The sequence below is a fragment of the Pseudomonas sp. S36 genome, assembly GCF_016647875.1.
Lineage (GTDB): Bacteria > Pseudomonadota > Gammaproteobacteria > Pseudomonadales > Pseudomonadaceae > Aquipseudomonas > Aquipseudomonas parafulva.
In genome coordinates this window covers 1-56,449 of record NZ_JACVVG010000023.1, presented here as the reverse complement: position 1 = coordinate 56,449, position 56,449 = coordinate 1, and the positions used below count along the sequence as shown (strand labels likewise).

Below are 56,449 nucleotides of genomic sequence, written 5' to 3'. Positions count from 1 at the left end.
TCGCGCAGGTCGCGCTTCATTCGGGCGACGTGGCGTGCTCAAAACGGTTGCGCTGTGTGCCGGTCTTGGCGCGCTGGGCTGGGCGGGGTATCGCGAAGTGCCCGTGTTGCTCGCCGATCTGCGCACTGACACTGGCGAGCGCCTGACCCGCACATTGGCCGATGGCAGTACGCTTGTCCTGAACACGGCCAGTGCCGTAGACATCGTGTTCAACGCAGAGGCGCGACTGATTCTGCTGCGCCATGGCGAAATCTTCATCGAAACCGCCAAGGATCCCCGGCCCCTCATCGTGCGCAGCGCACAGGGTGAGATGGAGGCACTGGGCACTCGTTTCAGCGTGCGGCAGCAGGACGGTGTCACGCAGTTGACCGTGTTTCAGCATGCGGTGGCGGTTCGCCCTGAAGGCGCGCCGGGAGAGCAGACGATCATCGACAGCGGCCAGACCGTGAGCCTCAACGCTCGCACGCTGTTCGACCGTCACCCGCTGGACCCTCTGGCTGACACGTGGGTTAGCGGGCGACTCGTGGTCGATGGCTGGCGCCTGGACCGTCTCATCAGTGAATTGCAGCGCTATCGCAGTGGATACCTCGGTTGCGCGCCGGAGATTGCGCACCTTCGGGTCTCGGGTTCCTATCCGCTGGATGACATCGATCTGGCGCTGTCAGCGATTGCCCGCTCGTTGCCGGTCAAGGTGGTGCGCTATACCGATTTCTGGACGCGTCTGGTTGAGCATCAAGCGTCCGTCTGACCTTTTTCATTCTTTTTGGGGTGACATTGTCGATTTGCGCACGCTCGCGCGACTCCTTGTAAGAGACCCTTACAACGCCCGAAAAGGGCATCAGGAGCCAACATGCGCACCCCGTCAAAAACCGCCACCCGACATCCCTTTGCGTTCAAGCCCCGCACCACCTTGAAACTCGCCGTACTGGGAGCATCGCTCGCGTGGCTGGAGCCAATCTTGCTGGGCGGGGCGTACGCGCAGGCAGCCAGCGTGCAGAAAAACTACGCCATCGCAGCGGGGCCGCTGGGCGCGGTATTGGGCCGTTTCGCCAATGAAGCAGGCGTGGTGCTGTCGTTTCAGACGGGTTTGACCGATGGCCAGCAAAGCGCCGGACTCAACGGCACGTACAGCGTGGACCAAGGCTTCGCGACGTTGCTCGCGGGCTCGGACCTGATTGCCGCCCCCGGCGTACAAGGGGTTTACGTGCTGTACCGCGCCAAGAAAACCTCGGCCCTGCAACTCAGCGCCACCAGCGTCGTCGGTACGGGAATCGATGAGACCACCGAGAATACCGGCACTTACACCCCGCGCCAGACCAGCACCGCCACCAAGATGGGGCTGTCGCTGAAAGAGACCCCGCAGTCCGTCACTGTGATCCCGCGCCAGGTCATGACCGATCACCACTTGGCGTCGCTGGACGACGTGGTCAAGTTCACGCCGGGCCTGTCCAGCAACCACCGAGACAGTGATCGCTACACCTTTTACTCGCGCGGCTTCCAGATTCAAAACTTCGAATACGACGGCATTCCTTCCCAGACGGCCAACGAATCCCAGCAGTACACCAGCACCCTGGCCGACATGGCGATTTACGACCGCGTGGAAGTCGTGCGCGGCGCCACCGGCCTGTTGAGCGGAGCGGGCACTCCGTCGGCGACGCTGAACCTGATTCGCAAACGCCCGACCTCGGAGTTTCAGGGGTACGTGTACGGTGAGGCCGGTGCGTGGGACCGCTATCGGGCGGAGGCCGATGTGGCGGGGCCGTTGACCGACAGCGGCAATGTGCGGGGGCGGCTGGTCAGCGTGTACCAAACCGCCGGTTCCTTCATCGACTCGTACAAAACCGAGAAACGCGTGATGTACGGCGCGGTGGACGTGGACCTGAGCGAAGACACGCTGCTGCGCTTCAGCCTCGATTACCAGAACAACGACTCCGACGGCGTCAGCTTCGGCCACATCCCGCTGTTCAACAGCAACGGCACCGCGACCCATTTTTCCCGTTCATTCAACCCCGGCGCGAAATGGAGCTACCTGAACAACACGCTGTACAACTTCAGCACCGTGCTGGAACAGAAACTCGCCAACAACTGGGCCCTCAAAGCCGCCTACACCCATCAGTACGGCTACCGCCACGGCGTGGTCGGCTCGGCCAGTGCCGGTGCGCCGGATTTCGAAACCGGTGGCGGCGTGCGCATGTACGTCAACCGGCTGGACAGCTATCAGACCCAGGACAACGGCGACCTGTACGTCACCGGGCCGTTTGAACTGGGTGGCCGCGATCATGAGCTGGTGTTCGGCGCCAACGTGGCGTACACCCACCTCAACTACCCGGACTATGAGCGTGCAACGCCCTCGGTCGACAACATTTACACCTACGATGGCAACCCCGGTGGCAAACCGCACCTGGGCAAAACCGGTGAGAACCTGACGCGCCTCGGTCAGAACGGCGTCTACGGGGCCGTGCGCTTGAAACCTGCGGATGCGCTGTCGGTGATCCTTGGCACGCGGGTCAGTTCTTGGACGGAAAAGGACGACAGCAGCGACGATTTCACCGGCGAATCCACCAGCAGTGATCGCACCAAGAAGACTGGCGTGGTCACGCCGTACGCAGGCGTCATCTACGAGCTGAACGATACTTACTCGGTCTACGCCAGCTGGACCAGCATTTTCCTGCCACAGACCTTCTACAAAACGGCAGGCAACACCTCGCTCAAACCGCTGGAAGGCGACAACTACGAGGTGGGCCTCAAGGGCTCGTTCTACGACGGCGCGCTGAACGCGAGCGTTGCGCTGTTTGAGGTGAAGCAGAAGAACACACCGCAATTTGTCGACACTGGCGAAGACGGCCGCGAGGTGTATCAGGCCATCAGCGGTACTACCACGCGGGGCGTCGAGACAGAAATCTCCGGCGAAGTGCTGCCCGGGTGGAACGTCATCGGCGGCTACACCTACCGCGAATCCCACGACAAGGATGACCATCGCGTCGAAACCAACCAGCCGATGAACCTGTTCAAACTCGGCACCACCTATCGCCTGCACGGCGAACTGAACAAGCTGACGGTGGGCGGCAACATGACCTGGCAGAGCGACATTTACGCGGTCAACGAAGCCTTTGGGACCAAGGCTCACCAGCGGCCGTTCGGCGTGGTCGGGTTGCTGGCCAACTATGAAGTCGACTCGAACCTGAGCGTGGGTCTGAACGTGAACAACCTGTTCGACAAGACGTATTACGACGGGCTGGGCACGTTCAACTCGGGGTCCTACGGCGACCCGCGCAACGCGGTGATCAACGCTCGCTGGAAGTTCTGAACGGCCGTCGTATAACGGCCTGCCTGGCGGCAGGCCACTACCGGCCCGAACAAAAATGACAGTCCGCCAAAAAACTGAATCAGCGTCCCCCTAGCAAAAGGACTATGCCCCTATCAAAACCCACAAAGCGCATTCAACCGTCAAACCCACCTCTACAACACCGGCTTACGCGCCACCCCACTGCGAGCCTTGGCCATCGCCGCCAACCGCACCGCCACGTTGGCCGCCCCATACCCCGCGTACCCCCCTTTGCGCTGGATAATCTCAAAGAAGAACCGATCCTCGAACGGCTCGGTATACACGTGGAACAGCTCTCCCCCCTGCGCATCACGGTCATAGAGCACGTTGTAATAAGCCAGCTCGCTAAGAAACTCGTCATCGAAGTCAAACCGCGCAGCCAGGTCATCGTAGTAATTGAGCGGGATTTCCAGCAACGGCGCCCCCGCCAGCTTGGCCCGGGCCACTTCGCGGAAGATGTCCGTGCAATCGAATGCGATGTGGTGCACACCCGACCCCCGGTAACTGGACAGCGCATGGGCAATGGCGGTGTTGCGGTTTTCCGAGATGTTCAGCGGCAAGCGCAGCGTACCGCAGGGGCTGCGCAGGGCGCGGCTTTTCACCAGGCCGTAAGGGTCAGGCAGCACCACTTCGTCATCAGCGGCAAAGCCGAACAGGCTCTTGTAGAACAGCACCCAGCTGTCCAGCGACTCGGCCGGCAGCGCCAGCGCCATGTGGTCGATACGCTGCAGCCCGCCGGTGGGCGCGGCGCTCGGGTTCAGGCTGAAGTCGGTGTCATACAGGCTCTGGCCCGCACTGCCCTGCTCCACCAGATACAGCAGGCTGCCATCCGGGGCGCGCACGGCCGGCACCTCGCACTCGTTGGGCCCGACCAGCCCGCGGAACGGTTGGCCCCGGAACGCCGTGGCGCGCTTGAGGGCCGCCTGCTGGTCCCTCACCCGCAAGGCAGTAGCGCACAGCGAAGGCCCGTGGGCTTCAAAGAAGTTGTGACCGAACGAGTAAGGCTCAGCATTGAGCACGATGTTGATATCACCCTGGCGCAGCAGTTGTACGTCCTTGCTCCGGTGCTGGCCCGCTTCGGCAAAGCCCAGTTTCTTGAGCCAACCGTTCAGGCGCGCGCCCACCGCTTCATCCACGGCGAACTCCAGAAACTCAACGCCGTCGTAGGTGCTGGCAGCAGGCGGCGCGAACAGCACGCCCGGTTCGATGCCAGTGCCTTCCTGCTCCAGGCGCAAGCGCGTCTGCTCTTCGAGGTACAGCAGTGAACGCAGGCCGTCGGCGGCGTTCTGCCGCGGCGGCGCAGCGCGGAAACCGTCGTTGAAGATTTCCAGGGACAACGGCCCGCGGTAACCCGTGGCCAGAATCGGCGCCAGGAACCCGGCCATGTCCATCTCACCCTGCCCCGGGAAGCAGCGGAAATGGCGGCTCCACTCCAGCACATCCATGGCCAGGATTGGCGCGTCGGCCATTTGTACGAAGAAGATCTTGTCGGCGGGAATATCGCGGATGGCGGCGGGGTCACCCTTGAGCGACAAGGTGTGGAAGCTGTCCAGGATCACACCCAGGGCGGCGTGATCCGCCTGGCGTACCAGGTTCCATACCTGCTGGTAGGTATTCACATGGCGGCCCCAGGCCAAGGCCTCGTAGCCGATGCGCAAGCCGCGCTTGCCAGCGTGCTCTGCCAGCAGGCGCAGGTCGTCGACCAGCAGTTGCTCGTCGCCCAGCGCGTCGGCCTGCACATTGCTGCACACCAGCACCAGGTCGGTGCCCAGTTCCTGCATCAGGTCGAACTTGCGCTCGGCTCGGTCAAGGTTTTTCTGCAGGCGATCGCGGCGGCAGCCTTCGAAATCGCGAAATGGCTGGAACAGCGTCACGGCGAGCCCCAGGTCGGCGCACATCTGGCGTACCTGGCGCGGGCTGCCGGCGTAGTACAGCAGGTCGTTCTCGAAGATTTCGACGCCGTCGAAGCCGGCGGCGGCGATGGCCTCGAGCTTTTCCGGCAGGGTGCCGCTCAAGGACACGGTGGCGATCGAACGCTGCATGGCGGGAGTTCCTTGTTGTCAGGGGGATCACGGGGCCAGCGGGGATGCAAAACCCCCGTTACAGTTTCTGGCACGATGGATTATTCGCAGGTAAAGTCGGCGCTTCAATCCCTTTGTACGGAATGGTTAGTTTTGCGTTCGATTATCGCACGAAACCCGTTTTAGCGAATTGCCTGACCGCTGGCCCGTGGTCAACATGCATCACAGACGCAGGCCCAATGTTCACCGCCTCCTGCCTTGGCGTTTCCAGCCGGAGCCTGCGCTACAACAATAACAACGGAGACAACGATGGCTCACTCCAGCTCTCAAGCCAAGAAAGCGACCGCCAGTGGATGGATAGGCTCGGCACTCGAGTACTACGACTTCTTCATCTACGCCCAAGCCGCTGCACTGATTTTCCCGCAGATATTCTTCCCCAATACCGACCCTAAAATGGCCATCATTGCCTCGCTGGCCACCTACGGTGTGGGCTACCTGGCGCGCCCGGTCGGTGCCTTCGTGCTCGGCCACTGGGGCGACACGCGCGGTCGCAAGAACGTGCTGCTGTTGTGCATGTTCCTGATGGGCATCTCGACCATGGCCGTCGGCCTGCTGCCCACCTACCACGACATCGGCATGCTGGCACCCGCCCTGCTGGTGCTGTTGCGGCTGGTTCAGGGCTTTGCCGTGGCGGGTGAAATCTCCGGCGCCAGCTCGATGATCATGGAACATGCCCCGTTCGGGCGACGCGGTTACTACGCCAGCTTTACCCTGCAAGGGGTACAGGCCGGCCAGGTGATGGCTGCCGCCGTGTTCCTGCCGCTGGCTTACTTCATGCCTAGCGAGGCGTTCAATGACTGGGGCTGGCGCATTCCGTTCCTGATGAGCGCAGTGGTGCTGATTGCAGGCTTCATCATCCGCAAGGAAGTACATGAAACCCCCGCGTTCGTGAAGGAAGAAAAGCAGGCCAAGGTAGCCAAGTCACCCATCAGCGAAGCCTTCCGCCACAGCTGGAAGCACATGGTGCTGGTGATGTTCATGGCACTGATGAACGTGATCCCAGTGGTCGCCACCATCTTCGGCGCGGCCTACGCGGTACAGCCGGCCTATGGCATCGGGTTCGACAAGAGCGTGTACCTGTGGATTCCGGTGGTGGGCAATATCGTGGCAGTGCTGGTGATCCCGTTCGTGGGCAACCTTTCAGACCGCATTGGCCGTCGCCCGACCATGATTGCCGGGTGCCTGGGCTCGGGGCTGCTGGCCTTCGTGTACCTGTACGCGATCAGCATCCAGAACGTGCCGCTGGCCTTCGCTTCGTCGATCGTCATGTGGGGCATGGTCTACCAGGGCTACAACGCGGTGTTCCCAAGCTTCTACCCAGAGCTGTTCCAGACCCGCTACCGCGTTTCGGCCATGGCCATCGCGCAGAACATCGGCACCATGCTCACCGCCATGCTGCCGGCGCTGTTCGCCCTGGTGGCGCCGCCTGGCTCGGACAACATTCCGCTGGTAGTCGGCGGCCTGGCGTTCTTCATCACTTGCGTGTGTGCACTGGCGGCCTACATCGCGCCGGAAACCCATCGCCTGACCATGGAAGACTTGGGTAATCCGCAGGCCAAGCCGATGGAGAAGGAGGCCTATGAGGCCAGCCGCAAGGGGAGCTTGCAGGCCGTGAGCCACTGATCGGTCATTGATCCCAGCGCCTTGGGTGGCAGATCGCAAGCTGCGCTCCGCCACCCAAGGCGCTGTCTGACAATCAGTTCACCACCCCCTGCAGCCACCGCCACAGCCGCTCCACATCTGCCCGTTCGGTCGGCAACGCGCCAATCGAAACCCGCACCATCCAGCGGCCATCCAGCGTGGCCGGTGTCACGTAAGCTGCCCCGGAAGCGTTCAGCCGTTGCGCCCAACCCCGGGTATGGGTATCCAGCGCCTCGCCTTCCAGCCCCGCAGGCCGATGCCGAATGCACAGGGTTTGCAACTGCACCGGCGCCAGCAACTCCCAATCGGCGGCAGCCGCTACCTGCCCGGCCAACCACTGTGCATTGTCGAGGTCGCGCCGCAGACGTGCCTGCAACGCCTCTACCCCTTCGCTGCGCAACATGAACCACAACTTCAGGGCCCGGAACCTGCGCCCCAGCGGGATACCCCAGTCGCGCAGGTTCTTTACCTCGCCATCCACGGCCGACTGCAAGTAGCTGGGGTTGGTGCTCATGACGCGGATCAGGTGCTGCGGATCACGCACGTAGTAGATCGAGCAGTCGAACGCCACCCCCAACCACTTGTGCGCGTTAACCACCACCGAGTCCGCCAGCTCGATGCCGCCCCACATCCACCGGCACTCGGGCAGGATCATCGCCGAACCCGCCATGGCGGAATCCACGTGCAGCCACAGCTTGTGCGCCTGGGCGATGGCGCCGATAGCGCTTAGCGGGTCGAGGGCCGTGGTGGTGGTGGTGCCGGTGGTAGCGACCACCGCGCACGGCTGGTTGCCGGCCGCCAGGTCCTGTTCGATGGCGGCCTGCAGTGCCTCTGGGCGCAAGGCGTAGCGTTCGTCGGTGGGGATAAGCCGAATATTGGCGCGCCCGAAGCCGGCCAGCAGCGCCGCCTTGTCTACCGAGCTGTGGGCATGGGCGCTGACATACACGATCAGCGGCCTGGCTTCGGCCTGCAGGCCGCCACGCACCAGGGCGTAATCGGTGGCGCGTTCACGGGCGCTGATCAGCGCAACCAGCGTGCTGGTCGACGCGGTGTCCTGGATCACCCCGCTCCACTGGGCCGACAAACCCAGCAACTCACGCAACCAGCCCAAGGTGGTTTCTTCCAGCTCGCTCAAGGCCGGGCTGGACTGCCAGGACAGGCCCAGCACGCCCAGGCCGGTGCTGAGAAAATCGCCCAACACCGACGACAAGGTGCCGTTGGAGGGGAAATAGCCGTAGAAGTCCGGGTGCTGCCAATGGGACAACCCAGGCATGATCGCCTGCTGGACATCCGCGAGGATCGCTTCGAACGCCTCGCCCTGTTGCGGAGCGGCGTCAGGCAATACCGCCTTCAGGTAGCCGGGCTCAACCTGAGCCATCACCGGCCGCTCGCCCACGGTCTGGCGGTAGTCGGCAATCAGGTCGATCAGCTGGTGGCCGTATTGGCGGAATTGTTCGGGGGTCACGGGGGCTCTCCTGAGGAATGTGATTGCCAGATACTGCTCTAGTCTAGGCACAGTGCCCCTGGCGAATAACCCCGCTTCGTGCATAGCTGCTATGGCGAACCCGCAATGCCACCCTGCACGCCGAACTGCGACTGACGCCACAGCTCGAACACCCGGTTGCGCAACCACCGATGCTCAGCCGAGGCCTGCAGGCGCTGATGCCAGACCACCCAATAACGCTGGGTGTGTTCCACGAAGCCCAGTGGCCGCCAGGCCAGCGCATGCAGGCGGCACAGTTGCCGCGCAATATGCTCGGGCACCGTCGCTACCGCCTGGCTGGCCGCGATCACCTGCACCGCAGCGGAGAAAAACGGCACCTCCAGGCCTACCCGACGTTGCAGGCCCTGCGCCCGCAAATGGCGGTCGATGAAGCTGTCCTTGTCGCCACCCCCGGAAATACGCACATGCTTGTGCGCCAGGTAATCGCCCTGGCCGAGCACGGGGTGGGCGGCAAGCGGGTGGTTGCGCCGCATCAGGCACACGGCCCGGTCTTCGCCCAGCAGGCGCCCATGCAGGTTGGGCGGCGACTCGTCGAACAGGGTGGTGGCCAGGTCAATTTCGCCACTGGCAAGCAAGGCGTATTGCCCGGCCTGCCAGGTGCGGTACTCCAGACACACCCCAGGTGCCTCCTGCTCCAGCGCTGCCACCAGCAGCGGCAACATGTGCTCGGCCACGTAATCCGAGGCGGCCAGGCAAAAACGCCGTTCACAGCGGGCAGGGTCAAAGACGGCGGGCTGGCGCAGACTGTGAAGCTCTTCAAGCACCTGGCGCAGGGGTTCGACCAGGGCCTCGGCGTGCTCGCTGAGCACATAGCCACGCCCTTGGCGCACCAGCAGCGGGTCGTCGAACGCTTCTCGCAGGTGGGCCAGTTGCCGGCTCAGGGCCGACTGGCTGACGCCCAGCCGCTCGGCAGCGTGACTCAGGTTCTTCAGTTGCAGCAGATGCTCCAGCGTGCGCAGGTGCGCCAGGCTGAGGGAGGCGAAACTAGGGTTCATGCAGGCTGCCCTCGGGGGTATCGACAGCCCCACAGGCCAGGCGCAACCTGGCGGAGGTCACGCGCGGCCGTGGCCGCCGGCGCTGCCGGCGATCGGGCCGCGAAAGCGGCCCAGGCAGGTCACTCGGTCAGGCCCACGTACACGTTCTGCACGTCATCGTTTTCGTCGATGGCTTCCAGAAACGCTTCAACCTCGGCCAGGGCTTCGGCGCTCAGGCTGGCCGCACTCACCGGGTTTTTCGGGGTGTAACCCAGCTTGGCAGAGGTCACGGTGAAGCCCTGCTCCGGCAACGCCTTCTGCACCGCATCCAGGTCCGTGGTGTCGGTGATGAACAGCGTGGAGCCTTCCTCGTCCCCTGGCTCGAAGTCCTGGGCACCGGCTTCGATGGCAGCCATTTCCGGGTCAGCGTCGCCGGTGGGGGTGGCTTCGATCAGGCCAACGTGGTTGAAGTCCCAGGCGACCGAGCCGCTGGCACCCAGCTGGCCCTTGCGGAACAGCACACGAATCTGCGCGACGGTGCGGTTGACGTTGTCGGTCAGGCACTCGACGATCAACGGCACCTGGTGCGGCGCGAAGCCTTCGTAGCTGACCGCCGCGTACTGCACGGCATCACCGTCCAGGCCCGCACCTTTGCGAATGGCCCGTTCCAAGGTCTCGCGGGTCATCGAGGCTTTCTTGGCCTGGTCGATGGCCAGGCGCAGGCGCGGGTTCATATCCGGGTCGGCGCCAGCCTTGGCGGCAATCTGGATTTCCTTGGACAGCTTGCCCATGACCTTGCCTTTGGCGTTGGCCGCGGCTTCTTTATGTTTGGCTTTCCACTGTGCGCCCATGTCGACTCTCTTGTTTCAGCGGCCGGTTCAGGAAGCGACCGGCACAAAAAGTGGGTGCATTTTATACGCCTCTGCCCCGTGATCGACAACACATGTCGGCATCAGGCCGCGCCTCAACGGGTCGCGACCACGAACAACCGCGGAAACGGCAACAACACCTTGCCATCGCTGGCCGCCGGGTAGGCGTGCTGCATGGCCTGCAGGTACAGCTGCAGGAACTGCGCCTGCTCCTGGGGCTGCAAGCGTGCCAGGTAGGGCCGCAGGGCTGAGCCCTTGAACCACTCCACCACCGCCTGGGCGCCGCCGACCAGCGGGTGATAGTAGGTGGTACGCCACACATCCACCCGCGTGCACAGCGGGCTGAGCACATCGTAGTAGAAGCTGGCGCCGTGCCTGGGTGGCAATCGGAAATCAGCGAACGTTGCCGCCCATGGGCCCTGGCTGGCGATTTCACGCAGGGCGGCATGGGCCGGTTCCTCCAGGTTGTCGGGGGTCTGCACGGCCAGGCTGGCGCCCTCGCTGAGCTGCTGGACCAGGTGCGGATAAAGGCTGGCGTGGTCGGGTACCCACTGCAGCGACGCATTGGCCAGGATCAGGTCCTGGGGTTCGGCCGCGCACCAGCCGGTAATGTCGGCAGTGACCATGCGCACCCGCGGAATGCACAGGCGCTTGCGCTCACGGGCCTTGTCGATCATGTCGGCGTCACTGTCCAGCGCCGTCACCTGGGCATCAGGGCAGCGCTGCAGCAGCACTTCGGTGGAGTTGCCAGGCCCGCACCCAAGGTCCGTGGCGTGGCGCACCGGGCGCGGGGGCACGGCGGCCAGCAGGTCGCGCACGGCGCGGGTGCGTTCGTCTTCGAACAGCGAATACTGGGTGGCGGACCAGGACATGGGAGCAATCTCCTTGAGCGATGGGTCCAGCATATGCCATCTGCCGGGTGTCTGGGGCTGGGGAAGGCCCACAATGCACAGCGGCCGGGTCCCAAGGGAGCCGGCCGCAATGTAACGCCGTTGACGCTTAGTGCTGGCGGCTGCTGCGCAGCTGATGCACCACGCCCATTGCCACCACCACCGCAGCGGCGATACCGGTGGAGATCACCAGAATCTGGTAGTCAGGCATGAAGGCCATGGTCACCAAGGCGGCAACGATGAAAGCGATCACCAGGTAGGTCAGCCAGGGGAACAGCCACATCTTCAGGCGCACTTCCTTGCCCTCGGCAATCAGCTTGCGACGCATGCGCAGCTGCGAGCAGGCAATCACCAGGTACACCAGCAAGGCGATCATGCCGGTGGTGTTCATCAGGGTGTCCAGCACGTCCTTGGGGCGCAGCGTCTCGCTGAAGTTGATCAGCGCGCAGACGATGGCCACGGCGCACGAGCCCATGATTGCGTACACCGGTACGCCGGTGCCGGCCCGGGTGATCTTGAAGAACGACGGTGCATCGCCGCGCTGGGCCAGGGAGAACAGCATGCGCGAGGCGGTGTAGTGACCGGAGATCAGGCAGCTGCTTACCGAAGTCAGTACCACGAAGTTCATCAGCAGCTCGGCGTAAGGCACGCCCAACAGCTCCAGGGTACGGCGGTAGGCACCGTAACCGGAGACGCCCAGGTGCGGGTCGTTCCACGGCACCAGGCAGACGATCAGGAAGATCGAGCCCACATAGAACAGGCACACGCGCCACACCACCGAGTTGGTGGCCTTGACGATCTGCGCGGCAGGGTCCTTGGCTTCGGAGGCGGCGATGGTGACGATCTCGGCGCCCAGGAAGGCGAACATCACGCCCAGCAAGGCCCCGATCACCGTGGTGATCCCGTTGGGCATGAAGCCTTCGGCGGTAAGGTGGGTGATGCCGCGCACTTCACCGAACTGCCAGATGTTCAACACCGCGGCGGTACACACGATCAGGAAACAGACGATCGCGATCACCTTGATCAACGCAAACCAGAACTCGAACTCGCCGTAGTGCTTGACGTTGAAGAAGTTGACCGTGATCAGCACCAGGGTGGTGGCCAGCACGAAGACGTTGACGCTGACATCCGGGAAGAACCCATGCAGGATCTTGCCCGCCACGTAGGCCTCCCAGGCCATGAGGATGACCCAGTACCACCAGTACAGCCAACCGATGGTGAACCCGGCCCAGCGGCCGATGGCGCGGTCGGCATAGGTGGAGAACGAACCGGTGTCGGGCGACGAGGTCGCCATTTCGCCCAGCATGCGCATGATCAGCACCACCAGGATGCCGCCTGCCAGGTAGGCCAGCACCGCAGCCGGCCCGGCGCTGTGAATCACGCTGCCGGAGCCGACGAACAAGGCGCCGCCGATCACCCCGGCGATGGACATCATCGTCAGGTGGCGCGACTTGAGCGAGGCACTGAGCTTGCTCTCGTGCCCGCCTTTCGCGGTGGTTGTTGTGGATGTTGCGTCCATCAGTTGTGTACCCCGTGCTTCTTTTTATCCAAGGAAATGCGTGAAACCCCGATGGCTGGCGGCTTCACCTGTACATCAGTGCTAATGCGGGCAGGATGGTGTGACAAACACACGCAGGCCTTCCATGGCGGCCTGCTGACGCGCCCCAGGGCTGACGCCTGGGGCGAACTGAACATGCTTTATGTGGCGATATCCGACACCTAATGTAAAAATGTCCGACGCAGAGAGCCATGCACAGTGGCATGAAACTCGCACTGCACTGTATAGGCCGCCGAACCAATACACCGGCAAAGCGCCTGGCTACACCCACCTGAAGGCACCCCATGCTGCAACTACATCCAGAGTCCACGACGCCGCTGGTCAACCAGATCATCGACGGGCTTCGCACCCTTATCGACAACCAGACGCTCAAGCCCGGCGCCAAGGTGCCGTCCATCCGCGCCTTCGCCGCCACCTACTCGGTGAGCACCTTCACCGTGGTCGAGGCGTACGACCGCCTGGTCGCTCAAGGCCTGCTGGTGAGCCGGGGCAATGCGGGGTTCTTCGTCAACCGGGCCGCGGGCGAACTGCTGGAGCAGCACACTGCCGAGGCTGACGCCAGCCGACCAACGTTCAACTCCGAATGGTACCTGCAGCAGATCTTCGAGATCCGCCAGTTGCCGTTCAAGCCGGGGTGCGGCTGGTTGCCCAACGACTGGATGTACGAAGACGGCCTGCGCCGGGGTTTGCGCCAGGTGGCCGGCAGCCCGCTGGAGTTGTCCGGTTACGGCGACCCCATGGGGTTGCCGGAGCTGCGTACCCTGACCGCGCAGAACCTGCAACAGGAACTGTCGATCGTCGCCAACCCTGCGCAATTGATGCTTACCCACGGCGCCAGCCAGGCACTGGACCTGGCGGTGCGCACGCTGGTCCGGCCGGGTGACGTGGTGCTAGTGGAGGACCCTGGCTACCCCAACCTGATGAGCATCCTGCGTACCCAGGGTGCCACGTTGGTGGGCGTACCGCGCACGCCTACCGGTTACGACCTCAACCACCTCGAGCACCTGCTGACGCAGCACCGCCCGACGGCGTTCTTCACCCAGCCGCACCTGCACAGCCCGACCTGCTCGCGCACCCCGCTGCCGCAACTGCACCGCCTGCTGCAACTGGCCAGCCAGCATGGCTTCCGCTTGGTCGAGAACAACCTGTACGCCGACATGATCGCCGAACCCCAGCCGTGCCTGGCCAGCCTCGATCATCTGCAGCAGGTGGTGTACGTGGGCAGCTACTCGAAGAGCATCTCACCCAATGTGCGGGTGGGCTACATGCTGGCCAACCCGGGCCTGGCGCAGCAGCTGTTGCAGATGAAGATGCGCTCGGGGCTGACCACGTCCCAGGTGATGGAGCGTGTGGTGTATGCCGCGATCATCGACGGCCGCTGGCGCAAGCACCTCAAACGCCTGCGCCAGCGCCTGGCCGAAGCCCACCAGGAAGTCGGCCGGCACTTGCACCGGCTGGGCTTCGAGCTGTTCACCGAGTCGGACGAAGGCATGTACATCTGGACCCGCCATCCGGCGATTCCTGACAGCGCGCTGCTGCTGGACGATGCGCTGGAAAAAGGCATCATGCTCGGGCCTGGCCAGTTGTTCATGGTCGATGCCGGGCAGACCGGGTGGATGCGCTTCAACGTGGCATTCAGCCTGGACCCGTTGATGTGGGAAATGCTGGAGCAGGTGCTGGCCAAGCATGTGCGGCGTGGGGGCGTGTGAAAGGGCGGTGGCTGCAAGCAGCGCCGCTTTGCGGCGCATCCCTCGCTTTTACGAAAGGGAGGTGGCTTTGGCGAGCACGGCCTTGGCCCGTTGCAGGGCCATGCGTGCCCGTTGTTCGCCACTGATACCCTGCTCCAGCAACTGGCGGGTCGGTATTTCCAGGCTCAGCGGCACGTTCGCTGGCAGAGCACGCAGCAACCCTACGAGGTCAGCATCGCCGTCGCCCGGAAACCGCCGTTCGTTGCGGGCCTGGCGCAGGATTTCGTCCATGTCATCCGGTACCGGGCCCGCCACATCACACAACTGGGCATAGCGCATGCGCTCGGGTGCCAGCGTGGCCAGGTCTGCCAGCGCCGAAGCCGAGCGGTTGAAATGGAAGGCATCCACCAATACACAGGCATTGCCGCGATCAGCATTGGCCACAACGCGCATGGCCTGGCGCAGGTCACGCACCTCTGTCCAAGGCATGAACTCCAGATGCGGGTAAATGCCGTAGTCTGCGGACAAGTCACACAAGTGCGCGAACCGCTCGGTTAGCCGCGACTCGTCAGGGTCGTTGCCCGCCACCAACAGTTCGGTACCGCCCAGCTCCGCGCCCACGTCGAGAATGGCCTTGAAGTCCGCCACGCAGGTATCCGGCTTGAGCCGCAGAATCTCCAGGTCCAGGACTTTGATACCGGTGTCGCGCAAGCGCGCCTGGGTTTGCCGGCGCAGGCTCGCGTCGGCCACCAGCGGGAAGTGCTGTTCCTGCTCTGTCGCCGGCACCAGGCGCAGGCCTACGTGGCTATACCCCGCGCGGGCAGCGGCTTCCACCATGTCCGGCGGCGACAGCTCCAGTACCGTAAGCGCTGCCAGGGAGAAAATTCGATCCGTCATTTTGCTTCACCGTCAATAAAGAACATGCCCGTCAGGCAATCAATTCTGGAGTGCAGGCCCGGCCGCTGGCGGCTGCCTGTCGGATAGCGTCGACCAGTGCCAGGGTACGCCCCCCATCGGCGGCATCAATCAATGGGGCCTGCTCGCCACGGGCCACGCGCACGAAATGCTGCAACTGAAGGGTCAAGGCTTCGCCAACCGGGATACTTTCCTGGCTTTGCAGCAATGGCGTATGCCACCCTGCCCCCGCCTGGGCGTAATGCCAATGCTTGAGCTGCGGAATGCTCAGTGAGCCCTGGGTGCCCGCCAGCAGGTAGCACGGCTGATCCGGCTGACGTGGGTAAACCGGGCTTTCGCCCGAGTCCAGTTCCCAACTCCAGGGCGCCGCCACAGCGTCTGAACCGGTCAGGCTGCCCAGGGCGCCGTTCTCGAACTGCAGCAGCACGGCCGCGCTGTCTTCATTGGCAAAACCGCGCACATCGTTGCGGGTGAAAGCCTGCACCTGCACCACTTCACCGCACAGGTAACGCAGCAGGTCGAGGTCGTGAATGAGATTGGTCAGGAGAAAGCCCGCCCCCGGCTCGCGTCGCCATGCGGTGTCGAAGTAGCTGTCAGGCTTTTGCAGTTGCCACATGGCCGTAACGTTGATCAGCCGGCCGAGCGCGCCGTCGCCAATGACCTGATGGGCCTTGGCGATCAGCGGGTTGTGCCGGCGGTGGTGCCCGACAAGAACGGGCACACCCGTGCGCCGTGAGGCCTCCACCAGGGTGCGCACTTCATCCAGGTGCACACCCACCGGTTTTTCCACCAGCACAGGCACGCCCGCCTGCACACAGTCCAGGGCCGTCAGCACGTGCTGGTTGTTGGGGTTGGCGACAATCACGGCCTGCGGCTGCACCTTGTCGAGCATCACGCGGTGGTCCGCGAACCAAGGGACTGCGCATTCAGCAGCGAACGCCTCGGCCTGTGGGCCTGGGTCTGCTACCGCGCACAGCTGCGCGCCCGGCACTTGCTGCAGGTGCTGGTAGTGCTGGCGGCCCATGATGCCTGCGCCGACCAGCGCGATACGTAGAGGTGAAGTCAAAGGAAGGTCCTCGGCAGATTATTGTTGGCTTTCTGGAACAGGATTCCGGATTCAATAACCAGCACTGTAGAACTTCGTTCCTGTTTTCGACATCCCTGCCATCAGACACTGTTCGGTAATCGACCAGTAAGCGCCTCAGGCGAACAGCTCACTGGCCGGGCTTGCCACCGAAAGCTCCTGCGCCGCCGCCAGCAACAGTGGCGCTAGCTCGGCCAAGCGCCCTGGCGCAAGCCGTGCACTGGGCCCGGCAATGCTCAGCACGCCGATCACCCCCAGGTCGCTGGGGCGTCGAATCACAGCCGCCAGGGCAGACATCCCGACTGCGGACGTTTGCTCCACCCAGGCGTAGCCCCGCTCCCTGGCGTGGTGCAGGTAGCCGAGTAACTGGTCCATGGAGCGCGGCGCGTTCGGCCCAAACTGTTCGGGGTCGGCGATGCCCTGGCGCAGCACCATCTGCACGGCCTGCTCGTCCTCCAGGCTGGCCAGCCAGGCATGCCCGGAGGCGGTATAGAACAGCGGCGCGTCACGGCCCATGTCCGGGTCGTAGCGCAGGCCGGAGCGCGCGCCCTGGGACTTTGCGATCCACACTTGGCGGGCACCGTCGATCACCCCAAGGCGCACCAGTTCACCAGTGTCCTGGGCCAGGCGGTCAAGGATGGGCTGGACGATGTCAGCACCACTGCTGGCCAGGTAGCGGAAGCCCAGCGCCACAAGCTTGGCCGACAACTGGTAGCGGCTGGTGTCACGGTTCTGGCGCACGTAGCCCAGCCGCACCAGCTCGGTAAGCATGCGGTGAGTGGCGCTTTTGGGAATACCCAGGCGATCCGCAAGGGTTTGCAGGGCCAAGCCCTGGGGCTCGCCGGTAAGGCTTTCGACAAGGCTGAATGCGCGCTCGATTTGACTGCCGGCCATAGGGAGTGTCCTGAAAAAGGGAACGAATTGTGAAAGATGATTCCATGTCGATAAAGGCGCGTGCAGTGTTGAACGGGCCGATTCGACCGATTATCGCCCAATAAACGCGGACTTTGACGCTTCGCTACTTGCGGCCAATGCCGGCCCTCATAAGAATATGGAATCAAGTTCCAATAAAAATACAGGAATCTCGCGATGTCTGCCGCGCCCGTTGAAACCGAATGCGATGTACTGGTCATTGGCTCTGGTGCTGCCGGCCTGGCCGCTGCCGTTACGGCTGCCTGGCACGGGCAAAAGGTGGTGCTAGTGGAAAAGGATGACGTGTTCGGCGGGGCCACCGCCTGGTCCGGGGGTTGGGCCTGGGTACCGCGCAACCCCTTAGCGCGGCGTGCCGGCATCGAAGAAGACCTCACCCAGCCACTGACGTATCTACGCTATGAATTGGGCGAGTTCTACGACGCCGAGCGCGTCGAGGCCTTCCTGCACGCCTGCCCGCACATGGTGGCGTTCTTCGAGCAGCACACAGCGCTGCAGTTCGTGGACGGTAATGGCATCCCCGACATGCACGGCGATACCCCAGGCGCGGCACAAGGGGGGCACCAGGTGATTGCTGCACCCTACGACGCCCGCGAAGTCGGCGCGCTGCTACCGCGCCTGCGCAGGACGCTGCGCGAAACCTCGTTCATGGGGATGCCCATCATGGCGGGGCCAGACCTGGCCGCGTTCCTCAACATGACCCGGTCGCCCAAAGCGCTGCTGCACGTGTGCAAACGCTTCGGCCGCCACCTCTATCACCTGGCACGCTACGGCCGGGCCATGCACCTGGTCAACGGGGTGGCGCTGGTTGCACGCCTGGCCAAGTCGGCGCAGGACCTGGGTGTGCGCCTGCAGGCATCGTCGCCGGCCAGGCACCTGCTGATCGAGCAAGGCAGGGTCTGTGGCGCATCGGTCACCACACCTGATGGTGAGCAACGCATCCGCGCCCGCGCCGTGGTGCTGGCCGCGGGCGGGTTCCCCCACGACACCGCACGCCGTCAGCAATTATTCCCCCGCGACAGCAGCGGCCACGACAACCTGGCCCTGCCCCCCAAGGGCTGCTCAGGCGATGGGCTGCGCCTGGGTGAGTCGGCGGGCGGCATCGTTGCCACCGACTTGAAGTCGCCCGTGGCCTGGGCGCCGGTCTCCCAGGTACCGCACAGCGACGGCAGCATCGGCCACTTTCCGCACATCATCGAGCGAGGCAAGCCGGGCATCATCGGCGTGCTCGCCAACGGCAAGCGTTTCGTCAACGAAGCGCACGGTTACTACGACTACGTATCTGCGATGGTGGCGGCGGTACCGGAGGATCAAGAGGTGTGCTCCTGGCTCCTGTGCGACCATCGGTTCATTCGCCGTTACGGCTTGGGCCATGCACGCCCGGCACCGCTGCCGGTGGGCCCACATGTGCGCAGCGGCTACCTGAAGCGGGCTGCCACCCTCGAGTTGCTGGCGCAGGCCTGCGGGATCGACCCTGCGGGGCTGCGCGCGACGGTGGATGCCTTCAACCTGCATGCCCGCACTGGCCAGGACCCGGCCTTCGGCCGCGGCTCGACATCGTTCAACCGCAAGCAGGGTGACCCGCAGCACAATGGCGCGAACCCCTGCGTGGCCCCTATAGAACATGGGCCGTTTTACGCCGTGAAGGTCAAACCAGGCTGCTTTGGCACCTTCGCCGGCCTGCGCACCGATGGCAATGCCAGGGTGCTGGACGCCAACGGGAAACCGGTCGAAGGGTTGTACGCAGCGGGCACGGACATGGCCAGCATCTTTGGCGGCTGGTACCCCTCAGGGGGCATCAACCTGGGGCCGGCGCTTACGTTCGGCTACGTGGCAGGCCGGCACATCGCCGGTGCCACCGCGTATGAACAGCCAGGGGCGGCCAACGGTTCAGACATGCTGGGTAAAGGCGCCACCCGCTGAGGCGTCCAGCCGGTTCTGGCACCACGCGCCCGTGGTACCGCCAGCCTGCCCTGCACTTCGCGCAAAGACCCTGCGCATGGCCGTGCAGATCGGCGAATCGGCCAGCGCCAGGTTCACCAGGCACTGCTCAACGGTCTGCAGGTGCACCTCCAGCCGTTGGCGCACCTCACGCTCACCATACATGGCCAGCAGGGTGGACTTGCCCTGGTCCAGCCCGGTGCTCTTGCCGCTGGCCGGGTCACGGTCGTGCAGGTCATCGTGCAGCTGAAACGCCTGGCCCAGGGCGTCGGCCAGGCGGTGCAAGCAGGCCAGCTGCGCAGTACCGGTACCGGCCAGCCGGCCGGCCATGCCCAGCAGCGCAGCGAACAACGCGCCCGTCTTGAGCTGGTTGGTCTCGGCGATTTCCGCCGCCGTGCGCGGGCGCGCGCCATCGCGCAAATCCTGTAGCTGCCCTTTGACCAAACCCTCGCTGCCAATGGCAGCGGTGAGGGTTACCACCAGGTCGCTGCGCACCTCCGGTGCCACCGTCTGCAGCCCGGCGACCACGCCAAAGGCGCGCGACAGCAATGCAATCGCCGTCAGTACCGCTACATCCTCACCGAAGGCCAAGTGCAGCGTTGGCCGGCCACGGCGCAGCGCTGCGTTGTCCATGCAAGGCAGGTCGTCCAGCACCAGGGAGGCCGCGTGCACCATCTCCACGGCGCAGCCCAGGTCAAGCGCTGCCTGCGGGCAAGCCCCCAGGCCCTTGGCCGTGAACAGCAGCAACATGGGCCGCAGGCGTTTGCCCGGTGCCAATGTGCAGTCACGCATGGCCGCCGCGACCAAGTCCCGTTCATGCCCGGCGGGTGGCAACAAGGCGGCCAGCCGGGCTTCGATGGCGGCGTGCGCTGCAGCCAGCTGGTGATCGTGGCCGGCGTCGGCGGCGCTGAGCGTGGGGGCTGTGGTCGTCATCCTTGCCTCGCGATGTGGGCGGCCCATTGACCGTAGTAGAAAAGGAACGACTGATGCACGCCGTTGCCTGATGCTGTGCCAATTTTCAGCTTAGCTATACAAAGCGCGTCGCGTTGTACAAGTTGTCTGGCTCATGCACACAGACCGCACGCACCGCAGGATGATTCCCTGGCAATGGAGCCGGCATGAACAAAAGCCCGTTGAGTCAACGCAAGGACGATCATTTGGATATCGCCCTGGCCACCAGCAGCGCCAGCCATGGGGTCGACCCGGGGTGGTCGGCGCTGCGTTTCGAGCACTGCGCCCTGCCTGAAATGGCACTGGACGACGTAGACCTGGGCACCCAGCTGTTCGGCATGCCCCTGCGGGCGCCGTTGCTGATCAGCTCGATGACCGGAGGGGCGGAACGGGCCCGTTTTATCAACCATCACCTGGCCGAAGCGGCCCAGGCACTCGGCGTTGCCATGGGGGTGGGTTCCCAGCGGGTCAGCCTGCGCACCGGCCATGACCAAGGCCTGACCAGTGAGTTGCGCCGGCTGGCACCTGATGCACCGCTGCTGGCCAACCTGGGCGCTGCACAGCTGCGTGAGCCCGATGGCCTGGACCTGGCCCGGCGCGCCGTGGACAGCTTGCAGGCCAACGCGTTGATCATCCACCTGAACCCATTGCAGGAAGCCGTGCAGCCCGAGGGTGATCGCAACTGGCAGGGCGTACTGGCGCACATCGAGCACTTGTGCCGGCATCTACCGGCGCCCGTTGTCATCAAGGAGGTAGGGGCTGGCATCTCCCCGGCAGTGGCACGCCAGCTGAGCGATGCCGGCGTCGCGATGATCGACGTGGCAGGCGCCGGCGGCACTAGCTGGGCTGCCGTGGAAGCCGAACGCACCCAGAATGCCGCCGATCACGCGGTGGCGATGGCGTTCAGCGGGTGGGGCATCCCCACGGCGCAGAGCCTGCTGACGGTGCACCGCGCCGTACCCGGTATCGGCCTGATCGCCTCGGGCGGTGTGCGCGACGGGGTGGATGTGGCCAAGGCCATCCGCCTGGGCGCCGACCTGGTGGGCCAGGCCGCCGGGGTGCTCACAGCGGCCATGGCATCAACCGAAGCGGTAGTGACGCACTTCGACGTGATCATCCGCCAACTGCGCATCGCCTGCTTCTGCACCGGCTCGCAAAACCTTGCCCAGTTGCGCCGGGCACGCCTGGTGCCGCCGCGCCTGGACCTGGCATGAGCCACTTTGCGGTCGTTGCACCGCCCTACCCCAGCCACTTTGCGGCCATGCAGGCGCTGGGCGCCGAGTTGGTCGCGCGCGGGCACCGGGTGAGTTTTTTCCATCAGCCTGAAGCGCAGCGCTGGGTCAGCGACACACGGCTGGGTTACGTCGAGGTTGGCCATGCCGACTGCCCGCCGGGTAGCCTGGACCACGCCATGGGGCTGGTGGCCAGGCCAACCGGGCCGCTGCAACTGCGCCAGCTGATACGGCACCTGGCACAGACCTCCGCCATGCTGTGCAAATGGCTGCCTGCGGCGCTGCGTGAACAGCACGTGGATGCGGTGATCTGCGACCAGATGGAGCCCGCAGGTGCACTGGCCGCCGAACATTGTGGGCTGCCGTTCTTCTCGGTTGCCTGCGCATTGCCGATCAACCGGGAGCCCGGCCTGCCGCTGCCCGTCATGCCCTTCAACCATGGCCTTGACCCGCGCATCTACGAAGGCAGTGAGCGCGTGCATGACTGGCTGATGCGGCCCATGCAACATGCGTTGGAGCAAGCGTGCCTGGCGCTGGGCCTGCCGGCACGCCAGGCGGCCCACCAGTGCCTGTCGCCCTTGGCCCAGTTGAGCCAGACACCCTGTAGCCTGGACTTCCACCGGCAAGGGCTACCCGCACACTTCCATGCGGTGGGCCCGTTGCGCGGCGCACCTTGCACTGCAACACCCGACTGGGCGTTCGACGCCGGCAAACCACTGGTATTCGCCAGCCTGGGCACCCTGCAAGGTCACCGCTTCGAGCTGTTCGCGCGTATCGCCCAAGCCTGCCGTCGCCTGGATGCTCAACTGCTGGTTGCCCACTGCGGCGGGTTGAGCCCGGCACAACAGGCAAGCCTGCTGCAACTGGGCGCCACCCTCGTCACCGATTTCGCCCCCCAACACTGGGCCGTGCGCCAGGCCAGCGTGGTGGTCAGCCATGGCGGCCTGAACACCGTGCTCGACACCGTGGCGGCTGGCACCCCGCTGCTGGTCATCCCCATCGCCTTCGATCAGCCTGGCGTGGCTGCGCGCGTGCGCTACCACCGGCTCGGTGAGGTGCTGTCACGCCATGCCGGGGTCGGCCCCATCACCGATGCACTGGGGCGGCTGCTCAGCCAGCCAGCCCCCACACACCCCGCGCTGCAGGCCGAACTCGCCACCTGCGGCGGCGTCCAGCGCGGCGCTGACATCCTTGAAACCGCATTACGCAGCGGCAAACCTGTGCTGCAGGAGGGCAACCTGTGCGCCATGACCTGATTCTGCTGGGCGGCGGCCTGGCCAATGGCCTGATTGCCTGGCGCCTGCAGCAACTGCGACCGGAACTGCGCGTGCTGTGCCTGGAGCAAGCCGCCGAGCTGGGTGGCAACCACACCTGGTCGTTCCATGATGCCGACCTGACGCCACCGCAGCAGCGCTGGCTGGCACCGCTGGTGGTCAAGCGCTGGCCGGCCTACCATGTGCACTTCCCGGCTTTTTCGCGGTGCCTTGCCAGTGGCTACGCCAGCATCACCAGCGAGCGCTTCGCCCAGGTCATCACCCCTGCCCTGGGCCCCTCCCTGCGCACGGGCTGCCACGTAACCGAGGCTCGCCCCGACCAGGTCACCCTGGCCAGTGGCGAAACCCTGCAGGCCAACGTGGTGCTGGACGGGCGCGGCATTCAGCCCAGCCCGCACCGGGTACTCGGCCAGCAGGCGTTTCTCGGCCAGATGCTGCGCCTGACCGCGCCCCACGGCTTGCAGGCCCCCATCTTGATGGATGCCCGGGTGCCGCAAGGCCAAGGCTATCGCTTTGTTTATGTGCTGCCGTTCAGCAGCGACACCCTGCTGGTTGAAGACACCCACTACGTAGACCGCCAGGCACCGGCCCCCGAGCAGTTGCGCGAACATATCGGCGCCTACCTGCAACAGCGCGGCTGGCATGTTGCCGAATGCCTGCGCGAAGAACAAGGCGTACTGCCCATCACCCTGGCCGACGATTTTCCCGCCTGGTGGGCGGCGCAGCACCGCCAGCCTGCGGTCGGCCTGCGTGCCGGGCTGTTCCACTGCACCACCGGCTACTCGTTGCCGGACGCGGTACGCCTGGCCGACTGGCTGGCCGCCCAACCACTGGACAGCGCAGCCTCGCTGGCCGAGGCGTTGGGCGGCTACCTGGAACAACGCTGGCGAGACCAGCGCTTTTACCGACTGCTCAACCGCATGCTGTTCCTGGCCGGGCGACCGGACCAGCGCTGGCGTGTGATGCAACGCTTTTACCAACTGCCCGAAGGTTTGATTGCCCGGTTCTATGCGGGCCACAACACCTGGCGCGACCGCCTGCGCATTTTGTCTGGCAAGCCGCCAGTGCCGGTCGGTGAGGCCATCCAGGCCGCCTTGCGCCATTCTCCAGCCCATTTCAAGGACCCTTCATGAGCAACGAACGATCCGCTTTGGTTGTCGGCGCAGGCCTGGGCGGCCTGGCCCTGGCCATTCGCCTGCAGGCTGCCGGTGTACGCACCACCCTGCTGGAGGGGCGCGACAAGCCGGGCGGGCGCGCCTACGTCTATCACGACCAGGGCTTTACCTTCGACGCCGGCCCCACGGTGATCACCGACCCGAGCGCCATCGAGGCGCTGTTCACCCTGGCCGGGCGCCCCATGCAGGACTACGTGCAATTGCTGCCGGTGGCGCCGTTCTACCGCCTGTGCTGGGAAGATGGCCGCGCCTTTGACTATGGCAACGACCAGGCCGAACTGGAGCGCCAGATCGAAGCTTTCGAGCCAGCGGATGTGGAGGGTTACCGGCAGTTTCTGGCTTACTCCAAGGACGTTCTGCAGGAGGGCTACATCAAGCTCGGCGCGGTGCCCTTCCTGTCGTTTCGCGACATGCTCCACGCCGGCCCGCAACTGGCGCGGCTGCAAGCGTGGCGCAGCGTGTACAGCATGGTTGCCAAGTTCATCAAGGACGATCAGCTGCGCCAGGCGTTCTCGTTCCACGCCTTGCTGGTCGGCGGCAACCCGTTCGCCACTTCATCGATCTACACGCTGATCCATGCCCTGGAGCGTACCTGGGGCGTGTGGTTCCCCAAAGGCGGCACCGGCGCCCTGGTACAGGGTATGGCCAAGCTGTTCACCGACATGGGCGGCACGCTGGAGCTCAACGCCCAGGTGGAGGCCTTCGAAACCCAGGGCAGCCGCCTGACCGGCGTGCGCACCCGTGACGGGCGCCGCTGGGAGGCCGACGCGGTGGCCTCCAATGCCGACGTGGTGCACACCTATGCCGACCTGTTGGGCGGGCACCCCCGCGGCACCCAGGAGGGCAAACGGCTCAAGGGCAAGCGCTTCAGCAATTCACTGTTCGTGGTGCACTTCGGCCTCAAACGCCCCCAGCCCCACCTGCGGCACCACACCGTGTGCTTCGGCCCGCGCTATCGCGAGCTGATCGACGATATCTTCAACGGCTCCACCCTGCCTGATGACTTCTCGCTGTACCTGCATACCCCCTGCGCCACCGACCCCAGCCTGGCGCCCGAGGGCTGCTCGAGCCACTACGTGCTCGCGCCGGTGCCGCACATGGGCAACGCCGCGATCGACTGGGAAGTGGAAGGCCCGCGCTTGCGGGACCGTATCCTGCAGTATCTGGAGCACCACTACATCCCCGGCCTGCGCGACGACCTGGTCACCTGCCGTATCTTCACCCCGCAGGACTTCCACCACGAGCTCAACGCCCACGTAGGGTCGGCCTTCTCGCTGGAGCCGTTGCTGACCCAAAGCGCCTGGTTCCGCCCGCATAACCGCGACAGCCAGGTGAGCAACCTGTACCTGGTGGGCGCTGGTACCCACCCAGGCGCCGGGGTACCTGGCGTGATCGCTTCGGCCAAGGCCACCGCCGCCCTGATGCTGGAGGACCTGCACCCATGACCCCGGCAAGCCATGACGCGTTGCTGGCCCACGCCGAACACAGCATCGCGGTGGGCTCCAAGAGCTTCGCCGCCGCCTCCCGCCTGTTCGACGCGCAAACCCGGCGCAGCGCAGTACTGCTGTATGCGTGGTGCCGGCACTGCGACGACGTGATCGATGGCCAGCAGGCGGGCCACGATGCGGTGGTGCTGACACCTCAGCAGGCCCGCGAACGCCTGGCCATACTGCAGTTGCAGACCGACGCCGCCTGCGCCGGCCGGCCGGTGCATGACCCGGCCTTCGCCGCCTTGCAGGAGGTGGTGCGCCGCCATGGCGTCACCCGGGACGAGGCATTCGCCTTGCTGGAGGGCTTTGCCCAAGATGTCTCGGGCTGCCGCTATCAGACCCTGGACGAGGTTATGGGCTACTGCTACCACGTGGCCGGCGTGGTCGGCCTGATGATGGCGAGGGTGATGGGGGTTCATGAACAACAGGTACTGGACCGGGCCTGCGACCTGGGCCTGGCCATGCAACTGACCAATATCGCCCGGGATATCGTCGACGATGCCCGGGTGGGCCGCTGCTACTTGCCAGCCACCTGGCTGGCTGAGTTCCAGGTACCCGCCCAGGCACTGGCCGACCCCCGGCACCGCCGCGCCGTGGCAAGCATGGCCCAGCGCCTGGTGGCCGAAGCCGAGCCTTACTACGCCAGCGCCCAGGCCGGGCTGGCGGCACTGCCGCTGCGCTGCGCGTGGGCCGTGGCCACCGCTGGCCAGGTGTATCGGCGTATTGGCCACAAGGTGATGCGGGCAGGCACCGACGCCTGGGACGGGCGCCTGTCCACCACACGGCTGGAAAAGGTGGGCGCGTTGCTCAGTGGCCTGTGGCAGGCCCTGACCCGGCGGCTGCATCGCCACCCTCGGCGGCCTGCGCAGCTGTGGCAGCGCCCTTGCGGCGCAGTGGCCCGTCATGATGAGCACGCAGTTGCCGGCGCAGCCGTTCGATAGAGGGCGCGTACAAGAACCCGAACGAGACGCACCCCTCTTTGCCCGGTACTGCGTGATGCAACAGGTGGGCCTGGTAAAGCCGCTTCAGGTAGCCCCGGCGCGGCACCACTTTGAACGGCCAGCGCCGGTGCACCAGGCCATCGTGGGCCACGAAATACAGCAGGCCATAGGCAGTCATGCCCGCGCCTACCCATTGCAGCGGGTACCACCCGGCGTTGCCCAGGGCGATCAGGATGATGGCCAGCACGGCAAACACCACCGCATACAAGTCGTTCTTCTCGAACAGGCCAGTGCGCGGCTCATGGTGCGAGCGATGCCAGCCCCAGCCGAAGCCATGCATGATGTACTTGTGCGCCAGCCAGGCAACGGCTTCCATGGTTGCCAGGGTGCCGAAGAAGGTCAGCAGCGTAACGGTCATGCTTGCGCTCCGGGCGATGTCGGACAGCGAGGGCGTCCGGTGGTGAATAGTGCAGCTAAGAGTACGAGGGGGCGTTCAGTGTTCCATCACAGCGCTGCCCAAACGGTGTTCATGCTGCCAATCGGCAGTCTCACACAGGATCCCGTATGCTGCCAGGGCAGTGAACGGGTTTAGCCAAGGTTGCTCATGTATTCCTCAGAACGCCTGAAAGGCATTGATGTGTTCGTTACCGTGGCCGACCTCGGCAGCTTCACGGCAGCCGCCGAGCGGCTGAACCTTACCGGCTCTGCGGTGAGCAAGAGCATTGCCAGGCTGGAGGCGCGCCTGGGCACGCGGTTGTTCAACCGCACTACTCGCCGGTTGGCACTCAGCGAAGCCGGCGTGACGTTTTACCGCACCTGCACCTGCGTACTGGCCGACCTCGAAGAGGTGGAGCACGCATTGCTGGTAACAGGCGACCAGCCCCACGGCAAGGTACGCATCGAGCTGCCGGCGTCCTACGGGCGCCTGCATGTGTTGCCGCTGATCCTCGACTTCATTAGCCTGCACCCTTTGCTGCAGCCCCATGTGTCGTTCTCGGACCGTTTCGTCGACCCGGTCTACGAAGGCATCGACATCGTGGTACGCATCGGCGGCCCCGACACCTGGCCAGCCGCGCTGGGGCACCAGTATTTCGGTGCGCAGCGCCTGGTGTTCTGCGCAGCGCCCGCCTACCTGGCCGAGCACGGCGTACCTCAGCATGAGCGGGACCTGGAACACCATCACTGCGTCGGCTATGGCCATACCGACGGCCAGGTCAGCCCCTGGTTGTTCAAGGGCCGCCAACCGGGCGAGATGGAGCAACGCACGCTGCAACCGCGTATCGCGGTGGGCGATGGCGAGGGTGAGGTCGCGGCGGTGCTGGCCGGCCATGGGATCGGCCAGTTACCCACCTGGCTGACCCAACGGCACCTGGACCGGGGTGACCTGGTGGAAGTGCTGCCAGGGCTTGCGACCGACGGCCTGCCGATGAACCTGGTATGGCTGAAAAGCCGCGAAGCCCTGCCCAAGGTACGGGCGTTGCTTGACTACCTGCTGGCGCGGCTGGCGCCACACGGCGCACGGCCAGGGCCGTCAGCCTGAGGTGCAAGGCCCCGCACCAGGGGCACCAGCAACAGCGCCAACAACGCCACCGCTGCGGCCACATAGCCCAGGTTTTCGATGCCAAGGCCAGGAATGGCCAGGCCACCCAGCACGGCCCCCAAGCCGATACCGGCATTGGCTGCGGAAACGTTGGTGGTACCCGCCAGTGCTTGAGCGTGGTTTACCGACGCCATCACCCTGACCTGGCTGATGGGGTACAACGCGGTGTTGGCCACGCCCCACACCGCCAGCGCCAGGCAAAACAGCACGCCCATATGTGCCAGCGGCACCAGTGCTGCCATGCCCATGGCCAGCAACGCCAGAAAACCGGCAGTGGCCATAAGCGCCGAACGCTCCACCGCCCGGCCACCGGCCCAGTTGCCCAGCAACCCGACCGCCCCGAAGCCCATCAGCCACCAGCCGGTGTGGGCTGCCGGCACGCCGGCGACGCGCTGCAGCAGGTCGGCCAGGTAGGTGTAACCGGTGAACATGGCGGTAAACACCACCACTGACAGCAGCACGTTGGCGAGGAAGAAGCGCTCGGTGAAGATCCGCGCCTGACGGGCAAAATCCACCTTCGCCGTACGGGGCACCTGCGGCATCCACACCCACATGGCCAAGGCCATCAGCAGCGACAAGCTGGCCAGCATCCAGAACGCGCCGCGCCAGCCCATGGCCTCAGCCGCCAGGGTGCCCAGCGGAATACCCAGTAGCATGGCTGCCGAAATGCCCAGGTATACCTTCGATACCGCACGCCCGGCGTTGCCCGGCCCGGCCAACTGGCCAGCCGTCTCGCTGGCAGTGCCCCAGAATACCGGCAGCGCCAAGGCCGGAATCACCCGCGCAATGGCCAGTACCCAAAAGCTGCCCGAGACGGCGGCCAGCGCGTTGGAGGCGGCAAACAGCACGAGAATGCCGATAAACAGCCGCTTGCGGTCTAGGTGGGCCAGCAGCGCGGTCAGCAAGGGCCCCGCCAGCATGACCGTGAACGCGAACAGGGTGACCAATTGCCCAGCCACCGAAATCGACACCCCCAGGTCGCGACTGAGCGCGGGCAACAGGCCAACGATCAGAAACTCGGTGGTCACGATAAGAAAGGCGGAAAAGGCCAGGATGGCGATGCTGATCCCGGCGTTTCGATCAGCGGGGGGAACGGCAAGATCAGGTTGTGCAACAGGCATCGGTTAGTACTCACAACAGTAAAGCATCAGTCTATTCGTTCTCTGGCTTCTTATTGCCGGCCATATTTCACAAATTGCCTGAATCCAGATCATCAATTAAGCGCTGATGTATACAACTTTTCAGATTCCTGATTACATAACCGCTCGCCTACGACGTCTGTCATCGCTGACGCGTATTGCGACAGGCTCAAGCCATGTCACTCGTACAACCCAAAAAAACACTGCTGGTCAAAAATGCTGAACTGCTGGTGACCATGGACGGCCAACGCCGCGAAATACGCGGCGGCGGCCTGTTCATTGAAGACAACCTGATCACCCAGGTTGGCCCCAGCGACACCCTGCCCCAACACGCGGACGTGGTGCTGGACATGGCCGGCAAGGTGGTTATCCCAGGGCTGGTCAACACTCACCACCACATGTATCAGAGCCTCACCCGGGTAGTGCCTGCCGCCCAGGATGGGGAACTGTTCAACTGGCTCACCCAGCTGTACCCGATCTGGGCACGGCTGACCCCGGAAATGATCGCGGTATCGACCCAGACCGCCATGGCCGAACTCATCCTTTCCGGTTGCACCACCTCCAGCGACCACCTGTACATCTACCCCAACGGCTGCAAGCTCGACGACAGCATTCACGCGGCCGCCGACATTGGCATGCGCTTCCATGCCGCGCGCGGCAGCATGAGCGTGGGCCGCAGCCAGGGCGGCCTGCCACCAGACTCGGTGGTGGAGAAGGAACCCGACATCCTCAAGGAGTCGCAACGGCTGATCGAGGACTACCACGACGCCAGCCACGGCGCCATGCGCCGCATTGTGGTGGCGCCCTGCTCGCCGTTCTCGGTCAGCCGCGACCTGATGCGCGAAGCGGCCGTGCTGGCCCGGCACTACGGTGTGTCGATGCACACGCACCTGGCGGAGAACGTCAACGACATCGCCTACAGCCGGGAAAAATTCGGCATGACCCCTGCCGAATACGCCGAAGACCTTGGCTGGGTGGGGCACGATGTCTGGCACGCCCACTGCGTGCAACTGGACCAGCACGGCATCGAACTGTTCGCCCGCACCGGTACCGGTGTTGCCCATTGCCCCTGCTCGAACATGCGCCTGGCTTCGGGTATTGCCCCGGTGCGCCGCATGCGGGATCACGGGGTGCCGGTGGGCCTGGGAGTGGATGGCTCGGCGTCCAACGATGGCGCCAGCATGATTGGCGAGGTACGCCAGGCCTTGCTGCTGCAGCGGGTAGGGTTCGGCCCGGATGCCATGACCGCGCGCGAGGCGCTGGAGATCGCCACACTGGGCGGGGCGAAGGTGCTTAACCGTGATGATATCGGCGCACTGGCCCCTGGCATGGTGGCTGACTTCGTCGCCTTCGACCTTGGGAACGTGGCCTATGCCGGGGCCCACCACGACCCGCTGGCGGCGTTGGTGTTCTGCACCCCAACCCAGGTGCACACCAGCGTGATCAATGGCCGCGTCGTGGTGCAGGGCGGCCACCTGGTTACCGTGGACCTGCCACGGGTACTGGAGCGCCACAACCAGCTGGCGCGCCAGCTGGTCAGCGGCGACTGACCGCCCAGCCGGGCCCGCACAGGGTGTGCGCAGGCCCGGCCGTTTTCACAGCGCCATCACCATCTCGTGCCAGGCCATGCCCCCATGCTCGGAGGGTGACGGCTGCACATAGCGGTAGCCCATCTTCTCGTACAACGGCACATGCCGGGCCTTGCACATCAAGTGGATGGTCTGTTTGCCTGCAGCCTTCATCTGGGCGACAAAGGCCTGCATCAGTTGCCTGGCGTAGCCCTTGCCCTGCTGGGCGGGGTCGACCACCACCGACATGATCACCACGTTCGGTGCGGCCGGGTCGTGCCCCACCAGCTCCTTGAAGGCCTCGTCCGACATGACCACCTGGTGGGCACAACCGCTGTTGATGAAGCCAACGATATCGCCATCGCTCTCCAGCAGCAGGAAGCCTTGGGGGTATTGGGTGATGCGGGTGGCGATCTTTTCCAGCGTGGCGGCTTCGTCCCCTTCGTAGGCGCCGGTTTCGATGGCATGGCAGCGGTAGGCATCCTCTGCGACCGGGGAGCGGAATTGAAGCATGGGCATGGCGGTTATCCTTGGGTGAGGCGTAGGGCTGGTCTATGGTAACCGCCCGTCAAGCTTGCCGCGATGCGGTAATGGCAAGCATCATGGGCACCTTACTTGATGCTGCGGATTTGCCGATGACCGTTGTACCCTTGCCACCTGCTGAAGCAAGCCGCTGCAAACGCCTCAAAGCGTCCACCCACCGGGAGCACGACAGCGTCGATCAGCTGGTGGTGGCCGCACGGCCATTCGAAAGCCGCGAACGCTATGCCCGTTTCTTGCAGGTGCAGTACCAGTTCCACGGCAGCCTTGTGGGGCTTTATCAGGATGAACAGCTGAACCGGCAACTGCCGGGCCTTCATGGGTTATCGCGTTTTGCCGCAGTGCAGCAGGACATGCAGGACCTGCTGCTGCTACAACCGCCCGTGCCCACGCGGGTGCGGGCAAGCCCGGCCCAGGCGCTGGGTTGGCTGTACTGCTGCGAGGGTTCGAACCTGGGGGCGGCCTTCCTGTTCAAGTGGGCCCAGCACCTGGGCCTGGACGGCACTTGCGGCGCCCGCCATCTGGCCGCGCACCCACAAGGGCGCGCCTTGCACTGGCAGGCGTTCGTCGCTGGCGTCGATGAACTGAGCCTGACGCAGCAGCAGGAAACCGAGGCGATAGACGGCGCCATTGCCGCGTTCGCCGCCTACCGAAGCCACCTTCACAACGTGTTCGACGCCACGCATTAGCGCAGTGCCCTTAAAACTTGGCCAGTTCTTCCCGGCAAAACTCGACGAACAACTGTGCAGGCTTGGTCAGGTGCACCCGCTTCAACCAGGCGGCAGCCAGACCCGACAGGGCGACCGGCTCGGTAATGTCGAGCATCGCCAGGCGCTGGCCATCGTAGGTGTAGGGCGAATGAGGGCGGGTGACCAGCAGCGAGAAACCAAAACCCTGCCCCACCATGCCGCGCACCATCTCGATGGAGGGTGAGCTGAAGACGATGTTGGGGGTAAGGCCCATTTCATTGAACAGGCTGACGAAATAAGTGCGGCTCGGGGCAACATCCAGCAGGATCATCGGCTCCGGGCACAGGTCACGCAGCGACACCTGGGCCTGCCCGGCAAAGCGGTGGTTCTCCGGCAGCAGTACATAGGGCTTCTGCGGCGGCATCAGTGGCTCGGCCTCGATGGTGCCATCCAGGTCATGGTCGTACAGAAACGCCAGGTCGAAGGTGCCCGCCGTCAGGCCTTGAATCAAATCTTGCTGTTCGCCGTCGCGCAAGCGGATGTCCACGCCGGGGTAGCGCTGCCTGAACCCTGCGATCAGGCGCGGCAGGTACAGGGGCGCGACCGTCTCGAAACAGCCGATGTCGATCTGCCCGGCGACGGTGTCATTGTCGGCCAAGGCATTCTGCTCGAACTCATGGGCCATTCGCAGCAGCGACTTGGCCTTGGCGTAGAAGCGCTTGCCGCTGGGGGTCAACGATACGCCCTGGGCGTGATGGCGGATGAACAACTGCACGCCGAAGCTTTCTTCCAGGCCCTTGATCGCCGTGGAAATGGACGGCTGTGCGATGTAAAGCTGCCGTGAGGCCTCGGCCACGCTCCCAGCCTCAACGGTGGTAACGAAGTACTTGAGTTGTCGCAAGGTGTAGGCGGCCACAGGTTCCTCTCTGACGCGTCAGGGCGCTCGGGAATGATGACCACACTTTACCCCCCGCAGGGTCACGGGTGGCGCAGTACTGGCAAGCATTTGGCTATGATCAGAGCAGGTTTTTTATGGTCACCCGCTGCGCCCAAGGCTGGTCAAACCCGCGGGAGCGGCTTTACTGGTAGTAACAGCCCCAGCCCAGGTGCATGCCTATGAAGATCATGGTCACCAGCATCCTCGTCGACGACCAGGCCAAAGCACTGGCCTTCTACCATTACGTACTCGGCTTCGAACCCAAGCACGATACACCGATGGGAAGGCACCGCTGGCTCACCCTCACCTCCCCGAACGACCCCAATGGCGTTGAGCTGCTGCTCGAACCCGATGCACACCCGGCTGCCAAGGTGTACAAAGCGGCGCTGAAGCATGACGGGATACCCGCCGCGTCGTTTGGCGTGCGCGACCTGCAGGCCGAATACACCCGGCTGTGCGCGGCAGGCGTGCAGTTTACCCAACCACCTTCAGAAGCCGACGCTGCCCTCACGGCGGTGTTCGATGACACCTGCGGCAACCTGATACAAATCACCCAGAAACATTAGCCGCCATGCTGCCCGGCCGGGACGCGCAGGGTGGCACGCAACCCCTGCGGCGCCCGGTTGCGTAGCTGCACGCTGCCTCCCAGGCGGATCATGATGGTGCTGACGATCGACAAGCCCAAGCCCGCCCCGTTGGGCGAGCCCTTGCTGTAGAACCGCTCGAACACCCGGCTCTGATCCGTTTCCGGAATACCTGCCCCTTCGTCTTCCACGCTCACCAGCAAGGCCGGCCCCTCACGCTGCAGCGTCACCAGCACGCGGCCGCCAGGCGGGGAATGATCCACGGCGTTGGTCACCAGGTTCTGCAGCGCGATGCCCAGGGCGCCTACATCGGTGCGCAGCCGATAGTCGCCCTCGGCAATTTCCAGCGCCGGCTCCAGGCCCCGCTGCAGAATCCAGGGCGTGAACTCGGCCAGCACCTCGGCCACCACCACGGCTAGGTCCACCAGCGGCCAGTCGCGCTGGCCGGGGCGCGGCTGCAGGCGAGCCAGGGTCAGCAGTTGGTTCACGACCCGGGCCAGGCGGTCGACACCCCCCATCAGAAAATGCAGGGCCTTGCGCCGCTCGGCATCATCGCCGGCGTCCAGGGCGTTCTGCGCATGCAGGCGCAAGATGGCCAGGGGGGTGCGCATTTCGTGGGCGGCGTCGGCGATGAAGCGGTGCTCGCGGCGCAACAGGTCGTCGATCTGCCCGAGCAAGCGGTTGATGGCCGCCTGCATGGGTTCCAGCTCTTTGGGTAGCGGTACCAGTTGCAGCGGCTCCAGTGAGTCGGCATGCCGCCCCCGGATGACCGTGGCCATGTTCTGCAAAGGCTCCAGCCCCCAGCCAATGGCTGCCCACACCAGCAATGCCAGGGCCAGGCTGCCGAGGATGAAGGGCATCAGGGTGTGCCGCACGATGCGGTCGATCAGGTCGTAGCGCACATCGTTACGCTCGCCCACCCAGATCACCCAGCGCTTTTCCGGCACTGGCAGTACGAAGCTGCGCCAACGATCCCCACCCGCCACCATATCCGCGAACCCGGGCGTGCGCGGTGGCTGGTTGAGGTGCGGCGCGCTGGGGGTGTGCACCAGGACGGTACCGTCGTCACCCCATACCTGAAAGGCCAGCTTGCTCTCGTAGGGGTGCCCAACGCGGTGCCGGCCTGCCTGGCTAAGGGCTTCGTCGAAGGCCCGGTACAGCTCGGCGCGGTTCTGGTCATGCACCGGCAGGCTCATGATCCCCTGCAGCAGCCGGGCGTTCTGCGCCAGGTGGGCGTCGTACACTTCGGTGATTTCGTGACGGCTGTCATGGTAGTTGTACAGCCCCAGCAAGCCGCTGCCGATCACCAGCAACAGCATCACCCGCCACAACGTGCGCTGGCGCAGCGAGTTCATGCCTTGCCCTCCACCAGGTACCCGATGCCGCGCACCGTGCGGATCAACCCGTTGAACAGCTTCTTGCGCAATTGGTAGATGTTGACCTCCAGCGTGTTGCTCTCGGGCTCTTCGTCCCAGCCATACAGCAGCTGGGTCAGGCGCTCACGGGTGAAGACCTTGCCGGGCTGGGCCAGCAGCTCGTGCAGCAGGCGGTATTCCTTGGGGGTCAGTACCACCGTCTGGCCCTGGTACTGCACCTGCTGGCTGACCGGGTCCAGGCACACCCCGGCATGCTCGATGAGCACCCGCGCCCGGCCGCTGCTGCGGCGCAGCAAGGCGCGCAGGCGGGCTTTGAGTTCGTTGAGGTCGAACGGTTTGACCAGGTAGTCGTCAGCCCCGGCGTCCAGACCGGTGATGCGGTCATCGGTGGCGTCGCGCGCCGTCAGCACCAGCACCGGGAGGCTGCGCCCCGCCGCCCGCAGGCGCCGCAGCAGCTCGATGCCATCCAGGCGCGGCAGCCCCAGGTCGAGGATGGCCAGGTCGAATTCTTCATGGCACAGGGCATGCAACGCGCTGACCCCATCCTGCAGCCAGTCCAGGGTGTAGCCTTCGCGACGCAAGCCATCGCAGATACCCTCCCCCAGGGCGGCATCGTCTTCAATCAGCAGCAGGCGCATGTTCAACCTTCAATGTCCGTATCGCCTTGAGTAAAGCAGCCAGCAACGCGCCTGGAGCCAGGGTGAAAAAGGCTTCACTTGCCCGGCCAGCCACTGTGGCGCCGGATCAACGGCAACTGCTTGCGCAAGGCGCGGTCAACCACCGCCGGCAGCATGCCATTGAGGCGCACGAACAGCCGCTCCGGCCAGCCCAGGTACAACTCGCTGCGCTCGGCCTGCACCGCCGCCAGCACCGCCCGGGCCACATCCTGCGGGTCGTCCACGCCCACCTTCAGCGCCTGGTTCAAGGCCTGTGCAGCGTCACCGTTCATGGCGGTGCGGGTGGTGCGTGGCGCAGCATACAAGACCTTCACGGTGGTATCGGCCAGCTCGCGGCGCAACGCCTCGGAAAACCCCCGCAGGGCAAACTTGCTAGCGCAATAGGTGGCGTACCCGGGGTAGCCGATCGAGCCATAGATGGACCCTACATTGACCACCAGCGCGCTGGGCTGCGCCCGCAGCTGGGGCAGGCACAGCCGGGTAAGCTGCACCGCCGCCTTGATGTTGAGGTCGAACAGTTCGTCCAGGTCGGCTTCGTCCATCTGCTCGAGCAGCGCAAACCGGTTGACGCCAGCCGCGTTGATCAGCAGGTTGCAGGCGCCCATCGCCTGCGCCGCCGCCAGCACCCGGCCGCGGCCCTCTGCGCTGCGCAGGTCAGCCTGCAGCCAGCGCAATTGCTGGGGGTACCGGGCTTGAAGCTCCGCCAGCCTGCCCGGCTGCCGGCTTACCGCCAGTACCTTGGCCCCGGCAACGCACAGCTGGTCGGCCAGTTCCAGGCCGATACCACCGCTGGCGCCGGTCAATACCGCCACGCAATCAGGCAAATGCATGCCGGGCCTCCGGCTGCGCAGCACGTGGCAGCTGTTCGAACATCGCCGTGTACAGGCGGTAGACCACGTTGGCGGCGTCGATCACCGCCTGCTGGTCGTCGGGCTGGTCCAGGCGGTTCATCAGGCTGCGGTAGGTGGCCATGTGGTCCTGGTCCAGGGCACCGTGCGAACTGAGGTAGCTGAACGCCTGATCGGGCAGGCCCAGGCTGCTCTGCAGGCTACCGGCCGCCTGGGTGGCCAGGGCGATGCTGGTGCCCTCCAGCACGTTGACCATGCCGAACAGCCCGACCGGGTTGCCGCGGGCGATGGTGTCGTAGAGGTACGCCACCATCAGCTCGATGGGCAGCGCAGGGCGGCTGGCCGCCACCTGCTGCGGGTCCCCCCCACAGGCGCGGATGTCGTCGAGAATCCAGCGCTCATGGCCGTATTCTTCCTCGATGTACTCGCACACGGCCCCGCGCAGCCATTCCAGGCGGGACGGCAGGCGGGCACCACAGGCCATCATCAGTGGCACCGTGTGCCGGACATGGTGGTAGGCCTGGCCAAGGAAGGCCACATAGGCCTCCAGGCTGGCCGTGCCGGCCAGTGCGTCACGGATCACCGGAACGCTGAACAATGCCGCGCGCTCGGCTGCTGTGTGCTGTTGCAGGGTGTCGAAGAAAGGCATGGTCAACCTCGTGGCTCATTGAACATCGGATAACAGCGCCTGGTAGCGCTGCAGGATCTGCTCGCGGCGGGGCCTGCCGTTGGCGGTCAGGGTGTGCTGCGCCGTGGACAGCGGCTCGGGCAGGCGCTGCCAGGCATGCACCTGGGCGTAATCAGGCAGGCCCTGGTTGGCCTGGTGTACCGCTTGCTCGAGGGCGGCTGCGTCGGCCAGGGGATCCAGCGGCCAAAGCAACGCCAGGTTGCGGGCTAGGCCATCGCCGTGGACGAAGGCCTGGGCGATGACGCCGCCCTGGGTCAGCTCTGCCTCGACCCATTCGGGGTTGACGTTGCGCCCGTAGGCAGTGCTGTACTGGTGCTTCTTGCGCCCGGCCAGGTGCAGGAAGCCGTCGCTGTCGAGCCGGCCCAGGTCCCCTGTGGCGAACCAGGGTGTTCGCAAAGGCGCTTCGCCGAGGTAGCCGAGCATCATCGACCCTGCCACCATCACTTCCCCGTCTTCAGCGATGCGCACCTGCACATGGGGCAACGGCCGCCCAACGCTGCCCGGGCGCCGGTCGCCGGGGCGGTTCAGGCAGACCACCGAGGCGCATTCGGACAAGCCGTAGCCCTCGAACACCGGCAACCCGACGGCCTCGGCGCGGGCCAGCAAGCTGGGTGCAACCCGCCCGCCGCCCACCGCCACGAAACGCAACGGCCCTACCTGCATCAGCCCACGCTCGACAGCGGTTACCAGGCCCAGCAGCAGTTGCGGCACCAGGATCAGGCTGTGGGCACCGCTCAAGGCGACCGCACCCAGCAACCTGCGCAGGTCGACCTGGCTGGCACCGCGCAACCCCAGTTGCGCCGAGGGGTACAGCATGAGCTGCGCCCCGGCCAGCAGGGCGGCATACAGGCCGATGTTCTCCAGCAGCACCGCCATGGGCAGCACGGCCAGGTAGATGCCAGGTGCCGCAGAGCGGCTGGCAGCTTCCAGTTCCCGTGCCACGCGCAGCAACGCCTGGGCACCCAGGCATACGCCCTTGGGCGCGCCGGTGCTGCCCGAGGTGAAGGTCAGCTTGGCGGTACCCGGCGGCACGCTCGCGCACGCCGGGGCAAGGCGGTGCCAGAACCGCTCACCGGCGCTGAAGCCGGCGGCAAGCAGGTCATCGGCAAAGCCCTCGTCAATCAACGCCAGCACCGCCCCGCTCTGGGCCAGGCAGTGGCGCCGCTGGGCACTGCTGAAAAACGTGGGCAGCACCACCACAGGGCGCCCCGCGAACAGCGCGGCCAGGTCCCAGAACAAGGCTTCGGGGCCGTTGTCCAGGCCAAGCACCAAGGTGCCGGAAGGCTGCGCTGCCAGCCAGGCCTGGCGCTGCTCCACTGCGGCCAGTAGCTCAGCGTAGGTGAAGCGCCCGCCTAGGCCCACAACCGCCGGTTGCGTGGCCCGATCCCGTGCGTGGGCCTGCAACACCTGCTTGAACAGTTGGCACTCACGCGGCATGACCAGCCTCCTGCAAGCCCACTGGCAAGTGCAGGCGCTCGAACACGCCAGCCTCAGCCAAGGCCGTGTAGCCGGCTTGAATATTGCCAACGAATACCTGCGGGCAGTGCGCGTAGTAGCTGCCCCAGTAGCGCGCTTCGTCTGCCAGGCACCCCGGGTCAGCCAAGGCCAGCGCGGTGGGCATCAGCCCCAGCCGGTGAAAGCTGTTCACCAGGGTGGCGGCACCGGTGAAGGCCACCCATTGCAGCCCGCGGGTCGCCAGCAGCCAGGTCACCACGGCAATCATCACCCGGGCACTGCCGGCGCTGGTCGAGGCCAGGTTACCCACCTCGACCAGTTGCGCTCGGTTCACTGGCGCAGCGCATAGCCGTGCTACTGCGGCCTCCAGGGGCTCTTGCAGGTAGCCTTCGATGAAGGTCTTGCCGGTGCCAGCCAGGCGCATGCCCGCCGCCGCGACCAGATGGCCCTGGCTGTCGTGCAGGCCGAGCAGCTCGGGCAGGTAATGGCGGACATCGGCCTGATGCACACAGGCGAAGCGGTCGTGAATAAACTGCTCCAGCGCAACACGGCCACTGTCGCCCGGGCGCTCCAGGTGCAGATGGGCAAGGCGCCCGGGCTGGCTGCCCAGGGCCACTGCAAGCAGGCGGGTGCAATCTGGCTGGGTCATGGCGATCCCCTTCAGGTCAAGTTCGGGGGAGTATCGGCGGGCAATCTGAAGGCAATCTGAAGTGCTACATTTGCCTCAGCCGTTTCCGCGCACTTACAAGGAAAACAGATGCGCCACGAATTCAGTGAAGTGCTCAGCGACCTGGTGGACTACTTTCTGCTCGGGGATATCCAGCTGCTTGAGCGCTTCAAGCAGGAGCATGCACTGCCAGATGACCTGGCCTACGCGTTCACCCACAACGATTCCGGCGACCAGGCGGTGCGCGAGGGCGTGGTGTTGCCACTTGCAGGGGTAGACAACCTGCCCTACCACATTCTGTTCACCCTCGAGGGCGAGACACCGGCCTTGCGCATGCCGGGCAGCCGCCTGAAGCATCAACGCGATGGCTACGTGGTACGGGTCGAACATGGCGCGCTGATGCTGTACACCTGGCGCATCCTGCAGCACTTCACCGCTAAGACACTCGGCGACCTGATGGCGCGCTACCAGGCCCCAGGCCGCCCCATGATCGAAGTGGCAAACGGCTGGTACGGTGTAGAGGTACTGGCCGGTGCACTGGTGCGCGACGGGCTGTACGAGCCGGCCTTCGAGTTCGTCCTGACCCCGCGCTGGAGCCGCGGCGAAGCCACGACCGTGGACACCCGCTACAGCTTCAGCCTGCGGGGCTACTTCGACTGAAAGGCCGGATGCAACCATGAAAACCAACCAGGCCCATGGCTGGAAAGGCGACCTGTGGCTGGGGGACGATTACTGCCTGCTGCTGGGCAGCCCGGGGCGAACCGATACCCACGCCCACTACGCCCATCAGGTCATGATGGGCATCGACGCCGATGTGCAGGTGAACCTTGAAGGGCAACATCAGCGCGGGCGCCAGGTGCTCATTGCGTCGCAGCAGCCGCACGCCATCCTCAATGATGAGGTGCAGTGCCTCACCCTCTTCGCCGAGCCGCTAGCGTTCGACCTGCCTGACCTGCAATGGCTCTGCGAACGGGCTGCCGGTTCCCCTGCCCAGCTTGTCAGAAGCCTGGAGCAATGGCCGCGCCGCCTGCTCGACCCACGCCTGCAGAAGGCCCTGGGGCACATCCGTGCCCTGGGCGACCAGCCCCTGCTGGCCAGGGACCTGGCCAGCAGCACGGCGCTATCGCTCAGCCAGCTGGAGCGCTTGTTCAGCGGCAGGCTCAAGCTTTCAGTACGGCGCCTGGTACTGTGGCAACGCCTGCGCATTGCCTTGCGGCTTGCGCTGGAAGGGTCAAGCCTTACAGACGCTGCGGTGGCAGCAGGCTTTGCCGATTCAGCGCACTTCACGCGTACTGTGCGGCGTCAGTTCGGCCTCAACCCCGGTACCGCACTGCGCCACCTTAGCCTGCGCACCCTTGCCTAGCGCCTGCTGCAGAGCGGCCGGCAGCTCGGCGGGCGCCTGGGGCCTGGCCCGCGACCAAGGCTCGCGCATCTGCGCGAAGAACGTTTGTGGGTAATCCGGGCGGTCGCCGATGCCTAGGTCGTCGTGCGCCAGTACGTAGGCCGGCAAGTGCAGCGAAGTGCCGAGCAAGCGGTCCCATAGCGGGAAGAACAGCGCAAAATTGACGTCCCCGGTGGTGCCATATTTCAAATGGTGCAGGCGGTGAACCGGGGCCCAGGCAACGACATGGCGCAAGGCGCCGATACGCATGTCGACATTGCTGTGCTGGAGCAGCAACTGAATGGCGATGCTGAACGCAAGCAATGCCGCCACCTGCACAGGCAGCCCCAGCAGAAGCAACGGCAGCGTGCCGCCCAGGGTTTCCAGCAACTGGTGCAGCGGGTGCTTCAGCAGCCCGTTGAAACCGTACATACGGGTGACACTGTGGTGCACCGCATGCAGGCGCCACAGCCTTTCGCTACGGTGGCTGGCGTAATGCACCAGCGTAATGCCCAGGTCTGCGACGACGACTGCAAGTAGCCACTGCACAAGCAACGGCCACGCGTGGGGCCACAAACCGGTGGCAGGCAGCAGCCCGGCCATTGGCACGATGCTGGCCACGCTGGCAATGGCCAGGCCTTCATTGGTTACCGCGTGGCACAGGTCACGCCGGGTCTCGCCCTGGCTGCGGTTCCAGGCGACCCTGTACGGCATGGCGCGCTCGCATATGCAGGACACCAGCACCGCACCGGTCAACAGCAGCGGCAGCCAGAGCAGGCTTGCGTTGAGTACCACCGCCAGGGCGGCAGCATTGAAGCCGATAAAAAACAACGGGGCATAAAGCAGGCGCATGGGGCGACTCCAGAAAGACAGGAGACGCCAGTGTCCGCGCTGGCAACGCCAGGGTGCTTGAACAAACGGCGCATCAGCGCCCTCAGGTCACTCGTTGACCAGGCGCTGCAGTACCCCGCCTTCATGACGCGCCAGAATGCGCAGCAACTGGTCCACCAGCGCGCGGTCCGGCGCATCCAGGTGGAAGTGGTGCCCGCCCGGGTGCCAGGACACTTTGGCCTGGCTGGGCAATGCGGCTTCGCGCCGGCCGAAGGCTTCACCGGTGAACGCTCCCTGGCGGCCGAACAACAGGTACAACGGGCAGCGGATCTGGGCGAGCAGGTCGCACGCCTCGCGCTCGGTCAGCGGCATGGGCTCGGGGAGCACCAGCCGAGGGTCGTGCCGCCAGCAGTAACCTTCGTTCAGTTGCAGCAAGTCGCGCAGGGCCAGCAGCCGGGCGGAGGCTTCGGACAGGCCGGTGTCCAGGCGCTCGCGGCGCTGGGCCAGGGCGGTGTCCAGGTCGTCGAAACGCTGCACGTCACGCTCGCTGAAACCCTGCAACTGGCTGCGCTGCACCATGCGCTTGAGGCGGTAGGCCCGGGCCAGGTGCTGAACCCGGTCATGCTCGGCCACCGTGAACGGTGCGCCCATGCCGTCGAGAAAGGTCATGCTGACAATGGCGCTGGTCATGGCGGCCAGCAGCGAGGCCACGCCGGTGCCCATGCCATGGGCCAGTACGTGAAACTGCCCCAGGCCCAGGCTTTCAGCCACGGCCAGCATGTCTTCGGCGTGTTCCCACAGGTAATAGCCGCTGTCGTGTCGACGGTGGTCGGAGCGCCCGTGCCCGACCAGGTCGGGGGCCACCACGAAGCAGCCATCAAGCATGGGCGCCAGGCGCTCGAACGAGGCCGCGTTGTCGAGCCAGCCGTGCAATGCCAGCACGGGGATGCCGTCTTCCGGCCCCCAGCACCGCACTGCGATTTCGATGCCGTGGAGGTCCAGGGGGTGATCCTTGGGTGTGGATGATGATCGCATGGGTACGCTTCCTGACATGATGCCTGGTACGACCGCTCCAGGCCGAATACGCCACCGTGGCATTCGACTCCTGTCGCCAGCGGCAACCCTTGCGCCGGGCCGCGCTGGGCGCCGACACTCAACCTTGGCCCAAGAAACGCCCCGCCACTGGCCCCTCACCGACGGTGACTTAACCGTCACCGACCCTACTGCCCGCGGCAGTCCTCGAAAAACACCTGCCCGGCATCGACCTGGCTGGACGCCCGGGCCGCCACCACACCGTCCCCATTGGCCGGCTCCACGTGCCAGTAGCAGTGCTGCACCGCCCGGGTCACGGCCACATAGGCCAGGCGCTGCACCTCGTCCTTCTGCGCCGTGTCGAACGGCTGGCCATCGCCGGCCTTGCCCAGCCCCGCCAGGCGGTACACCTGGTTCTTGTAAGGTGAACGGGTGAGGTATTGGCAATCACCCAGCATGAACACCGCGTCGGCCTGCAGGCCCTTGGCACTGTGGTAGGTGAGCTGGCGCAACCGACGCTGCTCGGGGGGCAGCGCCGACTCGGCCTGCATCACGCTGTGCAGGTGCTCGCTCATCAGGGCGCGATCGGCCCCCTTGCGGTACAGCATCAGCACCGATTCGCCACGCTGGTAGTGTTCGATCAGGGTCTGGCCCAGTGCTGCCTCGTCGCGGTCGAACACCTTGACCGGGGTGCCGGGCAACGCCGCCGCCGGGCCACTGGCACGGGCCTTCTTGCCGGTAATGGCCGGGGTACCCTTGACCAGGTGCTCGGCCGCATCGATCACCTGCTGCTGGCAACGGTAGTTGTCGACCAGCAGCACGCGCGTATTGGCGGGCGTGGGGAAGGCCTTGGTGAACTCCATGAAGTACTTGGGCGAGCTGCCGCGCCAGCCATAGATCGACTGCCAGTCATCGCCCACGCACATCAGCGATGAGTGTTGAGCTTGCCGGCCTACGTGCATGGCTGAGCCGCGCCGGCGGATCTCGGCAAGGCACGCACGCAGCCAGCTGACGATCTGCGGCGAAACGTCCTGGAATTCGTCAATCATCAGGTGCGCCAGTGGGCGCAGCAGCGGGTCGGGCAGCAACCGCAGGTTTTCCGCGTTGTTCTCACCGAACAGGGCGAACATGTGGTTGTAGGTCATGACCGGGGGCGACTGGTCCAGCAGATGCCCTTCCAGCGCGCGCCAATACAGGGCCAGCGCCTCGAAGAACAACGCATCGCTGTCGCCTGACGCAAATTGCATGGCGCGCACGGCGGTGGGCACATCCAGGCCGAGGTTTTCGATGAAGTTGGCCGCCGCCACGAATGCATCCAGCAGTGGCGCCGGGGCCAGCTCACCCTTCACCTTGTATTCAAAGCCTGGGCCCGCTACGGCATCACCGGCCAGCGAGGCGGCCAGGCGCCGGGCCATGGCGTAGTTGTCCAGCCAGATCAGGGGTTGGTCGCAGAAGGCCTGCAACAAGGTACGCTTGACCGCCCATTCGCCGCGCACCGCCAGCTTGGCACCCGGGCGCTGGTATTGCGCGCTCTCGGACGGGTCGAAACCCAGCACCAGCAGCGGCCCGCCCTGCCCCAGGCGACCGTGCACATGAAAGCGGCTGCCGCGTATCGACACCGTCTCCCGGCACGGTTCGATACCCTTGATGGGCCAGGCGCCTGCTGCAAACCACAGGTCTTCGATCACATCGCACAGCTCTTCATCGCGCTGGGCCGCCAACTGGGTGACCTGGGCACGCTTTTGCACATCCGGGTTGTCGGGGTCCTGCGGCTTGAGCTGCAGCGCTTCGTTGCGCAACTGGCCGACCAGCTCGGCAAAACGCGGGCTATGGCCCAGCAACGTGCTGTAGCACTGGTTCAACTGCTGGCGCTGGGCATCGTTCAGGCGCAGGTCGAACGGGTTGCTGTCGGCCTCCGCCTCCTGGCCGGCCGGCAGGTCGTTGCCCAGGGTCTCGAACGCCTGCAGCCTGTCGAAGCCCGGCAGGCTGCGCACCAGCGGCAGGATACGTGAATGGAAGGTGCGCACCAGGTCGCGGGCCTGGCCCGGCAGCAGGTTGATCTGCCACAAGGCAAACACCTGCAGCAGGCGCTTGATGAAATCCTTGCGCGACTCGCGGGTGAAGGTGACCACGGTCATCGCGTCCAGCTCATAACCCAGGTAATGGCGCAGCAACAGGATGCGCAGCACCAGGGAGGTACTCTTGCCCGCGCCCGCCCCGGCCACCACGCACGTGGATGGCGTGTCGCTGAAAATCAGCTTCCACTGTGCGGCACTGGGTTGTGAGTGGGCCGGCATGCGCTGGGCGACATCGGCCTTGAACCGTTTCTTCAGCGCTGCAGTCAAGGGCAGGCGCCAATCGTCGAACAGGTTATCGTCCTGGCCAGGGACCGCCGGCAGGTCGGACCGGCAATCACGGATGACCAGCACTTGCCGCCCGGCCTCGTAGCCTTCAGCGCGGCCATACTCCACCGAATGGCGGTGCTGCGCCTGCAGGCCGGTGAGCCCGCGGCCCAGCAAGCGGGCCACCAGGCGCCGGAACCAGGGCAACTGGGCGGGTGGGATCAGTTCGGCGAGGGCCTGGGGTTGCTCGTTGGCCACGGTCACTCCGTTGTCTGGCAAAAACAGCTGCCAATGTTCGCCGCTGCACGCAAAAACTACCAGCAATTGCTTGCGGATCAGTGCATTAGGCGATGAAGCGCATAAATCCTTCCACATAAAAATATCGACTACATAGATTGTATAAAGCCAATATTTACACTTATTTTCGATACTTGAATGACGCATGATGGTGCCATTCCAACCTCACCGAGGAACCCGATCATGCTGCAACTGCGACCTTTCGAAAGCCTGGGCCATGCCAACCACGGCTGGCTTGACGCCCATCACCACTTCTCGTTCGCCGAGTACCACGACCCTGCACGGATGCACTGGGGCAACCTGCGGGTCTGGAACGACGACCTGATCGCGGCAGGCAGTGGCTTCCCGCCACACCCGCACCGGGATATGGAAATCATCACCTATGTGCGAGAAGGGGCCATCAGCCATCAGGACAGCCTGGGCAACAAGGGCCGAACCGAAGCGGGTGACGTGCAGGTGATGAGTGCCGGCACTGGCATCGTGCACAGCGAGTACAACCGCGAAGCGGTGGACACGCGCATCTTCCAGATCTGGATCATCCCCGAGCGCACCGGTGATGCCCCGGCCTGGGGCACCCGGCCATTCCCCAAAGGCGAGCGCGGTGAGGGCTTCGTCACCCTGGCCAGTGGCCGCGAGGGCGACGAAGGCAGCTTGCAGATTCGCACCGACGCGCGGTTGGTAGCCGCCACCCTGCGCGCCGGCGAAACGGCCGAATACCATTTCGACACGGCCCGCCGCGGTTACCTGGTGCCGGCTAAAGGGCGGGTGGAGGTCAATGGTGTGCAGGCCAAGGCGCGTGATGGCGTGGCGATCGAACAAGAGCCGGTGCTGCGGGTAACCGCCCTGGAAGACAGCGAGATCGTGCTGGTAGACGTGGCCTGACCCCGGCCACCCTACCCTCGCCGGCTGGCTCAGCCCTGGCGTTCACCCGCAAGGTCAGCCAGCACTTCAGCCGAGGTGGTGACCTGGCCAAAGTGGTGTTGCCACAAGGCGATCCCCATCTTCGCACTGCGGTCCAGGGAAGAGCCCACCGTCATGTCGGTAACCAGCGTCGGCATCAGCCCTGCGTCGAACAGGGCAAAGCCTGCCGCCAGCACGCAGGTGTCGGTTTGCAGGCCACACACCAGCACACGCTCCACGCCCAGCTGACGGATGTAGGCAATGGCCTCTGCGCTCTGCCCGTAACCATGCTTGACGAACACCTGGTCGGCCTCGATCAGGCTGTCGTCCTGGGCTGCGGGGTGCCAGCCGAGCTGCCGTTCGAAGGGCGTTACCTGCTCGTCATGCAACTCCACCGAGGCAATGGTCGGGATGTTCGCCGACAGCACGCGCAGGCCATCCACCAGCCATTCCGGCGGGCTGAACGTGGACTGGACATCGACGACGAGTAAAACCTGACGCATTGGCATATTCCGGGGTAGAAGAACGGGCGGCGAGTATACCTGCTTGCGTGGGTATGGCAGGTGCGCGCAGTACCGGTGCCACCGGCGCCAATGAACAAATCTTCATCTTGCAGCCAGCCCTGTGCTGGCGGGCGTGGCACGCCAGGCCGGGCGGGCGGCGGGGCCTGGCGCCTTGAGCGTGGCCCTTGCCTTGCGTAGCATCACTGCCCCCCATGCCCCGGCAGGCCACGCGCCTTCGCCCAGTACCCCAGCAGACCAAGCCGATGCCGCAACCGATCCCCCTCAAGGACCACGACAAGGAGAAAAACCTGGTCAACCGTCGGCTGTTGGCCTGCGCTGCCCTGGTGTTCAGCCTGGTGGCCGTGCTGGTGGGGCGCCTCTACGTGCTGCAGGTATTGCAGCATGCCCAGCAGAGCGCGGTGTCGGAGAACAACCGGGTGCATGTGCTGCCCATCGCCCCCGAGCGGGGGCTTATCTACGACCGTAACGGCGTGGTGCTGGCCGACAACAAGCCCAGCTTCGACCTGACCATGACCCGTGAACGTACCGGCGGCGCCACCGCCCAGGTGCTCGATACCCTGACGCAGGTGCTGGGCCTTGGCGAAGAAGACCGCAAGCAGTTCGACAAGGACCTGCGGCGCGGTCGCAAGCCGTTCGAGCCGGTCACACTGATGGTTGGGCTGGATGAGCAGCAGATTGCCCTGGTGGCGGTCAACCAGTTCCGCCTGCCGGGCCTGGACGTGGAACCACAGTTCATCCGCGAATACCCGCTGGGCGCGCACTTCGCCCACTCGGTCGGCTATGTGGGGCGCATCAACGAAAAAGAAGCCAAGACCCTCGACAGCACCGAATACCGCGGCACCCAGTCGATCGGCAAGACCGGTATCGAGCACTTCTACGAAAGCCAGCTGCACGGCCATGTGGGCTACGAAGAGGTGGAAACCAATGCCCAGGGCCGCGTGATGCGGGTACTCAACCACAAGGACCCGACCCCGGGGCAGGACATTGTGCTGACGCTGGACGCCCACTTGCAGCAGGCTGCGGAAAAGGCCCTGGGTGATCGCCGTGGCTCGGTGGTGGTACTGGACCCGGCCAATGGCGATGTACTGGCGATGGTCAGCAACCCCAGCTTTGACCCCAACCTGTTCGTCAAGGGCATCAGCTTCAAGCAGTATGCCGAGCTGCGCGATTCCATCGACCGCCCCCTGTTCAACCGGGTACTGCGCGGGCTGTATGCCCCAGGCTCCACGGTCAAGCCCGAGGTGGCCATCGCGGGCCTGGACAGTGGCGTGATCACCCCGGGGAGCCGGGTGTTCGACCCTGGCTATTACGAGCTGCCCAACTACGACCACAAGTACCGTAACTGGAACCGCACCGGTGACGGTTGGGTAGACCTGTACACCGCGATCATGCGGTCCAACGACACCTACTTCTACGACCTGGCACACAAGCTGGGCATCGACCGCCTGCACGACTACATGGCCGAATTCGGCCTGGGCCAGAAGGTCTCGCTGGACATGTTCGAAGAATCGTCCGGCCTGATGCCCTCGGCGCAGTGGAAGCGGGCCACCCGGCGCCAGGCCTGGTTCCCGGGCGAAACGCTGATTCTCGGGATTGGCCAGGGCTACATGCAGGTGACGCCGTTGCAACTGGCGCAGGCCACCAGCCTGCTGGCCAGCAAGGGGGTGTGGCACCGCCCGCACCTGGCCATGACGGTGGGCGGCGACACGCCGGTAGACCCCAACCCCATGCCCGATATCGTGCTGCGCGACCGGCGCGCCTGGGACCAGGTCAGCCAGGGCATGCAGATGGTCATGCACGACCCGCGCGGCATTGCCCGGGCGGCGGCGGCAGGTGCCCAGTACCGCATCGCCGGCAAGAGCGGCACGGCGCAGGTGGTCGCCATCAAGCAGGGTGAGCGCTATAACCGCAACAAGACCCTTGAGCGTCACCGTGACAACGCCCTGTTCGTCGGCTTTGCACCCGCCGAGCACCCCAGCGTGGTGGTGGCGGTGATGATCGAAAACGGCGAAGCAGGCGGCCGCGTGGCAGGGCCGGTGGTGCGGGAAGTGATGGACGCCTACCTGCTGGATGACCAGGGGCACCTCAAGCCGCAGTACGCCAGCGGCAACGCCACCAAGGCGTCACCGCACGGGTAGCGGCTGCCTTGGTTTCAGGCAGCAGCGCGGGGCATCAGGTCGTAGGGGTGCTTCCAGCCCGGCAGTGCTTGCAGCCGCGCCTTCCAGGCCTCGATATGGGTGAATGCCGCCAGGTCGATGCCGGTGTCTTCGGGCATGAACACATAGCCTGCCAGTGACAGGTCAGCAATGGTCGGCCGAGCGCCGACCATGAACGGCGTTTTCGCCAGGTGCGCGTCGACGATGCGGTAGGCGGCGGTGGCGCGCTCGCGCAGAAAGCCGGTCACGTCCGTCTCACCGGTGTTCTTCAGGCAGAACAGAAAGCGCAGCGCTGCGTAATAGCTGGTGAACTTGTGGTTGTCGAACAGCATCCAGCGCCAGATCTCGCGCTTCTCATCGTCATTCTTCGGGCCGAACTGGCCAGTGCGCTGGCTGAGGTAGTCAAGAATCAGCGCCGACTGGGTGAGCGATTTACCGTCATGCTCCAGCACCGGTACCTCACCCTGCTCGTTCACTTCGTCACGCCAGGCCTGTTCGCGGGTCTGGCCGTTGAAGAAATCGACGAAAACCGGCTGCCAGTCTTGCCCGGTGAGTTCGAGCATGAGGGCAGCCTTGTAGGCATTACCAGACTCGGCGAAGCAGTGCAGCGTGTATTCGGCCATGGGCGCGATCCTAGCGTGAGGTGGTTGGGGCAAGGGCGAGCAGACCATGGGCCAACCGGTCTGGTCAATGGCCCGGTGCAAACGGTCATGAAGCTGTGCTTAGATGCCGTCTTCACTGCGCAAGGACGGCTCAACATGCCTTACCCCCCACTCCCCCGAACCCTGAGCACGGCCCGTACCCTGTTGGTACGCCCTGCCCCGGCATTCGCTCAACAGGTGCATCAGGCACTGCTCCACAGCTACACCCTGCATCAGCCTTTTCTGGAGTGGGCCAAGCCTGACTGGACCCTGGACGAAGTGCGCGACAACCTGCAGACCAGCGCCGAAACATTCCACGAGCCCACCAAGGAAAAGCGCTACTTCGTGCTGGCGCCCGACAGTGGCGAGGTTATCGGCTGCATTGGGCTGACCCCTGGCGACGGCGCCTATGAGGTGGGCTATTGGGTGAACCAGGCCTGCGCGGGCCAGGGGCTGATGCGTGAGGCACTCACTTGCCTGCTGGACGCGGTCGCGGCACCGGTCTGGCTCACCACCGCCGCTGACAATGCGGCCAGCCAGCGCCTGGCTGAACGGGCGGGTTTTGCGCTGACGGGCCACAAGCACTGTGACCAGCAACCCGCCGCACCACGGCCGCTGTATCGCAGGGGCGCGCCGTCAGCCGTGGCCTGAGGGATCAGGCCACCGTCTCGGGTGGCCAGACGCGGCAATGGAACTACCCTTGGTGGGTTGGCCTCATAAACTGTGAGTGGTCATTTTCCCTGGGCGTCACCCTATTGGAGAACACGACATGCGCCACCTTATGCTCGTCCCTGCCCTGCTGCTTCTCGTGCCTGCCGGTGCGGCCCTGGCCCGTGTCGACGGGCGCGACATCGCCACCTCGGCCGGTGTGTCGGCCTCGCTGTATTCAACCTTCAAAGACGACAAACGGATCATCCCCGCCCGTGACGAGTTGTCTGCATTCGTTGCCAGCGGTGGCGCGATCCGGGGCGCCTATGTTGAGGCGGCCCTGCAACAGGCGCGCAAGGACCACCCTGGCCTGCAGGCCAGCGATGAAGAGCTTGCCCAGGCCATTTTGTCCCAGGACGACGTGGTCGCCCAGCAGTGAGGGCCTGCGTGCCGGCCAAGTGACAAGGTCGTGATGTCTGGCCGGCATCGCTATGCTTGCGGCGTTTCCTGCCCCCAATAACAATAAGAACCGAGTCATTCATGACGATGCTCTACGACGAACGCATCGACGGCGTGTTACCTGCCGTAGACCGGGAAGGCCTGCGCGACGCGCTTACCCAAGCGATGCCCGATCTGCAGGTGCTGCACCGCGAAGAAGACCTGACACCCTACGAATGCGACGGCCTGTCGGCCTACCGCACGCTGCCTTTGCTGGTGGTGCTGCCGGAGCGGACCGATCAGGTCCAGACCGTGCTGAGGCTGTGTCACCAGCGCAATGTGCCGGTCGTGGCGCGCGGTGCCGGGACGGGGTTGTCCGGGGGCGCCCTGCCCTTGGCCAAAGGCGTGCTTCTGGTGATGGCGCGCCTCAACCGCATTCTCGAGGTTAACCCGCAGGGCCGCTTTGCCCGGGTGCAGCCGGGTGTCCGCAACCTGGCCATCTCTCAGGCAGCCGCGCCCCATGGCCTGTATTACGCCCCCGATCCGTCCTCGCAAATTGCCTGCTCCATTGGCGGCAACGTTGCGGAGAACGCCGGGGGTGTGCATTGCCTCAAATACGGGCTCACCGTACACAACGTGCTCAAGGTCGAGATACTGACCATCGAGGGCGAACACCTGACCCTGGGCAGCGAAGCCCTGGACAGCCCAGGTTTCGACTTGCTGGCGCTGTTCACCGGCTCCGAAGGCATGCTTGGGGTGGTCACCGAGGTCACCGTGAGGCTGCTGCCCAAACCGCAGGTGGCGCGGGTGCTGCTGGCCAGCTTCGAGTGCGTCGAAGACGCGGGGCGCGCTGTGGCGCACATCATTGCCGCAGGGATCATTCCAGGTGGGCTGGAGATGATGGACAACCTGGCCATTCGGGCTGCGGAGGACTTCATTCACGCCGGCTACCCGGTAGATGCAGCAGCCATGCTGCTGTGCGAACTCGATGGCGTGGAAGCCGATGTGCAGGACGACTGCGAGCGGGTGGCGGCAGTGCTGGCACAGGCCGGCGCACGGGAGGTGCGCCTGGCCCGTGACGAGGCTGAGCGGGTACGCTTCTGGGCGGGGCGCAAGAATGCGTTTCCGGCTGTGGGGCGGCTGTCGCCAGACTACTACTGCATGGATGGCACCATCCCGCGCCGGCAACTGGCCCACGTGCTCAAGCGCATTGAAGAAATGGCCTGCGAGCACGGGTTGCGGGTGGCCAATGTGTTCCATGCCGGGGACGGCAACATGCACCCGCTGATTCTGTTCGATGCCAACCTGCCCGGCGAGCTGGAACAGGCTGAAACCCTCGGCGGCAGAATTCTGGAGCTTTGTGTGGCGGTGGGGGGCAGCATCACCGGCGAGCACGGGGTCGGCCGGGAAAAGATCAACCAGATGTGCGCGCAATTCAACAGCGACGAGCTACGCCTGTTTCATGCAGTGAAGGCGGCCTTCGACCCCCGCGGCCTGCTGAACCCTGGCAAGAACATCCCTACCCTGCACCGTTGTGCTGAATTCGGCGCATTGCACGTGCACCACGGGCAATTGCCGTTTCCGCAACTGGAGCGGTTCTGATGAGCCTTGACCGGGACATGAGCGAGGCCCTGCTGGAGCAGGTGTGCCAGGCATTGGAATCAGAGACGCCATTGGCCATTCAAGGCAGCGGCAGCAAGGCGATGCTGGGTAACCCGGTGGTTGGCGAGGTGCTGGATACCCGTTGCCACCGTGGCATCGTCAGCTACGACCCCACCGAGCTGGTGATCACCGCCCGCGCCGGTACGCCGCTGCAGGAAATCGAAGCAGTTTTGCACCAGGCCGGGCAGATGCTGCCCTGCGAGCCACCGCATCTGGGCCCTGGGGCCACCGTGGGTGGCATGGTGGCTGCCGGGCTGTCTGGGCCCAGGCGGCCCTGGGCAGGTTCGGTGCGTGACTACGTGCTGGGCACGCGGGTGATCACCGGCCACGGCACGTTGCTGCGCTTTGGCGGCGAGGTCATGAAGAATGTCGCGGGCTACGATGTGTCACGGCTGCTGGCCGGCAGTTTCGGCTGCCTGGGCGTGTTGACCGAAGTGTCGTTGAAAGTGCTCCCCCGGCCGCGCCAGTGCCTTAGCCTGTGCCTGCCGATGAGCCGCCAACAGGCCCTGGCCGAACTGCTGCGCTGGGGCCAGCAGCCGTTGCCGATCAGCGCCGCCTGCCATGACGGTGATGCCCTGTGGTTGCGCCTGGAAGGCGGTGAAGGGTCGGTGCAGTCGGCACGCATGCGCCTGGGCGGCGAAGTGGCAGACGGCGGTTTCTGGGCCGAGCTGCGCGAGCAGCGCCTGGCCTTTTTCGCAGGTGCCGAGCCGCTCTGGCGCCTGTCATTGCCGATTGCCACAGGCGACCTGCCCTTGCCCGGCAGGCAGCTGCTCGACTGGGGTGGCGCGCAGCGCTGGCTGAAGTGCGCCGCAGACGCCCACAGTATCCACCCCATTGCCGAGCAGGCCGGTGGCCATGCGACTTGCCATGGCACCGGTGTGCACGACAGCCCGCCTTTGCCAGAAGCGCTGATGCGCTACCACCGTGCACTCAAGCACCAGATGGACCCCAAGCGGGTGTTCAACCCCGGCCGTCTCTACCCGGACCTGTGAGGCCAGACCATGCAGACCACGCTCAGCAAACACGCCCGTGCCCTGGACCGCGCCGACGAAGCCGACAGCATTCTACGGTCCTGCGTGCACTGCGGCTTCTGCACCGCCACCTGCCCGACCTACCAGTTGCTGGGGGATGAGCTGGACAGCCCGCGCGGGCGGATCTACCTGATCAAGCAGATGCTCGAAGGCCAGGTGGTCACCGCCAGTACCCAGTTGCACCTGGACCGTTGCCTGTCCTGCCGCAGCTGTGAAACCACCTGCCCATCGGGGGTGAAGTACCATGACCTGCTGGACATTGGCCGGGGGTTCGCCGCGCGGCAGATCCCTCGCCCACTGGGTCAGCGCCTGCTACGCCAAGGCCTGCGTGCCGTGCTGCCACGCCCGGGGCTGTTCAAGGCAGTGTTGCGCAGCGGCCAGGTGTTGCGCCCGTTGCTGCCGCTCGCCGTGAGGAACAAGCTGCCGGCGCACCAGCCGGCCCCTGGCCCGCGCCCCACCGCGCGGCACACGCGGCAGGTGCTGCTGCCCGAAGGCTGCGTGCAACCCGCCCTGTCGCCGGCGACCAACGCGGCTGCCGCTCGCCTGCTGGACCGCCTGGGTATCAGCATTGCAACCACGCCACAGGCGGGTTGCTGCGGCGCGGTCGATTATCACCTGGACGCCCAGCAGCGGGGCCTGCAGCGTGCACGACGCAACATCGATGCCTGGTGGCCGGCAATCGCCGCCGGTGCCGAGGCCATCGGCATCACCGCCAGCGGCTGCGGCGCTTTTGTACGTGAGTATGGGCACCTGCTGGCAGGCGACCCGGCCTACGCCGATAAAGCGGCCACGGTCAGTGGCCTGTGCCGCGACCTGGTGGAGGTGGTGGCCAACGAACCGGTCGAACAACTGCAGGTAAACACCGGGCAGCGCCTGGCCTTTCACTGCCCGTGCACCCTGCAGCATGCATTGAAGCTGGGCGGCGCGGTGGAAGCCCTGTTGCTGCGGCTGGGCTTCAGCCTGACCAGCGTGCCAGACGGCCACCTGTGCTGTGGCTCGGCGGGTACCTACTCGCTCACACAGCCGGCGTTGGCACTGCAACTGCGCGACAACAAGCTGGATGCCCTGGAAAGCGGCAACCCGCAGCTGATCGCCACCGCCAACATCGGCTGCCAGGTGCACCTGGGCGGTGCCCGGCGCACGCCCGTGCGGCATTGGGTGGAAATCGTCGAGGCGGCACTTGATCTGACAGGCACTGAAGCACCGTTGGCCTAGGCCGTGGCGCGTTCACGACTGTCAGATTAGGAAGCTTCCTAGCGCAGTATCAGAAACGTCTTACTTGTTAGCCTTGCCTGGAGAAAACATGATCGGCTTGGATTGAGCACCCGAGGAAGCCGCCCATGCCCCCCTACCCACCGACCATCGCCCAGTTGCGCAGCAGCCTTTGCGAATTGCTGGCTCACGACCTCAGCAACCCGGAGGATGACCCGCATTTGTCCGGGGTGCTGTTTTTCTGTGCCACCGATGAACGCACGCGGCAGCTGATCGAACGGATCGAACTGCTCGCCAGCGAGGCATTTTTCGATGCCAGCGGGCGGGCGATCACCCAGCACATGAAAGCCGTGGCGCTGGAGGGTGTGTCGATCAAACGCAACCGCCACGCACCTGCGGACGAGACCATGATCCGCATCCTGCTGCCCGACAAGCGCTACATCACGGTCAGTACCGCCCGGCTGTGAACGGCCAGCGCATCAGCGGCGGCAAATCCGCTATCCTGAGCGGCCCTCCGCACCGGATCGCACCATGGAACTGCACATCCGCCTAGAAGGCCGCAAAGGCCTGGCCGACCAGCTTTACCGGCAGCTGCGCGCCAGCATCGACAGTGGCCATTTGGCGGCAGGCAGCCAGTTGCCGCCCAGCCGCTTGCTGGCAGTCCAACTGGGCGTGTCCCGCAAGACCGTGGCCGAAGCCTACTCACGCCTCACCTACGATAACCTGCTCAGCGGTGTGGTGGGCCGTGGCACCTTCATTACCCCACGCCAGCCAAACCGCGCGGCCGAGGCCAGCCCCATCGCCCTGGCCGGCAGTGCCTCGCTGCAGCGCTGGCAACAACGCGCCACGGTGCTGGGCCAGCGCCCGCAGCAACCTGTGCGCTATGATTTCGTCGGCGGTGCCTCAAGCAAGGCCCAGTTCCCGTTCGACCAGTGGCGCAGTTGCCTGAACGACGCGGCGCGGCGCTGCCAGCGCCATGCACAGCGGCAGTTCCCCGCCCAGGGCCTGCAAGAGCTGCGAGAGGTCATCGCCCACCACATCGCCTATGCCCGCGGCGTGCACTGCTCGGCCGACGATGTGCTGGTGTGCAACGGCGCCCAGCAGGCGCTGGACCTGATCGCCCGGGTGCTGGTGGAACCGGGTTGCCAGGTGGCCATGGAAGACCCAGGCTACCCACCGGCGCGGCAGCTGTTTCTGGCCTTGGGCGCACGGGTGCAGTCGGTGGCGGTGGATGAGCAAGGCTTGTGCGTGGAGCAGATCGCCGAAGGCACCCAGCTGATCTACGTCACCCCTTCGCACCAGTTCCCACTGGGCGTACCGATGAGCGAGGCACGCCGGCATGCGCTGCTGGCACGTGCGGCCACGCTGGGCGCGCTGATCATCGAAGACGACTACGACTGCGAGTTCCGCTACCACGGCCCTGCCGCCCATGCGCTGCAGCGCCTGGACCAGCACGGGGTGGTGGCCTACGTGGGCACGTTCTCGAAAACCTTGTTGCCTGAACTGCGCCTGGGTTACGCCGTGCTGCCAGCGGCGGTACTGCACGCCGCCTGCGTGGCCAAGCAGCTGAGCGACTGGCACAGCCCCACACTTTTGCAATGGGCATTGGCGCGCTTTGTGGGGCAAGGGCACCTGAACAAGCACATCCGCCGTTGCCATGAGGTGTACAGCGCCCGGCGTGAGCGCATTCTGGCACGGCTGGAGGGCGACCTTGCGCCTTGGTTGGGCGCAATACCCGCCCACGCGGGTTTGCACCTAAGCGCACTGGCGCGCCCTGGGGTCGATGTGGAACGGCTGACCAGGCTGGCGAACACTGCGGGTGTGGGGTTGTACTCGCTGGCGCCGTTCTTCAGTGAAATGCCGGTGAGGGCCGGGTTGATGATGGGTTTTGGGGCTATTGACCTGCTGGACATCGACCCGGCGCTGGATCGGGTGCGGGATGTGCTGCAGGGTATGGGGTGATGGGCCGCTTCACGGCCCGTCACGCCATTTTGACTCAACAGAAACCTGTGGGTGCAACTGTCTTCCACAAGATCTCAAAGTTGGCGCAATCACTGTGGGAGCGGGTTTACCCGCGAACACCGGCAAAGCCGGTGCCATACACCGCGCTGTTTGCTTCGCGG

The 56,449-nt window shown here is 65.2% G+C and carries 49 protein-coding genes and 1 pseudogene (1 of these 50 cut by a window edge); 25 read left to right on the top strand and 25 right to left on the bottom strand.

Annotation, left to right across the window (positions count from 1 at the left end; all coding sequences use genetic code 11):
* Both IAE36_RS14465 and IAE36_RS14460 read left to right on the top strand, forming a co-directional pair.
* Nucleotides 1-748, top strand: partial view of a FecR domain-containing protein gene (locus IAE36_RS14465; protein ID WP_201213097.1) — the 3' portion only. Its footprint begins 209 nt before the window's first position; 748 of the gene's 957 nt are visible here — the last part of the coding sequence; its start codon lies beyond the left edge, outside the window; the stop codon is at nt 746-748.
* 102 nt (nt 749-850) lie between these two features.
* Nucleotides 851-3,307 carry a TonB-dependent siderophore receptor gene (locus IAE36_RS14460; protein WP_201213096.1) on the top strand — a complete coding sequence of 819 codons (2,457 nt, stop codon included), beginning with the start codon at nt 851-853 and terminating at the stop codon, nt 3,305-3,307.
* Nucleotides 3,308-3,459: 152 nt separating this feature from the next.
* Here IAE36_RS14460 and quiC read toward each other — a convergent pair whose 3' ends face one another.
* Nucleotides 3,460-5,367, bottom strand: coding sequence for a 3-dehydroshikimate dehydratase QuiC (gene quiC, locus IAE36_RS14455; RefSeq protein WP_201213094.1), 1,908 nt, complete (start codon nt 5,365-5,367; stop codon nt 3,460-3,462).
* 288 nt (nt 5,368-5,655) lie between these two features.
* On the opposite strand from quiC, the gene IAE36_RS14450 reads away from it, so the two are divergent.
* On the top strand, nt 5,656-7,029 hold the full coding sequence (locus tag IAE36_RS14450; RefSeq protein ID WP_201213093.1) for an MFS transporter: 1,374 nt from the start codon (nt 5,656-5,658) through the stop codon (nt 7,027-7,029).
* Nucleotides 7,030-7,102: 73 nt separating this feature from the next.
* Here the strand turns inward: IAE36_RS14450 and IAE36_RS14445 are convergent, their stop codons facing one another.
* The 5 genes from IAE36_RS14445 to IAE36_RS14425 form a co-directional block, all read right to left on the bottom strand.
* Entirely contained in the window at nt 7,103-8,512 is a 1,410-nt protein-coding gene (locus IAE36_RS14445; RefSeq protein ID WP_201213091.1) for a DOPA decarboxylase, read from the bottom strand.
* An 89-nt stretch (nt 8,513-8,601) separates the two neighbouring features.
* Nucleotides 8,602-9,546, bottom strand: coding sequence for a LysR family transcriptional regulator (locus IAE36_RS14440; RefSeq protein ID WP_201213089.1), 945 nt, complete (start codon nt 9,544-9,546; stop codon nt 8,602-8,604).
* 119 nt (nt 9,547-9,665) lie between these two features.
* The gene (locus IAE36_RS14435) at nt 9,666-10,376 is read right to left on the bottom strand and encodes a YebC/PmpR family DNA-binding transcriptional regulator (RefSeq protein ID WP_060481290.1); all 711 of its coding nucleotides are present in this window, start codon (nt 10,374-10,376) and stop codon (nt 9,666-9,668) included.
* A 113-nt stretch (nt 10,377-10,489) separates the two neighbouring features.
* Complete coding sequence (tam, locus tag IAE36_RS14430) at nt 10,490-11,266, bottom strand: trans-aconitate 2-methyltransferase (RefSeq protein WP_201213087.1); 777 nt, start codon at nt 11,264-11,266, stop codon at nt 10,490-10,492.
* A gap of 127 nt (nt 11,267-11,393) precedes the next feature.
* Nucleotides 11,394-12,803, bottom strand: a complete 1,410-nt coding sequence (locus IAE36_RS14425; protein WP_028634362.1) for an amino acid permease — start codon at nt 12,801-12,803, stop codon at nt 11,394-11,396.
* A 323-nt stretch (nt 12,804-13,126) separates the two neighbouring features.
* On the opposite strand from IAE36_RS14425, the gene IAE36_RS14420 reads away from it, so the two are divergent.
* Complete coding sequence (locus IAE36_RS14420; protein WP_201213085.1) at nt 13,127-14,551, top strand: aminotransferase-like domain-containing protein; 1,425 nt, start codon at nt 13,127-13,129, stop codon at nt 14,549-14,551.
* Nucleotides 14,552-14,599: 48 nt separating this feature from the next.
* Here IAE36_RS14420 and IAE36_RS14415 read toward each other — a convergent pair whose 3' ends face one another.
* The 3 genes from IAE36_RS14415 to IAE36_RS14405 form a co-directional block, all read right to left on the bottom strand.
* On the bottom strand, nt 14,600-15,427 hold the full coding sequence (locus tag IAE36_RS14415; protein WP_201213083.1) for a sugar phosphate isomerase/epimerase family protein: 828 nt from the start codon (nt 15,425-15,427) through the stop codon (nt 14,600-14,602).
* 31 nt (nt 15,428-15,458) lie between these two features.
* Nucleotides 15,459-16,511 (bottom strand): Gfo/Idh/MocA family protein, encoded by a 1,053-nt coding sequence (locus IAE36_RS14410; RefSeq protein WP_201213080.1) that lies wholly within the window; start codon nt 16,509-16,511, stop codon nt 15,459-15,461.
* A 135-nt stretch (nt 16,512-16,646) separates the two neighbouring features.
* Nucleotides 16,647-17,423, bottom strand: a complete 777-nt coding sequence (locus tag IAE36_RS14405; RefSeq protein WP_201213078.1) for an IclR family transcriptional regulator — start codon at nt 17,421-17,423, stop codon at nt 16,647-16,649.
* A 195-nt stretch (nt 17,424-17,618) separates the two neighbouring features.
* Here IAE36_RS14405 and IAE36_RS14400 point away from each other — a divergent pair, with 195 nt between their 5' ends.
* The gene (locus IAE36_RS14400) at nt 17,619-19,382 is read left to right on the top strand and encodes an FAD-dependent oxidoreductase (protein ID WP_201213076.1); all 1,764 of its coding nucleotides are present in this window, start codon (nt 17,619-17,621) and stop codon (nt 19,380-19,382) included.
* Here IAE36_RS14400 and IAE36_RS14395 read toward each other — a convergent pair.
* Entirely contained in the window at nt 19,350-20,333 is a 984-nt protein-coding gene (locus tag IAE36_RS14395; protein WP_201213074.1) for a polyprenyl synthetase family protein, read from the bottom strand. The two genes, IAE36_RS14400 and IAE36_RS14395, sit on opposite strands and share 33 nt — an antisense overlap.
* 185 nt (nt 20,334-20,518) lie before the next feature.
* Between IAE36_RS14395 and fni the strand changes: the two genes are divergently transcribed.
* The 5 genes and pseudogenes from fni to IAE36_RS14370 all read left to right on the top strand — a co-directional run.
* The gene (gene fni / locus IAE36_RS14390) at nt 20,519-21,565 is read left to right on the top strand and encodes a type 2 isopentenyl-diphosphate Delta-isomerase (protein ID WP_201213072.1); all 1,047 of its coding nucleotides are present in this window, start codon (nt 20,519-20,521) and stop codon (nt 21,563-21,565) included.
* A complete protein-coding gene (locus IAE36_RS14385) occupies nt 21,562-22,839 on the top strand; it encodes a glycosyltransferase (protein WP_201213069.1) in 1,278 nt (425 codons plus the stop codon). The genes fni and IAE36_RS14385 overlap by 4 nt, the downstream gene beginning before the upstream one ends.
* On the top strand, nt 22,824-23,990 hold the full coding sequence (gene crtY / locus IAE36_RS14380; protein WP_201213066.1) for a lycopene beta-cyclase CrtY: 1,167 nt from the start codon (nt 22,824-22,826) through the stop codon (nt 23,988-23,990). The genes IAE36_RS14385 and crtY overlap by 16 nt, the downstream gene beginning before the upstream one ends.
* A complete protein-coding gene (locus IAE36_RS14375) occupies nt 23,987-25,477 on the top strand; it encodes a phytoene desaturase (protein ID WP_201213064.1) in 1,491 nt (496 codons plus the stop codon). Before crtY ends, IAE36_RS14375 begins: the two co-directional genes overlap by 4 nt.
* Nucleotides 25,474-26,406: pseudogene (locus tag IAE36_RS14370) on the top strand (phytoene/squalene synthase family protein); the annotation flags it as partial. The gene IAE36_RS14375 and the pseudogene IAE36_RS14370, both read left to right, overlap by 4 nt.
* Here IAE36_RS14370 and IAE36_RS14365 read toward each other — a convergent pair.
* The gene (locus IAE36_RS14365) at nt 26,330-26,881 is read right to left on the bottom strand and encodes a sterol desaturase family protein (RefSeq protein WP_028634370.1); all 552 of its coding nucleotides are present in this window, start codon (nt 26,879-26,881) and stop codon (nt 26,330-26,332) included. The pseudogene IAE36_RS14370 and the gene IAE36_RS14365 sit on opposite strands and share 77 nt — an antisense overlap.
* A 186-nt stretch (nt 26,882-27,067) precedes the next feature.
* On the opposite strand from IAE36_RS14365, the gene IAE36_RS14360 reads away from it, so the two are divergent.
* A complete protein-coding gene (locus tag IAE36_RS14360; RefSeq protein ID WP_201213063.1) occupies nt 27,068-28,003 on the top strand; it encodes a LysR family transcriptional regulator in 936 nt (311 codons plus the stop codon).
* Here IAE36_RS14360 and IAE36_RS14355 read toward each other — a convergent pair.
* Nucleotides 27,949-29,184 (bottom strand): MFS transporter, encoded by a 1,236-nt coding sequence (locus tag IAE36_RS14355; RefSeq protein ID WP_201213062.1) that lies wholly within the window; start codon nt 29,182-29,184, stop codon nt 27,949-27,951. The two genes, IAE36_RS14360 and IAE36_RS14355, sit on opposite strands and share 55 nt — an antisense overlap.
* Before the next feature lie 194 nt (nt 29,185-29,378).
* Here IAE36_RS14355 and IAE36_RS14350 point away from each other — a divergent pair, with 194 nt between their 5' ends.
* A complete protein-coding gene (locus tag IAE36_RS14350) occupies nt 29,379-30,752 on the top strand; it encodes an 8-oxoguanine deaminase (RefSeq protein WP_201213061.1) in 1,374 nt (457 codons plus the stop codon).
* Nucleotides 30,753-30,797: 45 nt separating this feature from the next.
* Here IAE36_RS14350 and IAE36_RS14345 read toward each other — a convergent pair whose 3' ends face one another.
* The gene (locus tag IAE36_RS14345) at nt 30,798-31,289 is read right to left on the bottom strand and encodes a GNAT family N-acetyltransferase (protein ID WP_201213060.1); all 492 of its coding nucleotides are present in this window, start codon (nt 31,287-31,289) and stop codon (nt 30,798-30,800) included.
* 116 nt (nt 31,290-31,405) lie between these two features.
* Here IAE36_RS14345 and IAE36_RS14340 point away from each other — a divergent pair, with 116 nt between their 5' ends.
* The gene (locus IAE36_RS14340) at nt 31,406-31,999 is read left to right on the top strand and encodes a biliverdin-producing heme oxygenase (RefSeq protein WP_201213059.1); all 594 of its coding nucleotides are present in this window, start codon (nt 31,406-31,408) and stop codon (nt 31,997-31,999) included.
* Between the two features lie 10 nt (nt 32,000-32,009).
* Here the strand turns inward: IAE36_RS14340 and IAE36_RS14335 are convergent, their stop codons facing one another.
* The gene (locus IAE36_RS14335) at nt 32,010-32,915 is read right to left on the bottom strand and encodes a LysR family transcriptional regulator (protein WP_201213057.1); all 906 of its coding nucleotides are present in this window, start codon (nt 32,913-32,915) and stop codon (nt 32,010-32,012) included.
* 200 nt (nt 32,916-33,115) lie between these two features.
* Between IAE36_RS14335 and IAE36_RS14330 the strand changes: the two genes are divergently transcribed.
* Nucleotides 33,116-33,502 (top strand): VOC family protein, encoded by a 387-nt coding sequence (locus tag IAE36_RS14330; RefSeq protein ID WP_028634376.1) that lies wholly within the window; start codon nt 33,116-33,118, stop codon nt 33,500-33,502.
* On the opposite strand, the gene IAE36_RS14325 is transcribed toward IAE36_RS14330, so the two are convergent.
* The 6 genes from IAE36_RS14325 to IAE36_RS14300 form a co-directional block, all read right to left on the bottom strand.
* Nucleotides 33,499-34,875 carry a sensor histidine kinase gene (locus IAE36_RS14325; protein WP_201213055.1) on the bottom strand — a complete coding sequence of 459 codons (1,377 nt, stop codon included), beginning with the start codon at nt 34,873-34,875 and terminating at the stop codon, nt 33,499-33,501. The genes IAE36_RS14330 and IAE36_RS14325 overlap by 4 nt on opposite strands.
* Nucleotides 34,872-35,534: a response regulator gene (locus IAE36_RS14320; protein WP_028634378.1), complete on the bottom strand. Its 663-nt coding sequence runs from the start codon at nt 35,532-35,534 to the stop codon at nt 34,872-34,874. The genes IAE36_RS14325 and IAE36_RS14320 overlap by 4 nt, the downstream gene beginning before the upstream one ends.
* Nucleotides 35,535-35,608: 74 nt before the next feature.
* Nucleotides 35,609-36,403: an SDR family oxidoreductase gene (locus tag IAE36_RS14315; RefSeq protein ID WP_201213053.1), complete on the bottom strand. Its 795-nt coding sequence runs from the start codon at nt 36,401-36,403 to the stop codon at nt 35,609-35,611.
* The gene (locus IAE36_RS14310) at nt 36,390-37,070 is read right to left on the bottom strand and encodes a TenA family transcriptional regulator (RefSeq protein WP_201213051.1); all 681 of its coding nucleotides are present in this window, start codon (nt 37,068-37,070) and stop codon (nt 36,390-36,392) included. The genes IAE36_RS14315 and IAE36_RS14310 overlap by 14 nt, the downstream gene beginning before the upstream one ends.
* Nucleotides 37,071-37,085: 15 nt before the next feature.
* Nucleotides 37,086-38,546: an AMP-binding protein gene (locus IAE36_RS14305; protein WP_201213049.1), complete on the bottom strand. Its 1,461-nt coding sequence runs from the start codon at nt 38,544-38,546 to the stop codon at nt 37,086-37,088.
* Entirely contained in the window at nt 38,536-39,213 is a 678-nt protein-coding gene (locus IAE36_RS14300; protein WP_028634382.1) for a thermostable hemolysin, read from the bottom strand. Before IAE36_RS14300 ends, IAE36_RS14305 begins: the two co-directional genes overlap by 11 nt.
* A gap of 108 nt (nt 39,214-39,321) precedes the next feature.
* Here IAE36_RS14300 and IAE36_RS14295 point away from each other — a divergent pair, with 108 nt between their 5' ends.
* Together IAE36_RS14295 and IAE36_RS14290 are read left to right on the top strand one after the other, a co-directional pair.
* Nucleotides 39,322-39,891, top strand: coding sequence for a hypothetical protein (locus tag IAE36_RS14295; RefSeq protein ID WP_201213048.1), 570 nt, complete (start codon nt 39,322-39,324; stop codon nt 39,889-39,891).
* A 16-nt stretch (nt 39,892-39,907) separates the two neighbouring features.
* On the top strand, nt 39,908-40,594 hold the full coding sequence (locus IAE36_RS14290; RefSeq protein WP_201213047.1) for a helix-turn-helix domain-containing protein: 687 nt from the start codon (nt 39,908-39,910) through the stop codon (nt 40,592-40,594).
* Here IAE36_RS14290 and IAE36_RS14285 read toward each other — a convergent pair.
* The 3 genes from IAE36_RS14285 to IAE36_RS14275 form a co-directional block, all read right to left on the bottom strand.
* Complete coding sequence (locus IAE36_RS14285; RefSeq protein ID WP_201213046.1) at nt 40,505-41,464, bottom strand: sterol desaturase family protein; 960 nt, start codon at nt 41,462-41,464, stop codon at nt 40,505-40,507. The two genes, IAE36_RS14290 and IAE36_RS14285, sit on opposite strands and share 90 nt — an antisense overlap.
* Nucleotides 41,465-41,551: 87 nt before the next feature.
* Entirely contained in the window at nt 41,552-42,478 is a 927-nt protein-coding gene (locus IAE36_RS14280; protein ID WP_201213045.1) for an alpha/beta fold hydrolase, read from the bottom strand.
* Between the two features lie 185 nt (nt 42,479-42,663).
* On the bottom strand, nt 42,664-45,075 hold the full coding sequence (locus IAE36_RS14275; protein ID WP_328822867.1) for a UvrD-helicase domain-containing protein: 2,412 nt from the start codon (nt 45,073-45,075) through the stop codon (nt 42,664-42,666).
* 222 nt (nt 45,076-45,297) lie between these two features.
* Here IAE36_RS14275 and IAE36_RS14270 point away from each other — a divergent pair, with 222 nt between their 5' ends.
* A complete protein-coding gene (locus IAE36_RS14270) occupies nt 45,298-45,996 on the top strand; it encodes a pirin family protein (protein WP_201165386.1) in 699 nt (232 codons plus the stop codon).
* A gap of 29 nt (nt 45,997-46,025) precedes the next feature.
* On the opposite strand, the gene IAE36_RS14265 is transcribed toward IAE36_RS14270, so the two are convergent.
* Nucleotides 46,026-46,517 carry an isochorismatase family protein gene (locus IAE36_RS14265; RefSeq protein WP_028634387.1) on the bottom strand — a complete coding sequence of 164 codons (492 nt, stop codon included), beginning with the start codon at nt 46,515-46,517 and terminating at the stop codon, nt 46,026-46,028.
* Nucleotides 46,518-46,780: 263 nt separating this feature from the next.
* Between IAE36_RS14265 and mrdA the strand changes: the two genes are divergently transcribed.
* Entirely contained in the window at nt 46,781-48,676 is a 1,896-nt protein-coding gene (gene mrdA / locus IAE36_RS14260; protein ID WP_201213043.1) for a penicillin-binding protein 2, read from the top strand.
* A gap of 14 nt (nt 48,677-48,690) precedes the next feature.
* On the opposite strand, the gene IAE36_RS14255 is transcribed toward mrdA, so the two are convergent.
* Nucleotides 48,691-49,317, bottom strand: coding sequence for a glutathione S-transferase family protein (locus IAE36_RS14255; protein WP_201213041.1), 627 nt, complete (start codon nt 49,315-49,317; stop codon nt 48,691-48,693).
* A gap of 135 nt (nt 49,318-49,452) precedes the next feature.
* Between IAE36_RS14255 and IAE36_RS14250 the strand changes: the two genes are divergently transcribed.
* The 7 genes from IAE36_RS14250 (at nt 49,453) to pdxR (ending at nt 56,288) form a co-directional block, all read left to right on the top strand.
* Nucleotides 49,453-49,986, top strand: coding sequence for a GNAT family N-acetyltransferase (locus tag IAE36_RS14250; protein ID WP_201213040.1), 534 nt, complete (start codon nt 49,453-49,455; stop codon nt 49,984-49,986).
* A gap of 118 nt (nt 49,987-50,104) precedes the next feature.
* Nucleotides 50,105-50,422, top strand: a complete 318-nt coding sequence (locus tag IAE36_RS14245) for a DUF2388 domain-containing protein (RefSeq protein WP_201213039.1) — start codon at nt 50,105-50,107, stop codon at nt 50,420-50,422.
* Between the two features lie 101 nt (nt 50,423-50,523).
* A complete protein-coding gene (glcD, locus tag IAE36_RS14240) occupies nt 50,524-52,023 on the top strand; it encodes a glycolate oxidase subunit GlcD (protein WP_201213038.1) in 1,500 nt (499 codons plus the stop codon).
* The gene (gene glcE / locus IAE36_RS14235; protein ID WP_201213037.1) at nt 52,023-53,075 is read left to right on the top strand and encodes a glycolate oxidase subunit GlcE; all 1,053 of its coding nucleotides are present in this window, start codon (nt 52,023-52,025) and stop codon (nt 53,073-53,075) included. The genes glcD and glcE overlap by 1 nt, the downstream gene beginning before the upstream one ends.
* A 9-nt stretch (nt 53,076-53,084) precedes the next feature.
* Complete coding sequence (gene glcF / locus IAE36_RS14230; protein ID WP_201213036.1) at nt 53,085-54,329, top strand: glycolate oxidase subunit GlcF; 1,245 nt, start codon at nt 53,085-53,087, stop codon at nt 54,327-54,329.
* 125 nt (nt 54,330-54,454) lie between these two features.
* Nucleotides 54,455-54,793, top strand: a complete 339-nt coding sequence (locus tag IAE36_RS14225; RefSeq protein WP_201165401.1) for a hypothetical protein — start codon at nt 54,455-54,457, stop codon at nt 54,791-54,793.
* A gap of 64 nt (nt 54,794-54,857) precedes the next feature.
* Nucleotides 54,858-56,288, top strand: a complete 1,431-nt coding sequence (pdxR, locus tag IAE36_RS14220) for a MocR-like pyridoxine biosynthesis transcription factor PdxR (RefSeq protein WP_201213035.1) — start codon at nt 54,858-54,860, stop codon at nt 56,286-56,288.
* Nucleotides 56,289-56,449: the final 161 nt, after the last annotated feature.

What these genes read in the sequence shown, in the direction of transcription:
- IAE36_RS14280 (WP_201213045.1), bottom strand. Translation starts at nt 42,478, where the DNA reads ATGCGATCATCATCCACACCCAAGGATCACCCCCTGGACCTCCACGGC.
- IAE36_RS14340 (WP_201213059.1), top strand. Translation starts at nt 31,406, where the DNA reads ATGACCGTTGTACCCTTGCCACCTGCTGAAGCAAGCCGCTGCAAACGC.
- glcE (WP_201213037.1), top strand. Translation starts at nt 52,023, where the DNA reads ATGAGCCTTGACCGGGACATGAGCGAGGCCCTGCTGGAGCAGGTGTGC.
- fni (WP_201213072.1), top strand. Translation starts at nt 20,519, where the DNA reads ATGAACAAAAGCCCGTTGAGTCAACGCAAGGACGATCATTTGGATATC.
- IAE36_RS14315 (WP_201213053.1), bottom strand. Translation starts at nt 36,403, where the DNA reads ATGCATTTGCCTGATTGCGTGGCGGTATTGACCGGCGCCAGCGGTGGT.
- quiC (WP_201213094.1), bottom strand. Translation starts at nt 5,367, where the DNA reads ATGCAGCGTTCGATCGCCACCGTGTCCTTGAGCGGCACCCTGCCGGAA.
- IAE36_RS14250 (WP_201213040.1), top strand. Translation starts at nt 49,453, where the DNA reads ATGCCTTACCCCCCACTCCCCCGAACCCTGAGCACGGCCCGTACCCTG.
- IAE36_RS14265 (WP_028634387.1), bottom strand. Translation starts at nt 46,517, where the DNA reads ATGCGTCAGGTTTTACTCGTCGTCGATGTCCAGTCCACGTTCAGCCCG.
- glcF (WP_201213036.1), top strand. Translation starts at nt 53,085, where the DNA reads ATGCAGACCACGCTCAGCAAACACGCCCGTGCCCTGGACCGCGCCGAC.
- IAE36_RS14375 (WP_201213064.1), top strand. Translation starts at nt 23,987, where the DNA reads ATGAGCAACGAACGATCCGCTTTGGTTGTCGGCGCAGGCCTGGGCGGC.
- IAE36_RS14225 (WP_201165401.1), top strand. Translation starts at nt 54,455, where the DNA reads ATGCCCCCCTACCCACCGACCATCGCCCAGTTGCGCAGCAGCCTTTGC.
- IAE36_RS14460 (WP_201213096.1), top strand. Translation starts at nt 851, where the DNA reads ATGCGCACCCCGTCAAAAACCGCCACCCGACATCCCTTTGCGTTCAAG.
- IAE36_RS14440 (WP_201213089.1), bottom strand. Translation starts at nt 9,546, where the DNA reads ATGAACCCTAGTTTCGCCTCCCTCAGCCTGGCGCACCTGCGCACGCTG.
- glcD (WP_201213038.1), top strand. Translation starts at nt 50,524, where the DNA reads ATGACGATGCTCTACGACGAACGCATCGACGGCGTGTTACCTGCCGTA.
- IAE36_RS14420 (WP_201213085.1), top strand. Translation starts at nt 13,127, where the DNA reads ATGCTGCAACTACATCCAGAGTCCACGACGCCGCTGGTCAACCAGATC.
- IAE36_RS14350 (WP_201213061.1), top strand. Translation starts at nt 29,379, where the DNA reads ATGTCACTCGTACAACCCAAAAAAACACTGCTGGTCAAAAATGCTGAA.
- IAE36_RS14300 (WP_028634382.1), bottom strand. Translation starts at nt 39,213, where the DNA reads ATGACCCAGCCAGATTGCACCCGCCTGCTTGCAGTGGCCCTGGGCAGC.
- IAE36_RS14270 (WP_201165386.1), top strand. Translation starts at nt 45,298, where the DNA reads ATGCTGCAACTGCGACCTTTCGAAAGCCTGGGCCATGCCAACCACGGC.
- IAE36_RS14295 (WP_201213048.1), top strand. Translation starts at nt 39,322, where the DNA reads ATGCGCCACGAATTCAGTGAAGTGCTCAGCGACCTGGTGGACTACTTT.
- IAE36_RS14255 (WP_201213041.1), bottom strand. Translation starts at nt 49,317, where the DNA reads ATGGCCGAATACACGCTGCACTGCTTCGCCGAGTCTGGTAATGCCTAC.
- IAE36_RS14425 (WP_028634362.1), bottom strand. Translation starts at nt 12,803, where the DNA reads ATGGACGCAACATCCACAACAACCACCGCGAAAGGCGGGCACGAGAGC.
- IAE36_RS14245 (WP_201213039.1), top strand. Translation starts at nt 50,105, where the DNA reads ATGCGCCACCTTATGCTCGTCCCTGCCCTGCTGCTTCTCGTGCCTGCC.
- mrdA (WP_201213043.1), top strand. Translation starts at nt 46,781, where the DNA reads ATGCCGCAACCGATCCCCCTCAAGGACCACGACAAGGAGAAAAACCTG.
- IAE36_RS14365 (WP_028634370.1), bottom strand. Translation starts at nt 26,881, where the DNA reads ATGACCGTTACGCTGCTGACCTTCTTCGGCACCCTGGCAACCATGGAA.
- IAE36_RS14330 (WP_028634376.1), top strand. Translation starts at nt 33,116, where the DNA reads ATGAAGATCATGGTCACCAGCATCCTCGTCGACGACCAGGCCAAAGCA.
- IAE36_RS14360 (WP_201213063.1), top strand. Translation starts at nt 27,068, where the DNA reads ATGTATTCCTCAGAACGCCTGAAAGGCATTGATGTGTTCGTTACCGTG.
- IAE36_RS14385 (WP_201213069.1), top strand. Translation starts at nt 21,562, where the DNA reads ATGAGCCACTTTGCGGTCGTTGCACCGCCCTACCCCAGCCACTTTGCG.
- IAE36_RS14320 (WP_028634378.1), bottom strand. Translation starts at nt 35,534, where the DNA reads ATGCGCCTGCTGCTGATTGAAGACGATGCCGCCCTGGGGGAGGGTATC.
- IAE36_RS14405 (WP_201213078.1), bottom strand. Translation starts at nt 17,423, where the DNA reads ATGGCCGGCAGTCAAATCGAGCGCGCATTCAGCCTTGTCGAAAGCCTT.
- IAE36_RS14450 (WP_201213093.1), top strand. Translation starts at nt 5,656, where the DNA reads ATGGCTCACTCCAGCTCTCAAGCCAAGAAAGCGACCGCCAGTGGATGG.
- IAE36_RS14400 (WP_201213076.1), top strand. Translation starts at nt 17,619, where the DNA reads ATGTCTGCCGCGCCCGTTGAAACCGAATGCGATGTACTGGTCATTGGC.
- IAE36_RS14305 (WP_201213049.1), bottom strand. Translation starts at nt 38,546, where the DNA reads ATGCCGCGTGAGTGCCAACTGTTCAAGCAGGTGTTGCAGGCCCACGCA.
- IAE36_RS14290 (WP_201213047.1), top strand. Translation starts at nt 39,908, where the DNA reads ATGAAAACCAACCAGGCCCATGGCTGGAAAGGCGACCTGTGGCTGGGG.
- IAE36_RS14395 (WP_201213074.1), bottom strand. Translation starts at nt 20,333, where the DNA reads ATGACGACCACAGCCCCCACGCTCAGCGCCGCCGACGCCGGCCACGAT.
- IAE36_RS14325 (WP_201213055.1), bottom strand. Translation starts at nt 34,875, where the DNA reads ATGAACTCGCTGCGCCAGCGCACGTTGTGGCGGGTGATGCTGTTGCTG.
- IAE36_RS14355 (WP_201213062.1), bottom strand. Translation starts at nt 29,184, where the DNA reads ATGCCTGTTGCACAACCTGATCTTGCCGTTCCCCCCGCTGATCGAAAC.
- IAE36_RS14285 (WP_201213046.1), bottom strand. Translation starts at nt 41,464, where the DNA reads ATGCGCCTGCTTTATGCCCCGTTGTTTTTTATCGGCTTCAATGCTGCC.
- pdxR (WP_201213035.1), top strand. Translation starts at nt 54,858, where the DNA reads ATGGAACTGCACATCCGCCTAGAAGGCCGCAAAGGCCTGGCCGACCAG.
- IAE36_RS14435 (WP_060481290.1), bottom strand. Translation starts at nt 10,376, where the DNA reads ATGGGCGCACAGTGGAAAGCCAAACATAAAGAAGCCGCGGCCAACGCC.
- IAE36_RS14345 (WP_201213060.1), bottom strand. Translation starts at nt 31,289, where the DNA reads ATGCCCATGCTTCAATTCCGCTCCCCGGTCGCAGAGGATGCCTACCGC.
- IAE36_RS14310 (WP_201213051.1), bottom strand. Translation starts at nt 37,070, where the DNA reads ATGCCTTTCTTCGACACCCTGCAACAGCACACAGCAGCCGAGCGCGCG.
- tam (WP_201213087.1), bottom strand. Translation starts at nt 11,266, where the DNA reads ATGTCCTGGTCCGCCACCCAGTATTCGCTGTTCGAAGACGAACGCACC.
- IAE36_RS14415 (WP_201213083.1), bottom strand. Translation starts at nt 15,427, where the DNA reads ATGACGGATCGAATTTTCTCCCTGGCAGCGCTTACGGTACTGGAGCTG.